This is a genomic window from Aeromonas sp. FDAARGOS 1402 (assembly GCF_019046925.1).
Classification (GTDB): Bacteria; Pseudomonadota; Gammaproteobacteria; order Enterobacterales; family Aeromonadaceae; genus Aeromonas; species Aeromonas caviae.
The window spans coordinates 1,015,939-1,069,924 of the sequence record NZ_CP077201.1 but is presented as its reverse complement, the minus strand read 5'-3'; the positions used below and the strand labels follow the sequence as shown (position 1 = coordinate 1,069,924).

59 protein-coding genes and 1 riboswitch (2 of these 60 running past the window's edge) are annotated in these 53,986 nt (G+C 62.2%); of the genes, 31 read left to right on the top strand and 28 right to left on the bottom strand.

Annotated features, from left to right (window positions below; all coding sequences use genetic code 11):
- On the top strand, positions 1-195 hold the 3' portion of the coding sequence (locus I6L32_RS05160) for a GNAT family N-acetyltransferase (RefSeq protein ID WP_010672652.1). 327 nt of this gene lie to the left of the window's left edge; the window shows 195 of its 522 coding nt (coding positions 328-522); the start codon falls outside the window, past its left edge; it ends in the stop codon at positions 193-195.
- 103 nt (positions 196-298) lie between these two features.
- Here I6L32_RS05160 and I6L32_RS05155 read toward each other — a convergent pair whose 3' ends face one another.
- The gene (locus tag I6L32_RS05155; protein ID WP_010672653.1) at positions 299-475 is read right to left on the bottom strand and encodes a hypothetical protein; all 177 of its coding nucleotides are present in this window, start codon (positions 473-475) and stop codon (positions 299-301) included.
- Between the two features lie 471 nt (positions 476-946).
- Positions 947-2,224, bottom strand: coding sequence for a sodium:proton antiporter (locus tag I6L32_RS05150; protein WP_049637291.1), 1,278 nt, complete (start codon positions 2,222-2,224; stop codon positions 947-949).
- Between the two features lie 204 nt (positions 2,225-2,428).
- Between I6L32_RS05150 and metH the strand changes: the two genes are divergently transcribed.
- The 3 genes from metH to rimK all read left to right on the top strand — a co-directional run bounded on the left by metH (position 2,429) and on the right by rimK (position 8,348).
- Positions 2,429-6,124 (top strand): methionine synthase, encoded by a 3,696-nt coding sequence (gene metH, locus I6L32_RS05145; protein ID WP_216944779.1) that lies wholly within the window; start codon positions 2,429-2,431, stop codon positions 6,122-6,124.
- Positions 6,125-6,191: 67 nt separating this feature from the next.
- Entirely contained in the window at positions 6,192-7,259 is a 1,068-nt protein-coding gene (locus I6L32_RS05140) for a Gfo/Idh/MocA family oxidoreductase (RefSeq protein WP_216944778.1), read from the top strand.
- Positions 7,260-7,451: 192 nt separating this feature from the next.
- Positions 7,452-8,348: a 30S ribosomal protein S6--L-glutamate ligase gene (rimK, locus tag I6L32_RS05135; RefSeq protein WP_010672657.1), complete on the top strand. Its 897-nt coding sequence runs from the start codon at positions 7,452-7,454 to the stop codon at positions 8,346-8,348.
- A 151-nt stretch (positions 8,349-8,499) separates the two neighbouring features.
- Here the strand turns inward: rimK and I6L32_RS05130 are convergent, their stop codons facing one another.
- Both I6L32_RS05130 and I6L32_RS05125 read right to left on the bottom strand, forming a co-directional pair.
- Positions 8,500-9,756, bottom strand: coding sequence for a HAMP domain-containing sensor histidine kinase (locus tag I6L32_RS05130; RefSeq protein WP_216944777.1), 1,257 nt, complete (start codon positions 9,754-9,756; stop codon positions 8,500-8,502).
- A complete protein-coding gene (locus I6L32_RS05125) occupies positions 9,753-10,421 on the bottom strand; it encodes a response regulator transcription factor (protein ID WP_216944776.1) in 669 nt (222 codons plus the stop codon). The genes I6L32_RS05130 and I6L32_RS05125 overlap by 4 nt, the downstream gene beginning before the upstream one ends.
- A gap of 90 nt (positions 10,422-10,511) precedes the next feature.
- Here I6L32_RS05125 and I6L32_RS05120 point away from each other — a divergent pair, with 90 nt between their 5' ends.
- The 9 genes from I6L32_RS05120 to I6L32_RS05080 all read left to right on the top strand — a co-directional run bounded on the left by I6L32_RS05120 (position 10,512) and on the right by I6L32_RS05080 (position 21,255).
- Positions 10,512-10,940, top strand: coding sequence for a hypothetical protein (locus tag I6L32_RS05120; RefSeq protein WP_029313554.1), 429 nt, complete (start codon positions 10,512-10,514; stop codon positions 10,938-10,940).
- A gap of 78 nt (positions 10,941-11,018) precedes the next feature.
- The gene (locus I6L32_RS05115) at positions 11,019-11,507 is read left to right on the top strand and encodes a hypothetical protein (RefSeq protein ID WP_124245173.1); all 489 of its coding nucleotides are present in this window, start codon (positions 11,019-11,021) and stop codon (positions 11,505-11,507) included.
- Positions 11,508-11,569: 62 nt separating this feature from the next.
- Positions 11,570-11,683: riboswitch (TPP riboswitch) on the top strand.
- 257 nt (positions 11,684-11,940) lie between these two features.
- A complete protein-coding gene (gene thiC / locus I6L32_RS05110) occupies positions 11,941-13,944 on the top strand; it encodes a phosphomethylpyrimidine synthase ThiC (RefSeq protein ID WP_302056393.1) in 2,004 nt (667 codons plus the stop codon).
- Positions 13,941-15,548 (top strand): thiamine phosphate synthase, encoded by a 1,608-nt coding sequence (gene thiE, locus I6L32_RS05105; RefSeq protein ID WP_216944775.1) that lies wholly within the window; start codon positions 13,941-13,943, stop codon positions 15,546-15,548. Before thiC ends, thiE begins: the two co-directional genes overlap by 4 nt.
- On the top strand, positions 15,538-16,317 hold the full coding sequence (locus I6L32_RS05100; protein ID WP_216944774.1) for a HesA/MoeB/ThiF family protein: 780 nt from the start codon (positions 15,538-15,540) through the stop codon (positions 16,315-16,317). Before thiE ends, I6L32_RS05100 begins: the two co-directional genes overlap by 11 nt.
- Positions 16,318-16,319: 2 nt before the next feature.
- A complete protein-coding gene (gene thiS, locus I6L32_RS05095; protein WP_010672666.1) occupies positions 16,320-16,520 on the top strand; it encodes a sulfur carrier protein ThiS in 201 nt (66 codons plus the stop codon).
- 85 nt (positions 16,521-16,605) lie between these two features.
- Positions 16,606-17,373 carry a thiazole synthase gene (locus tag I6L32_RS05090; RefSeq protein WP_216944773.1) on the top strand — a complete coding sequence of 256 codons (768 nt, stop codon included), beginning with the start codon at positions 16,606-16,608 and terminating at the stop codon, positions 17,371-17,373.
- A gap of 197 nt (positions 17,374-17,570) precedes the next feature.
- Complete coding sequence (thiH, locus tag I6L32_RS05085; RefSeq protein ID WP_254203882.1) at positions 17,571-18,641, top strand: 2-iminoacetate synthase ThiH; 1,071 nt, start codon at positions 17,571-17,573, stop codon at positions 18,639-18,641.
- A 661-nt stretch (positions 18,642-19,302) separates the two neighbouring features.
- Positions 19,303-21,255 (top strand): helix-turn-helix domain-containing protein, encoded by a 1,953-nt coding sequence (locus I6L32_RS05080; RefSeq protein WP_216944771.1) that lies wholly within the window; start codon positions 19,303-19,305, stop codon positions 21,253-21,255.
- Between the two features lie 113 nt (positions 21,256-21,368).
- On the opposite strand, the gene I6L32_RS05075 is transcribed toward I6L32_RS05080, so the two are convergent.
- Both I6L32_RS05075 and I6L32_RS05070 read right to left on the bottom strand, forming a co-directional pair.
- Positions 21,369-21,848 (bottom strand): hypothetical protein, encoded by a 480-nt coding sequence (locus tag I6L32_RS05075; protein ID WP_216944770.1) that lies wholly within the window; start codon positions 21,846-21,848, stop codon positions 21,369-21,371.
- A gap of 4 nt (positions 21,849-21,852) precedes the next feature.
- A complete protein-coding gene (locus I6L32_RS05070; RefSeq protein WP_216944769.1) occupies positions 21,853-22,266 on the bottom strand; it encodes a GNAT family N-acetyltransferase in 414 nt (137 codons plus the stop codon).
- A gap of 286 nt (positions 22,267-22,552) precedes the next feature.
- Here I6L32_RS05070 and I6L32_RS05065 point away from each other — a divergent pair, with 286 nt between their 5' ends.
- Together I6L32_RS05065 and I6L32_RS05060 are read left to right on the top strand one after the other, a co-directional pair.
- The gene (locus I6L32_RS05065) at positions 22,553-23,137 is read left to right on the top strand and encodes a hypothetical protein (RefSeq protein WP_010672673.1); all 585 of its coding nucleotides are present in this window, start codon (positions 22,553-22,555) and stop codon (positions 23,135-23,137) included.
- 394 nt (positions 23,138-23,531) lie between these two features.
- A complete protein-coding gene (locus I6L32_RS05060) occupies positions 23,532-24,422 on the top strand; it encodes a sensor domain-containing diguanylate cyclase (protein WP_182955665.1) in 891 nt (296 codons plus the stop codon).
- A 63-nt stretch (positions 24,423-24,485) separates the two neighbouring features.
- Here I6L32_RS05060 and I6L32_RS05055 read toward each other — a convergent pair whose 3' ends face one another.
- Positions 24,486-25,124: an exopolysaccharide biosynthesis protein gene (locus I6L32_RS05055; RefSeq protein WP_167825730.1), complete on the bottom strand. Its 639-nt coding sequence runs from the start codon at positions 25,122-25,124 to the stop codon at positions 24,486-24,488.
- A 201-nt stretch (positions 25,125-25,325) separates the two neighbouring features.
- On the opposite strand from I6L32_RS05055, the gene I6L32_RS05050 reads away from it, so the two are divergent.
- Together I6L32_RS05050 and I6L32_RS05045 are read left to right on the top strand one after the other, a co-directional pair.
- A complete protein-coding gene (locus I6L32_RS05050) occupies positions 25,326-25,940 on the top strand; it encodes an outer membrane beta-barrel protein (RefSeq protein ID WP_216944768.1) in 615 nt (204 codons plus the stop codon).
- Positions 25,941-25,985: 45 nt separating this feature from the next.
- A complete protein-coding gene (locus I6L32_RS05045) occupies positions 25,986-26,516 on the top strand; it encodes a GNAT family N-acetyltransferase (RefSeq protein WP_041214334.1) in 531 nt (176 codons plus the stop codon).
- Here the strand turns inward: I6L32_RS05045 and I6L32_RS05040 are convergent.
- Positions 26,497-26,802, bottom strand: coding sequence for a monooxygenase (locus I6L32_RS05040; protein ID WP_103261951.1), 306 nt, complete (start codon positions 26,800-26,802; stop codon positions 26,497-26,499). The genes I6L32_RS05045 and I6L32_RS05040 overlap by 20 nt on opposite strands.
- Before the next feature lie 121 nt (positions 26,803-26,923).
- Here I6L32_RS05040 and I6L32_RS05035 point away from each other — a divergent pair, with 121 nt between their 5' ends.
- On the top strand, positions 26,924-27,280 hold the full coding sequence (locus tag I6L32_RS05035; RefSeq protein WP_039040461.1) for a helix-turn-helix domain-containing protein: 357 nt from the start codon (positions 26,924-26,926) through the stop codon (positions 27,278-27,280).
- On the opposite strand, the gene I6L32_RS05030 is transcribed toward I6L32_RS05035, so the two are convergent.
- From I6L32_RS05030 to I6L32_RS05020, 3 genes are all read right to left on the bottom strand, one after another.
- Positions 27,252-28,289, bottom strand: coding sequence for an acyltransferase (locus I6L32_RS05030; RefSeq protein WP_049637275.1), 1,038 nt, complete (start codon positions 28,287-28,289; stop codon positions 27,252-27,254). The genes I6L32_RS05035 and I6L32_RS05030 overlap by 29 nt on opposite strands.
- Positions 28,290-28,465: 176 nt before the next feature.
- The gene (locus I6L32_RS05025; protein WP_161957714.1) at positions 28,466-29,086 is read right to left on the bottom strand and encodes a PepSY-associated TM helix domain-containing protein; all 621 of its coding nucleotides are present in this window, start codon (positions 29,084-29,086) and stop codon (positions 28,466-28,468) included.
- 65 nt (positions 29,087-29,151) lie between these two features.
- Positions 29,152-31,194 (bottom strand): TonB-dependent siderophore receptor, encoded by a 2,043-nt coding sequence (locus I6L32_RS05020; protein ID WP_042015362.1) that lies wholly within the window; start codon positions 31,192-31,194, stop codon positions 29,152-29,154.
- Between the two features lie 271 nt (positions 31,195-31,465).
- Between I6L32_RS05020 and I6L32_RS05015 the strand changes: the two genes are divergently transcribed.
- A complete protein-coding gene (locus I6L32_RS05015) occupies positions 31,466-31,945 on the top strand; it encodes a GNAT family N-acetyltransferase (RefSeq protein ID WP_216944767.1) in 480 nt (159 codons plus the stop codon).
- 82 nt (positions 31,946-32,027) lie between these two features.
- On the opposite strand, the gene I6L32_RS05010 is transcribed toward I6L32_RS05015, so the two are convergent.
- The gene (locus I6L32_RS05010; RefSeq protein ID WP_029313567.1) at positions 32,028-33,086 is read right to left on the bottom strand and encodes a porin; all 1,059 of its coding nucleotides are present in this window, start codon (positions 33,084-33,086) and stop codon (positions 32,028-32,030) included.
- Positions 33,087-33,304: 218 nt separating this feature from the next.
- Between I6L32_RS05010 and glpX the strand changes: the two genes are divergently transcribed.
- A complete protein-coding gene (glpX, locus tag I6L32_RS05005) occupies positions 33,305-34,315 on the top strand; it encodes a class II fructose-bisphosphatase (RefSeq protein ID WP_039040467.1) in 1,011 nt (336 codons plus the stop codon).
- A gap of 141 nt (positions 34,316-34,456) precedes the next feature.
- Positions 34,457-34,708 carry a YkgJ family cysteine cluster protein gene (locus tag I6L32_RS05000; protein WP_049637177.1) on the top strand — a complete coding sequence of 84 codons (252 nt, stop codon included), beginning with the start codon at positions 34,457-34,459 and terminating at the stop codon, positions 34,706-34,708.
- A 163-nt stretch (positions 34,709-34,871) separates the two neighbouring features.
- On the opposite strand, the gene murA is transcribed toward I6L32_RS05000, so the two are convergent.
- The 7 genes from murA to mlaF are packed head-to-tail and all read right to left on the bottom strand — an operon-like array spanning position 34,872 to position 39,393.
- Positions 34,872-36,128, bottom strand: coding sequence for a UDP-N-acetylglucosamine 1-carboxyvinyltransferase (gene murA / locus I6L32_RS04995; RefSeq protein WP_041211853.1), 1,257 nt, complete (start codon positions 36,126-36,128; stop codon positions 34,872-34,874).
- Positions 36,129-36,147: 19 nt separating this feature from the next.
- Positions 36,148-36,405, bottom strand: a complete 258-nt coding sequence (gene ibaG / locus I6L32_RS04990; RefSeq protein ID WP_010675882.1) for a BolA family iron metabolism protein IbaG — start codon at positions 36,403-36,405, stop codon at positions 36,148-36,150.
- Positions 36,405-36,677 (bottom strand): lipid asymmetry maintenance protein MlaB, encoded by a 273-nt coding sequence (locus I6L32_RS04985; protein WP_010675881.1) that lies wholly within the window; start codon positions 36,675-36,677, stop codon positions 36,405-36,407. Before I6L32_RS04985 ends, ibaG begins: the two co-directional genes overlap by 1 nt.
- Positions 36,674-37,306, bottom strand: a complete 633-nt coding sequence (gene mlaC, locus I6L32_RS04980; RefSeq protein ID WP_039040470.1) for a phospholipid-binding protein MlaC — start codon at positions 37,304-37,306, stop codon at positions 36,674-36,676. The genes I6L32_RS04985 and mlaC overlap by 4 nt, the downstream gene beginning before the upstream one ends.
- Positions 37,307-37,308: 2 nt before the next feature.
- Entirely contained in the window at positions 37,309-37,806 is a 498-nt protein-coding gene (gene mlaD / locus I6L32_RS04975; protein WP_010675879.1) for an outer membrane lipid asymmetry maintenance protein MlaD, read from the bottom strand.
- Positions 37,807-37,813: 7 nt separating this feature from the next.
- Positions 37,814-38,593: a lipid asymmetry maintenance ABC transporter permease subunit MlaE gene (gene mlaE / locus I6L32_RS04970; RefSeq protein ID WP_010675878.1), complete on the bottom strand. Its 780-nt coding sequence runs from the start codon at positions 38,591-38,593 to the stop codon at positions 37,814-37,816.
- Complete coding sequence (gene mlaF / locus I6L32_RS04965) at positions 38,593-39,393, bottom strand: phospholipid ABC transporter ATP-binding protein MlaF (RefSeq protein WP_216944766.1); 801 nt, start codon at positions 39,391-39,393, stop codon at positions 38,593-38,595. Before mlaF ends, mlaE begins: the two co-directional genes overlap by 1 nt.
- Before the next feature lie 206 nt (positions 39,394-39,599).
- Between mlaF and I6L32_RS04960 the strand changes: the two genes are divergently transcribed.
- The 10 genes from I6L32_RS04960 (at position 39,600) to npr (ending at position 46,411) form a co-directional block, all read left to right on the top strand.
- Positions 39,600-40,595 (top strand): KpsF/GutQ family sugar-phosphate isomerase, encoded by a 996-nt coding sequence (locus I6L32_RS04960; protein ID WP_216944765.1) that lies wholly within the window; start codon positions 39,600-39,602, stop codon positions 40,593-40,595.
- The gene (gene kdsC, locus I6L32_RS04955; RefSeq protein ID WP_042864828.1) at positions 40,595-41,149 is read left to right on the top strand and encodes a 3-deoxy-manno-octulosonate-8-phosphatase KdsC; all 555 of its coding nucleotides are present in this window, start codon (positions 40,595-40,597) and stop codon (positions 41,147-41,149) included. The genes I6L32_RS04960 and kdsC overlap by 1 nt, the downstream gene beginning before the upstream one ends.
- Entirely contained in the window at positions 41,146-41,706 is a 561-nt protein-coding gene (lptC, locus tag I6L32_RS04950; RefSeq protein ID WP_216944764.1) for an LPS export ABC transporter periplasmic protein LptC, read from the top strand. The genes kdsC and lptC overlap by 4 nt, the downstream gene beginning before the upstream one ends.
- Entirely contained in the window at positions 41,693-42,211 is a 519-nt protein-coding gene (lptA, locus tag I6L32_RS04945) for a lipopolysaccharide transport periplasmic protein LptA (RefSeq protein WP_010675873.1), read from the top strand. The genes lptC and lptA overlap by 14 nt, the downstream gene beginning before the upstream one ends.
- Positions 42,212-42,223: 12 nt before the next feature.
- Positions 42,224-42,949 (top strand): LPS export ABC transporter ATP-binding protein, encoded by a 726-nt coding sequence (gene lptB / locus I6L32_RS04940; RefSeq protein WP_010675872.1) that lies wholly within the window; start codon positions 42,224-42,226, stop codon positions 42,947-42,949.
- 65 nt (positions 42,950-43,014) lie between these two features.
- A complete protein-coding gene (locus I6L32_RS04935; protein WP_039040474.1) occupies positions 43,015-44,454 on the top strand; it encodes an RNA polymerase factor sigma-54 in 1,440 nt (479 codons plus the stop codon).
- A 20-nt stretch (positions 44,455-44,474) separates the two neighbouring features.
- The gene (hpf, locus tag I6L32_RS04930) at positions 44,475-44,762 is read left to right on the top strand and encodes a ribosome hibernation promoting factor (protein WP_005305957.1); all 288 of its coding nucleotides are present in this window, start codon (positions 44,475-44,477) and stop codon (positions 44,760-44,762) included.
- A 2-nt stretch (positions 44,763-44,764) separates the two neighbouring features.
- The gene (ptsN, locus tag I6L32_RS04925; protein WP_010675870.1) at positions 44,765-45,211 is read left to right on the top strand and encodes a PTS IIA-like nitrogen regulatory protein PtsN; all 447 of its coding nucleotides are present in this window, start codon (positions 44,765-44,767) and stop codon (positions 45,209-45,211) included.
- Between the two features lie 40 nt (positions 45,212-45,251).
- Positions 45,252-46,118 (top strand): RNase adapter RapZ, encoded by an 867-nt coding sequence (gene rapZ, locus I6L32_RS04920; protein WP_010675869.1) that lies wholly within the window; start codon positions 45,252-45,254, stop codon positions 46,116-46,118.
- A 20-nt stretch (positions 46,119-46,138) separates the two neighbouring features.
- The gene (npr, locus tag I6L32_RS04915; RefSeq protein WP_010675868.1) at positions 46,139-46,411 is read left to right on the top strand and encodes a PTS phosphocarrier protein NPr; all 273 of its coding nucleotides are present in this window, start codon (positions 46,139-46,141) and stop codon (positions 46,409-46,411) included.
- A 15-nt stretch (positions 46,412-46,426) separates the two neighbouring features.
- Here the strand turns inward: npr and I6L32_RS04910 are convergent, their stop codons facing one another.
- From I6L32_RS04910 to I6L32_RS04870, 9 genes are all read right to left on the bottom strand, one after another.
- The gene (locus I6L32_RS04910; RefSeq protein ID WP_216944763.1) at positions 46,427-48,331 is read right to left on the bottom strand and encodes a transcription antiterminator; all 1,905 of its coding nucleotides are present in this window, start codon (positions 48,329-48,331) and stop codon (positions 46,427-46,429) included.
- A gap of 103 nt (positions 48,332-48,434) precedes the next feature.
- Positions 48,435-49,175 (bottom strand): KDGP aldolase family protein, encoded by a 741-nt coding sequence (locus I6L32_RS04905; protein ID WP_216944762.1) that lies wholly within the window; start codon positions 49,173-49,175, stop codon positions 48,435-48,437.
- On the bottom strand, positions 49,175-50,290 hold the full coding sequence (locus tag I6L32_RS04900; RefSeq protein ID WP_216944761.1) for a DgaE family pyridoxal phosphate-dependent ammonia lyase: 1,116 nt from the start codon (positions 50,288-50,290) through the stop codon (positions 49,175-49,177). Before I6L32_RS04900 ends, I6L32_RS04905 begins: the two co-directional genes overlap by 1 nt.
- Positions 50,274-51,413: an amidohydrolase/deacetylase family metallohydrolase gene (locus I6L32_RS04895; protein WP_216944760.1), complete on the bottom strand. Its 1,140-nt coding sequence runs from the start codon at positions 51,411-51,413 to the stop codon at positions 50,274-50,276. Before I6L32_RS04895 ends, I6L32_RS04900 begins: the two co-directional genes overlap by 17 nt.
- A 201-nt stretch (positions 51,414-51,614) precedes the next feature.
- Positions 51,615-52,265 (bottom strand): DUF4310 family protein, encoded by a 651-nt coding sequence (locus tag I6L32_RS04890; protein ID WP_041211843.1) that lies wholly within the window; start codon positions 52,263-52,265, stop codon positions 51,615-51,617.
- Positions 52,266-52,276: 11 nt separating this feature from the next.
- A complete protein-coding gene (locus tag I6L32_RS04885) occupies positions 52,277-53,053 on the bottom strand; it encodes a DUF4311 domain-containing protein (RefSeq protein ID WP_216944759.1) in 777 nt (258 codons plus the stop codon).
- A gap of 25 nt (positions 53,054-53,078) precedes the next feature.
- The gene (locus I6L32_RS04880) at positions 53,079-53,375 is read right to left on the bottom strand and encodes a DUF4312 family protein (protein ID WP_216944758.1); all 297 of its coding nucleotides are present in this window, start codon (positions 53,373-53,375) and stop codon (positions 53,079-53,081) included.
- The gene (locus tag I6L32_RS04875; protein WP_049637185.1) at positions 53,375-53,740 is read right to left on the bottom strand and encodes an SFCGS family glycine-rich protein; all 366 of its coding nucleotides are present in this window, start codon (positions 53,738-53,740) and stop codon (positions 53,375-53,377) included. Before I6L32_RS04875 ends, I6L32_RS04880 begins: the two co-directional genes overlap by 1 nt.
- Positions 53,741-53,986: the 3' portion of a transcriptional regulator gene (locus tag I6L32_RS04870; protein ID WP_010675859.1), read on the bottom strand. 117 nt of this gene lie beyond the right edge of the window; the window shows 246 of its 363 coding nt (coding positions 118-363); its start codon lies off the right edge, out of view; its stop codon occupies positions 53,741-53,743.

The following is a 53,986-nucleotide window of genomic DNA, read 5'->3' as shown; positions in this document are numbered from 1 at the left end:
CGGGCGGCCATGGCAGATGGCCGTGAACGGCTCGGCATCGAGCGGGTGGTCGCCATCGTCACCCCGGGCAATGAGCGCTCGGTCCGGCTACTCGCCAAGCTGGGGCTGAGTCAGGGCAAACGGGTCAGGCTGGGAGCCGGCGAGGAGGAGTGCCTGCTGCTGGAGGCGCCTGACAAGGAGACTTGCGGGGTCTAGCCACCGCTCTGGGAGCGGGGCCATGCAGACTATGACGTCAGGCAAGGAGGCCGCCGTGAGTTGCGGCCTGTCTGCATCGGGCGCTGCCGGTGGGCAGGCAAGGTCAGTTGAGCTCTTCGATGGAGAACTCGCCGGCGATGCCATCACAGGAGATGGCGAAGCCGCCGCTGAAGCGGGTGCTGAACTGGATCAGGAACGCATCGTCGTCGTGCTCTTGCACGGGCAGGTTGATGGGTTTGCTGCGACGCAGGGGTTTGCGGATCTGTACGTGTTTCATCATGGTATTTCTCTATATAAATTAAGTGTTTGCTCCTTGTATTGGCAAATGTCAGGTCAATGGGCGCGGTCAGCACGATGGCGGACGAGCGCGCAGGAATACCCAGCCCGGTTCAGGGGCGTCTGCACTTTCAAGGAAGGCGCCAAGGACCACGCGGATGCATGATGCTACTTGGGAGTGGGCAGATCGGGTCTGCACCGTGAGAGCCGGGCAACGCAGGCAGACAGCCTGAACGGTTCTCAAGGCGAGTAAATCAGAAGAAGGTTATGCGGGTACTGGCAGGATTCATCGTGAGGTGAAGCATTGCGAACATAATCAGGGCTGATTAACTAGCCGGCGCGCATTCTCTCCTCGAAATGTGTAAAAAGCAAACACTAATTGTGCGTTCACCCAGTCATTCCCTGTTTTTCACTGCCACGGGGACGGCAAAAGGGCTCCCGAGGGAGCCCTTTTCATTGCCGGTCAGGGACGGGCTCAGGCGTCGCCACAGGCCTTCTTGGCGGCGGTGATCATGGGGGTAATGGTCATACCCTGTACCACGATGGAGAACATCACCACCGAGTAGGTCATCACCAGGATCACCTGGCGCAGATCGACGTTGTGCTCCGGGATCATCATGACGCCGGATGGCAGTGCCAGGGCCATGGCCATGGCCAGACCGCCACGCAGGCCGCCCCAAGTGAGGATGCGCACCGAGAAGGTGTTGTAGCTGCGGAACTTGCGGAACGCCACATAGGGCAGGGAGACGCTGATGAAGCGGGCGGCCAGGCAGAGCGGGACCGCGATGACCAGCAGGATCCAGTCGCGCCAGTCGAGGTCCAGCAGCACCAGTGCCAGACCGATCAGCAGGAACAGCAGGGCGTTGAGGAACTGATCCATCAACTCCCAGAAGTGATCCAGGTGGTGCTGGCTCTGCTCGGAGAAGCCGGAATGACGGGTCCAGTTGCCGATCATGATGCCGGTCACCACCATGGCCAGGGCGCCGGAGACGCCGATCATGTTGGCGAAGGCGAAGCCCGCGGTCGGGATGCAGAGGGTCAGCAGCAGCTCCAGGGAGCCGTCGTCGGTGGCGCTGATCATCACGTGGGCGATGAGGCCCAGCACGGCCCCGAACAGGATGCCGCCGAGGGCCTCATGCAGGAACAGACCGGCCACGCTGCCGAAGGTGGGCTCCACGCCGCCAAAGGCCACGGCAAACACGGTGGCGAAGATGACGAGGCCGACACCGTCGTTGAACAGGGATTCCCCCTCGATCTGGATGGCGATCTGGGGTGGCGCCTTCATCTTCTTGACGATGGCCAGTACGGCGATGGGGTCGGTGGGGGAGATCAGGGCACCGAACAACATGCAGTAGACCAGCGGCACATCCCAGCCCAGCAGCTTGGCGATGAACCAGAAGCCGTAGCCGATGAGGAAGGTGGAGAGCAGGGTGGCGGCTATGGCCAGAATGGTGATTTCCCACTTCTGGCTACGCAACGCCTTGAGGTTGATGCCAAGCCCGCCGGCGAACAGCAGGAAGCCCAGGATCCCCTTCAACAGGAAGTTCTGGAAGTCGATGCTCTCCATGGTCTTGATGGCGAGAGGCTCCAGATTGAACCAACCCAGTTTGCCAAACAGCACCAGCAGCGCGGAGATCAGCATGGAGCCCGCAGTGATGGCGATGGTGGTCTGGATCTTCACAACATACTGGTTGGCAAAGGCGATGAAGATCGCCAACGCTGCCAGGAAGCAGAGTGTGTAGTAGACGCTCATAGTTATTTTTCTCTTTGGTAAACAGCAAGCACGTATCCCTCTTGAGGACGGGCATAGGGTACTCCCGGGTTAGATCATGCTCATTACCTATTTATGGTTATATTTAATCGTCACCACGGACAGATAGACGGCTAGATTTCCATTTAATTTGATTGCTGCTAGGATGGGCATCACGCAGTTGCATGGATGTAAGGGGTACGAGCGGTGTCGAGCAGAGAGTCGAACAAGAAAGCGGATGTCACAACCAGGCTGGAAGCCTGTCTCAAGGAGCGGATCCTGATCATCGACGGGGCCATGGGCACCATGATCCAGGGCTACAAACTCGGTGAGGCGGACTATCGGGGGGAGCGGTTTGCCGACTGGCATACCGACATCAAGGGCAACAACGACCTGCTGGTGTTGAGCCGTCCCGCCGTCATTCGCGAGATCCACGACCAGTATTGTGCCGCCGGGGCCGACATCCTCGAGACCAACACCTTCAACGCCACCCGCATCGCCATGGCGGACTACGAGATGGAAGCGCTCTCGGCCGAGATAAACCGGGAGGCGGCCCGCCTGGCCCGCGCCGTGGCGGACGAGTGGACCGCCAAAGACCCGGCGAAACCGCGCTTTGTGGCAGGGGTTCTGGGCCCCACCAACCGTACCGCCTCCATCTCGCCGGACGTGAACGACCCGGGCAAGCGCAACGTCACCTATGACGAGCTGGTGGCCGCCTACACCGAATCGACCCATGCCCTCATCGAGGGCGGTGCCGACATCATCCTGATCGAGACCATCTTCGACACCCTCAACGCCAAGGCGGCCGCCTTCGCGGTGGACCTGGTGTTTGAGGAGCTGGGTTACAGTCTGCCGGTGATGATCTCCGGCACCATCACGGACGCCTCCGGTCGTACCCTCTCGGGCCAGACCACCGAGGCCTTCTACCACTCCCTTCGCCACGTCAAACCGGTCTCCTTCGGCCTCAACTGTGCGCTGGGGCCGGACGAGCTGCGCCAGTACGTGGAGGAGCTCTCCCGCATCAGCGAGACCCATGTCAGCGCCCACCCCAACGCCGGTCTGCCCAATGCGTTTGGCGAGTACGATCTGGACGCGGTAGAGATGGCGGAGCATATCCGCGAGTGGGCCCAAAGCGGCTTTCTCAACCTGGTAGGCGGCTGCTGCGGCACCACCCCGACCCACATCCGCGCCATGGCGGACGCCGTGGCGGGCATCAAGCCCCGCGCCCTGCCGGATCTGCCGGTGGCCTGCCGGTTGTCGGGCCTGGAGCCTCTCATCATCACGGCGGACTCCATGTTCGTGAACGTGGGTGAGCGGACCAACGTCACCGGCTCGGCCAAGTTCAAGCGCTTGATAAAAGAAGGGCTCTACGACGAGGCCCTGGATGTGGCCAAGCAGCAGGTGGAAAACGGCGCCCAGATCATCGACATCAACATGGATGAGGGGATGCTGGACGCCGAGGCGGCCATGGTGCGCTTCCTGAACCTCATCGCCGGGGAACCGGACATCGCCCGGGTGCCGGTGATGATCGACTCCTCCAAGTGGGAGGTGCTGGAGGCGGGCCTCAAGTGCGTGCAGGGCAAGCCGGTGGTCAACTCCATCTCCATGAAGGAGGGGGAGGACAAATTCATCGAGCAGGCGAAACTGCTGCGTCGCTACGGCGCCGCCGTCATCGTCATGGCGTTCGACGAGGTGGGCCAGGCCGATACCCGTGCCCGCAAGTTCGAGATCTGCCAGCGCGCCTACCGCATTCTGGTGGACCGCGTCGGCTTCCCGCCGGAAGACATCATCTTCGACCCCAACATCTTCGCGGTGGCGACCGGCATCGACGAGCACAACAACTACGCGGTGGACTTCATCGAAGCGGTGAAGGACATCAAAACACACCTGCCCCACGCCATGATCTCCGGCGGCGTCTCCAACGTCTCCTTCTCCTTCCGTGGCAACGAGCCGGTGCGCGAAGCCATCCACGCTGTCTTCCTCTACCACGCCATCAGGAACGGCATGGACATGGGGATCGTCAACGCGGGCCAGCTTGCCATCTACGAAGACATCCCGGCCGAGCTCAAAGAGAAGGTCGAGGCGGTGGTGCTGAACCTCAACGACAACGCCACCGAGGCGCTGCTGGCCATTGCCGAGAAGTATCGCGGCGCGGGTGCCCAGGCGGAGGATCCGCGGGATCAGGAGTGGCGTAGCTGGCCGGTGGGCAAGCGGCTCGAACACGCCCTGGTCAAGGGGATCACCGACTTTATCGAGGAGGACACCGAGGAGGCGCGCGCCCAGGCCGAGAAGCCGCTGCACGTCATCGAGGGGCCGCTGATGGACGGCATGAACGTGGTGGGAGATCTGTTCGGCGCCGGCAAGATGTTCCTGCCCCAGGTGGTGAAGTCGGCCCGGGTGATGAAGCGGGCGGTGGCCTACCTGCAGCCCTACATCGAGGCGGAGAAGTCCGGCGGTTCCAGCAACGGCAAAATCGTGCTGGCCACCGTCAAGGGCGACGTGCACGACATCGGCAAGAACATCGTCGGGGTGGTGCTCCAGTGCAACAACTTCGAGATCGTGGATCTCGGGGTCATGGTCTCCTGCGAGACCATCCTCAAGACGGCCCGGGAAGTGAACGCCGACATCATCGGCCTGTCGGGTCTCATCACTCCGTCCCTGGACGAGATGGTGCACGTAGCGAAAGAGATGGAGCGTCAGGGGTTCAAGCTGCCGCTGCTCATCGGCGGTGCCACCACTTCCAAGGCCCACACCGCGGTGAAGATAGAGCAGAACTACTCCGAGCCCGTGGTCTATGTCTCCAACGCCTCCCGCGCCGTGGGGGTGGCCCAGAGCCTGCTGAGCCCGGAGCTCAAGCCCGCCTTCGTGGCCCGCATCGACAAGGAGTACGAGATTGCCCGGGATCAGCATGCCCGCAAGCAGCCGCGCTCCAAGCCGGTCAGCCTGGCCCATGCCCGCGCCAACCGCCATCAGCTGGACTGGGTGGGCTATGAGCCCCCGGCGCCCCGGGAGCCCGGCGTGCAGACCTTCGAAAACGTGCCCATCTCTGTGCTGCGCCCCTACATCGACTGGACGCCGTTTTTCCTGAGCTGGGAGCTGGCGGGCAAGTTCCCCCGCATTCTGGAGGATGACGTCGTGGGGGAGGAGGCGACGCGCCTCTACGCCGACGCCAACGCCATGCTGGATCAGCTGGAGAAGGATCAGAGCGTGCGCTGCGCCGGTATCGTCGGCCTGTTCCCCGCCAATGCGGTAGGGGACAGCATCGAGGTCTACACCGACGAGACCCGCACCCAGGTGCGCAAGGTGCTGCACCACCTGCGCCAGCAGAGCGAGAAGCAGGGCTTCCCCAACTACTGTCTGGCGGACTATGTGGCGCCGAAGGAGAGCGGCAAGCCCGACTGGATCGGCGCCTTCGCGGTGACCGGCGGCATCGGCGAGGAGGCCATCGCCAAGGCCTACAAGGCGGACCACGACGACTACAACGCCATTCTCATTCAGGCGGTGTGCGATCGTCTCGCCGAGGCCTTTGCCGAATACCTCCACGAGCAGGTGCGCAAAGTGCACTGGGGCTATGCCCCGGACGAGGCGCTCAGCAACGAAGAGCTTATCCGCGAAAATTACCAGGGGATACGCCCGGCGCCGGGCTACCCGGCCTGCCCGGAGCACACCGAGAAGGGGAGCATCTGGGAGCTGCTGGACGTGGAGCAGGCCATCGGCATGCAGCTCACCGAGTCCTACGCCATGTGGCCGGGGGCGGCGGTATCCGGCTGGTACTTCTCCCACCCCGAGAGCAAATACTTCGCGGTGGCCCAGATCCAGCAGGATCAGGTGGAAGACTACGCCCAGCGCAAGGGGATGACCCTGGCAGAGGCCGAACGCTGGCTGGGGCCCAACCTGCATTGATCCCCGTCTGCCCCGCCTCACGCGGTGCGGGGCAGGCGCCGGGTACGCACGCCATATCGAGGTTGCCATGAAGATTGGATTTGTCGGTCTGGGGGCCGTGGTGCAGACAGCCTATCTGCCTGCACTCGCCGCACTGGCGGAAAATACCGAGATATGGGGTTTTGATCCCGCCATCACCCTGCCCGGCGTCATGTCCGCCCCGACCCTGGAAGCCCTGCTGGCCGAACCCCTGGATCGGCTGGTGATCGCCACCCCTTCCCTGCTGCATCTGCCCGTGCTGGAGCAGGCACTGGCCAGCGCCATTCCCCTCATCCTGGTGGAGAAACCCGTGGTGGCCACCCTGGCCCAGCACGATCGCCTGCACGCCCTGCTGGCGGACCCCGAGGTCGCAGCCAGGGTGCTGGCGCTGGATCACTGGATGGCCCGCCATGCCGTCCAGCAGTTGCTGCTGAGCGGAAAACTGGATGAAGGCTGGCAGCCTCGGGAACCAGGCTGCACCGGGGTCGGGCTGGCCACCCTCGCCGATATCTGCGCGGTGGAGGGCTTTTTGCTGGAACCCTGCGGCCTGGACGAGGCGGGGCATCCCTATGCCCTCAACTTCGCCACCGGGGAGCCGGATCGGCGGGTCCTGCGCCATCCAGACGGGGTGATCCTCGACATCGGCACCCATCTGCTGGCGATGATCCGGGAACTGCTGGTGGCCCTGGGTGGGGACGACCGCCTGCACCTGATCGCGGAGGGCGTCTGCGACCGGCTGGGGCAGCCCATCCGGCGCGGGGATCTGGAGACCGCCGAGGGGCGGGCCTGCCTGCGCGGCGAGGCGGCAGGGGTGCCCCTGACCCTCTGGCTCGACAAGTATGCCGGTCCCGGGGTGGAGAAGAAGGGGCTTTGCCTGCACTTCAAAGACGGGCGGCGCATCGAGCTGCTTCGCCGCGGCAACCTGGAGTGGCTGCACCATCACGACGTCGACGGGATGCGGGGCTGGCAACATGAGGGGCCTCTCTATCGCCACTGCATCGCCCAGACCCTGCTGGCCCCCGTGCCTTTGGGAGGCTGGGTCGGCACCACGGCGCGCCGTTTGCAGGAGGTCGCCCTGCTGCTTGAGTTGCAGCAAGGGCTGCGCGGCCTCCATTGACGTCGTTGTGCGCCATCCGGCATGAGGGCTGGTGGCTGGCGCCGTCTTGCAGAACGGTCCGTTCTTGAGTGCGGCACTCTCGGTTTTTGCCCGTTCTTGCAGAACCGCGCATGGTGAGGGGAAAGGATTGGCGTTGCCAGTCGTTCATGGCACCTTATACTCTCCAGTCCGATTATCAGGTCTGCCATTTCCATGAATATTGCCATTTTATCCCGTGAGCCCAACAACTACTCCACCCGCCGTCTGGTCGAGGTGGCCCGGGCCCGTGGGCACCAGGTCGAGGTGCTCGACACCCTGCGCTGCTACATGAACATCGCCTCCCACAGCCCCTCCATCCATTACGAAGGACGGGAGCTGGAGAGCTATGACGCCGTGATCCCGCGCATCGGTGCCAGCATCACCTTCTATGGCACCGCCGTGCTGCGCCAGTTCGAGATGATGAGCACCATGGCCCTCAACAGCTCGGTGGCCATCTCCCGCTCCCGGGACAAGCTGCGCGCCATGCAGCTGCTCTCCCGTCACGGCATCGGCCTGCCGGTGACCGGCTATGCCCACAGCACCCACGACGTACCGGATCTCATCACCATGGTGGGGGGCGCCCCCCTGGTGGTGAAGCTGCTGGAGGGAACCCAGGGGATTGGCGTGGTGCTGTGCGAAACCCAGAAGGCCGCGGAGAGCGTCATCGAGGCCTTTATCCAGACCAACAACAACATCCTGGTGCAGGAGTACATCCGCGAGGCCAACGGTGCCGATATCCGTTGCCTGGTGGTCAACGGCAAGGTGGTGGCCGCCATGCGCCGCCAGGCCCAGCCGGGGGAGTTTCGCTCCAACCTGCACCGGGGCGGCACCGCCGAAGCCATCAAGATCACGCCGGAAGAGCGTGCCACCGCCGTGCAGGCCGCCAAGATCATGGGGCTGGACGTGGCCGGGGTGGATATTCTGCGAAGCGCCCGCGGCCCGCTGGTGCTGGAGGTGAACTCCTCCCCCGGCCTGCAGGGGGTGGAAGCTGCCTCCGGCAAGGACGTGGCGGGCAAGATCATCGAGTTCCTCGAGCTCAAGGCGAGCCGCAAGCACAAGCCGGCGGAATGAGTCCCAAACGAGTGTCAGACAGGTAAATACAGGGCGCCCTCGGGCGCCTTGTTGCTATCTGGGGGGGCTGGAAGGCAGCGGGCTTGCCGGGAAGTGTCTCCCTTCTCCCACTGTGTTGAACAGCCGGGGAGAAGGGTCGGGGATGAGGGGGCTATGCCGCCCCGGGAGCGCCGGGGATCATCACCAGCCGGGCGCTGAAGACCCCATCCACCAGGTGGGTCTCAATCTGCCAGCCCAGCTTCTCGCAGATGCGCTGGATGATGGTGAGGCCGCAGCCGTAGCCGAGGATCTGATCCGGCGCGGCGGCGGTGGGGTTGCTGATGGTGAGCACCTGCTCGTGCAGGGTGATCTCGATGTGCCCCTCGGCGTAGCTCAGGGCGTTTTTCAAGAGGTTGCCGAGGGCGATGGCGAGCAGGGAGAGGGGGGCATGCACCTCGCTCTCCTCGTCCAGTTGCAGGCGAATGTCCAGCGTCTCCCGTTGCAGCAGGGGGGCGAGGCGGGTCAGCTCCCGGCGAATGAGCGGCGCCACCTGCTGGGGCGGGCGTTCCACGGCCTCCTTGCGTCCCAGCAGCAGGAAGGTTTCGGTGAGCAGGGCCATCTCGTCGGCGGCGGCGCGGATGCGGCTGACGGCGCGGGCTGCCGGGGCGGGCAGGTCATTCACCTTGCCGAGCAGGGCCGCGGATCCCTGGATCACCATGTTGGGGGTGCGCAGCTCGTGGCTGGCAAAGCGGCTGAACTCCTGTTCACGGGCAAACACGGCGGCTACCTCGTGCTTGCCCGCCAGCAGCGCCTGCTCTATCTCTCGCAGCTCCTGCCAGGGGGCATCGGGCACGAAGTCCCCCTGATCCGGGGTCAGGTGGGCGACCCGCTGGCGCAGCCGCTCCAGCGGCCTGGTGATGTGACGCACCAGCCAGATGCCGAAGGCGAGGCTCCCCAGCAGCAGGGCCAGGCCGATGAGGCGGGTCACCAGATGCAGCTTGGCTTCGTAAGGGTCCAGGTAGTCGTCCGCATCGTCGTTGAACACCAGATAGAGCAGCCCCTGACCCGAGGGGTGGGCGCGTACCAGGAAGTGCTTGTCCTCCCGGCCCAGCTGATGCTCGAAGAAGCCGGGGCTCTGGTAGGCCTTGAGCCAAGCGGGCAGGCGGCCCGCCTCTGTCCAGTAGCTGGAGAACTGGCGCGGGCTGGGGGCGGGGGCCGCCATCCCGAGGCGCAACCAGTCGTCGTCATAGCGGGTTGCCTCCGCCTCCAGCCAGTGGCGCAGGCTCAGCTCCTCCATCTTGTTCTCGGCCACCACCATCAGCAGGCTCAGGATCACCAGCAGCAGCAGACCGGCCCCTCCCAGCGCCAGCACCAGGCGCCGGCGTAGGCTCGGCAGACCGGAGGCAAGGGGCGGCGTCGGGTTCGTCATGGGGTCACCAGCCGGTAGCCCTGGCCGTGCAGGGTCTCCAGCATGGGGGTGGGGAAGGGCTTGTCGAGGGCGCTGCGCAGGGCATAGATGTGGCTGCGCAGGGCGTCGGAGTCGGGCTCCTCGTCGCCCCAGACGGTGTCGAGCACCTCCTGGCGCGTCACCAGCTGGGGCGCACGCTTCACCAGCAGGGTGAGGATCTGGAACGGGATCTTGCCGAGTTTGAGCTCCACCCCGGCGCGGGTGGCGCGGCCGCTGGCGGGATCCACCGTCAGATCGCCAAAGCAGAGCACGCCCATGTCCCCTCTGGGGCCACGCAGGCTGAGGGCCTCCAGGCGCACCTCCAGCTCCTCCATGGCGAACGGCTTGACCAGATAGTCGTCGCCCCCCGCCCGAAAGCCTGCCAGCTTGTCCTCCAGGCTGTCGCGGGCGGTGAGAAAGAGCACCGGGGTCGCGATGCCGTCCGCACGCAGCCGCTCCACGGTACGCAGGCCGTCGAGGCGCGGCATCATGACGTCCATGATGATGACGTCGAAGCGCTGCTCGGCGAGCAGTTGCAGGGCGGCCTGACCGTGATAGGCGCAATCCACCCTGTGCCCGGCCAGCGCCAGATAGTCCATGATGGTCTCCGCCACCTGGGGACTGTCTTCCACCACCAGTATTTTCATGCTCTGATCTCCTGGTCTGTGCCGCTATTTCACGGCCATTTCACACCGGATGGGTCATCCTGTGTGCCAGTGTAACCCCGAGGATCCCCGATGAAGAAGTCTCTCTGCGCCTTCTGGTTATTGATTCTATTGCCTTTTGGTCTGGTGCAGGCGGCCGAGTTCAAGCTCACGGGCCGCACCACCTGGCAGCTTGGCCAGTTGATGGTCAATGGCATTCCCTTCGTGATCGATGAGCGCACCCGCTTCAAGGATGGTTTGGATGAGGACGATCTCGGCGGGACCTGGGTCGATCTGGAAGGGGTCGTGCAGGAGACGGCGGCAGGGGCGCGGCGGCTCGTTCGCGAGGTGGAGGCGCTGGAAGAGGAGGACGAGATGGAACTGGAAGGGCCGGTGGAAGGGGGACGGATCTGGGGTTATGTCACCTCGGATGGGAGCCTCTCCCCGTTCGAGGGACGCTGGCTAGAGCTGGAGTGCAAGTTTGACGGCATGCGCCTGAGCCAGTGCCGGGAGGATGACTGACCGGTCAGGGCGGACCGGGAAAAATTGCCCGTCCGGGGCCATAGTTAAACCTCACCCCGTGACCCCGGACCGCCTGCCATGACCCGAACCGCACTCTGCCTGCTGCTGTTGCCCTTCTGCACCCTTGCCGACGACGCCGAGCTCTGGCTGGTGGAGCTGGAGCACAACGACGGGGTGCGCCTGCAATTCCAGGGGGCTGAGCTGGAGCTCGGCAGTGCCGAACTGCACGGCGTGGCGCAGCCGGACGGACTCGTGCCCGGCATGCACCTCGCGATCCAGAGCCGCTACGGCGTCGCCGAGACGATCCGGGTGCTCGACGGGGCGCCGGATCCGGCGCTCGGGGCCAGCTGGCGGCGGGCGGAGGATCGACTGCTCACCCATAATCAGCAGGCATTGCTGCTACAGGAACTCGGCATGCTGGTGTTTGATGCTGACACTCGCTGGATCAACGGCAGCGCCGCCGATCTGCAACCGGGTCGCCGCCTGGTGCTGAGCCGGGATGAAGAGGGCCGCCTCACCGACATCCTCATTCCTGACCCCGAGGATCCCCTCGACGCCGAAGAGTGAGACCTCTCTCCCTTTCCCCTTGTTAATGGCTTGTACTTTAAATTTCCCCACTTATACTGGCGCACATCTTGTCGGAGTGCTGACCGTCGAACGACGCTAAGCTGAGACCGTTAATTCGGGATCCGTGGAACCTGATCAGGTTAAGACCTGCGAAGGGAAACAAGGGTAACTTGCGGGTTACCGCGCCGGGGAAGGCACATCTTCCCGCCAGCTGGAGGCAGACCGCCTCTGGCTGGCACAGGCGCACAGGGGGAGGTTGTCCCGCCGGGCCGTCAGGCCTGCGGATCTGCCACACAGGGCAGAGGGACAGCAGAGCAGGGAAGATCCATGCCCGACTCACTCCCCCGAGCACACCCCGCCGCAAGTTCATCTTCTCCTCGAACTCCAGACAAGCAAACACCCATAACTTCAACCAGTTAATGTGAGTTTTGCTATGTCTACCAATGTTTCTGATACCACCAAATCCAGCCGCCGCGAGCAGCGCTCCAGCGCCCAGACCTTTATCGACAACCTCAAGGGGATGGCTCACCCCAACTCCCGCCGCATCTTTATCGAAGGCTCCCGCGCCGATATCCGGGTGCCTTTGCGGGAAATCCAGCTGGCCGACACCTTCGTCGGCGGCACCAAGGACGCTCCCCAGTTCGAGCCCAACGAGCCGGTGCCGGTTTACGATACCTCGGGCCCCTATGGGGAAGAGGCCGCCCCCATTGACGTGCGCCGCGGTCTGCCGCGCCTGCGCGAAGCCTGGGTGCTGGAGCGTGCTGACACCGACGCGTTGGAGGGGTTGAGCTCCACTTTCACTCAGGAGCGGCTGGCGGACGAGGGGCTGGATCACCTGCGCTTCGAACATCTGCACTCTTCGCAACATAAGGCCCGCCGTGCCAAGCCGGGCCGCCGGGTCACCCAGCTGCACTATGCCCGCCAAGGCATCGTCACCCCCGAGATGGAATTTATCGCCCTGCGCGAGAACATGGGCCGCGAGCGGGTGCGCTCCGAGCTCCTGCGCACCCAGCACCCGGGTCAGGGCTTTGGCGCCAGACTGCCCCAGAACATCACCCCCGAGTTCGTGCGCGATGAGGTGGCCGCCGGTCGCGCCATCATCCCCAGCAACATCAACCACCCGGAAGCGGAGCCCATGATCATCGGCCGCAACTTCCTGGTGAAGATCAACGCCAACATCGGCAACTCGGCGGTCACTTCCAGCATCGAAGAGGAAGTGGAGAAGCTGGTCTGGTCCACCCGCTGGGGCGCCGACACCGTGATGGATCTCTCCACCGGCCGCTACATCCACGAGACCCGCGAGTGGATCCTGCGCAACAGCCCGGTGCCCATCGGTACCGTGCCCATCTATCAGGCGCTGGAGAAGACCAACGGCATCGCCGAGGATCTCACCTGGGAGCTGTTCCGCGACACCCTGCTGGAGCAGGCCGAGCAGGGGGTGGACTACTTCACCATCCACGCAGGCGTCTTGCTGCGCTTCGTGCCCATGACCGCCAAGCGCCTCACCGGCATCGTTTCGCGCGGTGGCAGCATCATGGCCAAGTGGTGCCTGTCGCACCACAAGGAGAACTTCCTCTACGAGCACTTCCGCGAGATCTGCGAGATCTGCGCCGCCTACGACGTGAGCTTGTCGCTGGGTGACGGTCTGCGTCCGGGCTCCGTCTATGACGCCAACGACGAGGCCCAGTTCGCCGAGCTGCGCACCCTGGGCGAGCTCACCAAAATTGCCTGGGAATACGACGTGCAGGTGATGATCGAGGGCCCCGGCCACGTACCCATGCACATGATCGAGCGCAACATGACCGAGCAGCTGGAGCACTGCCACGAGGCGCCCTTCTATACCCTGGGCCCGCTCACCACCGACATTGCCCCGGGGTACGATCACTTCACCTCCGGCATCGGCGCCGCGCTCATCGGCTGGTACGGCTGCGCCATGCTCTGCTACGTGACCCCCAAGGAACACCTGGGCCTGCCCAACAAGGAGGACGTGAAGCAGGGGCTCATTACCTACAAGATCGCCGCCCACGCCGCCGATCTGGCCAAGGGCCACCCGGGCGCCCAGATCCGCGACAACGCCATGTCCAAGGCGCGCTTCGAGTTCCGCTGGGAGGATCAGTTCAACCTGGCCCTCGATCCCGACACCGCCCGCGCCTACCACGACGAGACCCTGCCGCAGGAGTCCGGCAAGGTGGCCCACTTCTGCTCCATGTGCGGGCCCAAGTTCTGCTCCATGAAGATCACCCAGGACGTGCGCGACTACGCCGCCAAGCTGGAAGCCGTAGAGATAAAGCTGGTCGGCATGGACGGTCAGCAGGAGCGGGTGGTGGCCGAGGTCGAGAGCGGCATGGCCCGCATGGCTGAAACCTTCAAGGAGACCGGCGGCGAGATCTACCATCAGGCGGCGACCCTGAAGCAGGCCGCAGGGGAGGAGGCGTGAGCAGCGAGCGCGGGGCTGTCAGCCCCGCCGACCTGTCCGCCGTGACGCAGGCCCGCCCCGTGGTCTGGACCATCGCCGGGTCCGACTCCGGCGGCGGGGCTGGCATTCAGGCCGACTTGCACACGATGCATGACCTCGGCGTGCACGGCTGCTCCGTCATCTCCGCCATCACGGCCCAGAACTCGGTGGCGGTGAAGATGGTCGACCCCGTACTGATGCAGACCTTCGCCGCCCAGATCGATGCTCTTGGTGTCGATCTGCCACCCGCCGCCATCAAGATAGGCCTGCTGCCGACCCGGCTGCACGTGGAGGTGCTGGCACGCAGGTTGTCGACCGTCGAGGCCCCCTTCGTGGTCTACGACCCGGTGGCCATCGCCAGCACCGGCACCCCCATGGCGGAGCCCGGCATGCTGGTGGCGGTGCGCGAGCACCTGCTGCCACGTCTGTCGCTCATCACCCCCAACGGTCCCGAGCTGGAAGCCCTGACCGGCCTGCCCGCCACCAGTCCCGAGCTGGTGCGCCTCGCCGCCCGGCGGCTGCGCGAACTCGGCGCCCGCGCCGTGCTGGTCAAGGGGGGCCACCTTGAATGGGGCGGGGATCTCTGCCTCGACTACTATCAGGATGAGACCCGCGAATTCTGGCTCGCCGCGCCGCGCCTCGATACCCGCCACGGTCACGGCACCGGTTGCGCTTACGCCAGCGCCATCGCCGCCGTGGTGGCGCAGGACTATCCGGTGGAGGACGCCATCACCCTGGCGCGCGCCTACCTGCAACAGGGCTTGGCGGCGGCACAGGGGGTGGGGGCCGGCCCCGGCCCCATCGCCCATCTCGGCTGGCCCGCCGATCTTGCCCACTTCCCCCGTGCCGTGCTGGCGGGCTCACCGCTCGATCGCCGCTTTGGATTGTATGAAGCGAGCAGCGCCCGCCTGCCGCAGGGCCCCTTCGCGCCGACCGAACACCACCTCGGCCTCTATCCGGTGGTGGATTCGGTCAAGTGGCTCAAACGCCTGCTGGGGGCCGGGGTCAAGACCATCCAGCTGCGGATCAAGAATCTGCCCGCCACAGAGGTGGCGCCGGCCATTCGTGATGCGGTCGCGCTCGGTCGACGCCATGGGGCGCGGCTCTTTATCAACGACTACTGGCAGCAGGCCATCGAGGCGGGTGCCTGGGGCGTGCATCTGGGGCAGGAGGATATGGAGACCGCCGATCTCGCCGCCATTCAGGCGGCCGGGCTGCGCCTTGGCATCTCCACCCACGGCTACTTCGAGCTGATGCGGGCCCGCGAGCTTGCCCCCTCCTATATCGCGCTGGGCCATATCTTCCCGACCAACACCAAAGCGATGCCTTCGCGCCCCCAGGGGCTGGCGCGGCTGCACCACTACCGCGCCCTGATGGGCGACTGGCCCACGGTGGCCATCGGTGGCATCAGCGAGGAGCGGGTGGCGGCGGTCAAGGCAAGCGGGGTCGGCAGCATTGCGCTGGTCTCGGCCATCACGGCGAGCGATGACTGGCAGGGTGCGACCGAGCGGCTGCTCGCTGCCGTGGGGGCGGGGGATGAGCCGCGCTCGGCCAGCGTGATACGGGAGGCAGAACATGCACTCTGATGCCGCGTCTCTCAGTGACAAAGAGTATCTGAGATACGGCCGCCAGCTGATGCTGGCGGAAGTGGGGGAAGCCGGTCAGGCGCGGCTGAAAGATAAATCCGTGCTGATCGTGGGCTTAGGCGGGCTCGGCTCGCCGCTCGCCCTCTATCTGGCCGGGGCCGGGGTCGGCACCTTGTGGCTGGCCGATGGCGACACGGTGGATTCCAGCAATCTGCCGCGCCAGATCCTGTTCGATAGCGAGGCGGTCAACCACTCCAAGGCGGAGCTGGCCCGCGAGCGCTTGGCCGCCCACAACCCTATGGTGGAGCTGATCGCCATCAACCAGCGACTCGATGCCGCCAGCCTGCCGGAGTTTGTGGCCGAGGTGGATCTGGTGATCGACTGCTGCGACAACCTCGCCACCCGCCAGGCCATCAACGCCGCCTGCGTGGCCCAGGGCAAGCCCTGGGTCTGTGCCGCCGCAGTGGGCTGGCAGGGGCAACTGATGGTGCGCACCAGCAGCGATCACGCCTGCTACGCCTGCCTCTATCCGCTGGATACCGAGATCAGGGAAAGCTGCGAGACCAGCGGCGTCACCGGCCCGCTGGTGGGGGTGATGGGCTCTTTGCAGGCGCTGGAGGCACTGAAACTGCTGCTCGGGATGCCGAACCCGGTCGCCGGCACATTGCGCCGCTTCGATGCGTTGACCCATCAGTGGCAGACCCTCACGCTGGCTCCCGATCCCGATTGCCCGGTTTGCGGCAGCACCCACCCGGCCCAGGAGAATTAACCATGAAGATCCGATTGAACGATATCGAGCTGACGCTGCCCACCGGCCAGCGCCTGACTGAGCTGCTGGCGGTGCAGGAGATTTCCCCTCAGGGGGTAGCGGTGGCCCTCAACGGCGCCGTGCTGCCCCGTGGCCGCTGGGCCGAGACCCGTCTCAATGACGGGGACGAACTCCACCTCTTCACCGCCATCGCGGGAGGCTGATCCATGATGCTCGCAGTCCCATCTTCGAACGCTCTGCCTTGCGGCGGGGCCTCATCTCTTCTTATCGCAGTGGCCGGAGGCTGACATGCTGACAATTGCCGATCACACCTTCTCTTCGCGCCTCTTCACCGGCACCGGCAAGTTTGCCCGCCCGGAACTGATGGCCGCCGCCATCGAGGCAAGTGGCTCCCAGCTGGTGACCATGGCCATCAAGCGGCTCGAACCCGGCAAGGCCCACGACGATATCCTCACGCCCCTTCGGCAACTCGGGGTCAAGCTCTTGCCCAACACCTCCGGCGCCAAGACCGCGGCCGAGGCGGTGTTTGCCGCCCACCTCGCCCGCGAGGCGCTGGGGACGAACTGGCTGAAGCTGGAGATCCACCCCGACCCGCGCTACCTGCTGCCCGACCCCATCGAGACGCTGAAAGCCGCCGTGCAGCTGGTGAAAGAGGGCTTTGTGGTGCTGCCCTACTGTGGCGCCGACCCCGTGCTCTGCAAGCGGCTCGAAGAGGTGGGCTGCGCCGCCGTGATGCCGCTCGGGGCGCCCATCGGTTCCAATCAGGGGCTGGTGACCCGGGAGTTTCTCGCCATCATCGTCGAGCAGGCCAATGTGCCTGTGGTGGTGGATGCGGGCATAGGTGCGCCGAGCCACGCCGCCGCCGCCTTTGAGCTGGGGGCCGATGCCGTGCTGGTCAACACCGCCATCGCGGTGAGCGGCGATCCGATCGCCATGGGCCGCGCCTTTGCGCTGGCCTGCACTGCCGGGCGCAGCGCCTATGAAGCCGGTCTCGGTGCCCGTGCCCTGCAGGCGCAAGCCTCCAGCCCGCTCACCGATTTTCTGGGGGCGTTATGAGTCAGCATGCCAATGACCCCACCCCGACCCTCCCCTTGCCAGGGGAGGGAGTGTCGACTCCGCCCTCTTGTGAAGTAGGAGATCGGGGGAGCGGATTAACACCTCCCCCTTGTGAAGGGGGAGGCCGGGAGGGGGTTGAGAGAAAGTCGGAGAGTTTTCTCGATAGATGGCTCGAGCTGGAGTGGGACGATATCGGCATGCAGATCCGCGCCAAGACCGCCGCCGATGTGGCGCGAGCCCTGAGCGCCCCCCGTCGCACCCTGGCCGATTTTATGGCGCTGATCTCCCCGGCCGCCGAGGCGTATTTGCCGCAGATGGCAGCCGAGGCCGAGCGGCTGACCCGCCAGCGTTTTGGCAACACCATCGGCTTCTATGTGCCCCTCTATCTGTCGAACTTGTGTGCCAACGACTGCACCTACTGCGGCTTCTCCATGAGCAACCGCTTGAAGCGCAAGACCTTGAATAGCGAGGAGATTGAGCGCGAGTGTCTGGCCATCAAGGCGCGCGGTTTTGACAGCGTGCTGCTGGTGACCGGCGAGCACGAGCACAAGGTGGGGCTCGCCTATTTTCGGCAGGTGTTGCCCATCATCCGCCGTCACTTCAGCACGGTGGGGATGGAGGTGCAGCCCCTCTCGCAAGCCGAATACGCCGAGCTGAAAACCCTCGGCCTCGATTCGGTCATGGTCTATCAGGAGACCTACCACGCCCCCACCTATGCCCGCCATCACCTGCGCGGCAACAAGCAGGACATCGCATGGCGCCTCGCCACGCCGGACCGACTGGGTCGCGCCGGTATCGACAAAATCGGGTTGGGGGCGCTCATCGGTCTCTCTGCGGATTGGCGTGCCGACAGCTACTTTGTCGCCGAGCACCTCGCCTGGCTTGAGCGCCACCACTGGCAGAGCCGCTACTCCCTCTCCTTCCCGCGCCTGCGCCCCTGCACCGGTGGGCTGGAGCCTGCCGTGGTCATGTCGGATCGCCAGCTGGCCCAGCTTATCTGCGCCTGGCGCCTCTTCTCGCCGACCCTGGACTTGTCGCTCTCGACCCGCGAGTCGGCTACGTTTCGCAACGGCGCGGTGCGCCTTGGCATCACCCAGATGTCGGCCGAGTCGCGCACCCAGCCGGGTGGCTATGCCGAGGGGGATAAAGAGGAGCTGGAGCAGTTCGCCATCCACGATGACCGCCCGGTGGGGGAAGTGGCGGCCGCCGTGCGGCAGGCAGGGTTGCAGCCGGTGTTCAAGGACTGGGAACCCTTCTTGGGCCGATAGAGGCGGCCACGCCCCCCTTTGCCGGTGGCATCCGGCATGGTTGGGCGGTGTTCGGCCACACACCTTGCTGGTGGCGATGCTTTGGCTCCCTCCCCTGCGAAGGGGAGGGCTGGGGAGGGGTCTTGATGCGATGTTTCATTGCCATCGTAGTCCGTTCCGAGGTATGGCGTTTGCGGCAGGGGCCGTTGTGTGGTGGCACGGCTTCGCCGTGCAGGATGCGAGGCCGCTGGCCTCGAAGGGGTTTCGCCCGCCCTTCGGGCTTGGGCGAGTAACTTTTCTTTGCGTGGCCAAAGAAAAGTCACCAAAAGAAAGGCCACCCCCGCTTATTCGCCCGACTTACGTCGGGTTCCTTCGGCTCACCCGCTTGTCCGACGGCACGCGCCGACGTGGCATCCCTGCCCCGGCGCCGCTCGCTCGACATCCTGTCTCGCGGCCTGGACAAGCGGGCTCGCCTCAGCGAATAAGAGGGGGTTAATGAAAGCTCCCATCTCATCAAGGAGCTTAAAGCGGCAATAGCCCCAGCTTTTACTTGAGCTCAATCACACTTGCATTGATTTTCAATGGCGACAGGATATATCAAAAATATTACCACTGGACTAAAGTTGATTTCTTGTACAAAAAGAGTAGCTTTGTTGTGTGTTTCTATGGATGGACTCATAACATGAACTTAATTGATTTTGGTCAGTTGATTAAAATTTATCGTGAGCACAGGAATATCTCCCAAGAAAAACTATCTGAAGTGATTGGTGGTGATATTAACCGCTCTGTTATAGCGCATCTGGAACAAGGGGTGAGATTACCTAAGCCTGAACAGATTAAATCAATATGTTCCGAATTGGATATTCCCAAACCAATGTGGTGTCATTTTGCCGATGTTACATCACAAAGTAGATTAGATTTTGAAGGGATTTTGAAAGAGCTTGTAGGTGAGACTCTAGAGGTCGGTAATCACGATGCTCAGTCAATAATGGCTCTGGATGATCTGATAAAATCCTTGTTTAGTAACATCCCAAGTCACCAGCAAAAACATGATATATTTAATAGCGTTTTGGTTTTCTATAATAAAGGACCTATATCTATATCATTTTTTGAAAAATACTTCAAACGTTCGGCTTTTAGTGACATGGACTCATTTCAAAGAGCCGTAGAAGCATATCAAATAGATGCAATAAGGATTTATCCTACATTTGAAGATGCATTTATGTCTATGTCATCCTCAGATGATATTTCTATTATTCTTTCTCAAATCTCAGAAAAAGACACAGCCGCCTATGGAGACAGAACTGAATGGTGCTGTATTAATAACATTGAAGATAAACTACTTCCTGACTTGGGTTATATATCAGCTAAGCAGGTTCGGCAAGAAGTCACAGAGCGAAAATGGCTTATTGAACAGCTTGAAGTGTTGTCCAATAAGGACGAAAGATATCTAAAGGGATTGACTATAAAGAAGAAAAATAAAATTGACGCTTATTTGAGGAAGTTTGATTCTATATTTTCGCATGGCATTAACTCGTCATTGTTTGTGTTTGATAGAGACGAACTATCTAGAGAAGCAGCTAGATTGGCTCCTTTACAAGAAGATGGGCGTTTAACTCAGATGGAGAAAACTCAGAAGGTTGCATTACAGAATCTATCTAATTATCTTGCCGCAGATTATATGGATGTATATATAGCAACATCGATGCGTTCGGATGCTGATTACATATCAGTTAACAGCTTTGTAAAGTCTCTTTTTGATACCCCTAGAATTAGAGAGCTAAAGCTGAGATATTTTAATCCCACGCAGTCTTGGATAGATGACCGAGTTGCCAAGGGACTGGTTGAGGCTCTGATGTTGAAGCGTGCTTCGATGACCATATATATGGCACAGAAATCAGATACCTTTGGGAAGGATTCAGAGGCATCCGTTGCTCTTGGGCAGGGAAAGCCGGTAATAGTATATGTACCTAAACTGGTTATTGAGGGAAAAGAAAAAATTGATGTTGAAGATTATTTCAAAAGTTCTAGAGCAAGGCTCGCAGAACTTTATAATTCCTTACCTGCAGAGGAAAATGGAGAAGAGGATGAAATAAATGACACAATTGATGATGAAGCACTTATATCAACCATTTTGAATAGTAAAATTAACTCGGCAGATGATGCTTCGATCTGTGATGCGGTTCGTAGCATATGGGCTGATTTCGATCTTTATAATGAAGTGCATAGAGTACCTGATGATTTAAAAGAAAAATATAGGGAGTGGTTAGATTCTGCAATTGGTAATGGGGATATTAAAACCATTGATGTGAGTATTAGAGAACATCTAGTTAAAGTATTAATTGCCACGTCCATCAATTTTGAAAAAAGAGCGAAGGTTTTTAGAGAGGTTCATCCATTAGCATTGCAAGTAATATTATCCTCTGGTGTATTAAATGGAATCCTTGTCACGAGAACTGTGGCTCAGTGTGCCAAAATTGTTGAGTGTATTGTAAAAAATGAGTTTTCTCTTGTGATGAATCGTGATGAGGATAACTATCGAGTTATAGAGTCTAACACGGGTTCAACAATAAGGGTGATATCAAGGCATGCCCTGCTGAGGAATGCATTTCAATCATATTACAAGGGTTGTTGAGTATTATTTTGAGCAGGCGTTATGGCCTGCTCTTTAATTTCAATGACTTCTAGAGTACTCGTAGTTAAGTAAATTTAATCTATGTGTTATGAAATAAATTATTTTTATCAACTTTACCGCGTAATATTGCCAAGCTGCTTGAGGTACTTGGTCAGCGAGAATGGCTGAGCAAATTCCTTTATGCCTGCCAGCCTGTCCAGCTCTGCTTGGCCGACTTGCTGCAAATGGTTTTGCTGGGCTGTCGTTAGGGTGGTAGTCCTCGCCTTGATCAAGGTGTCGAGAAAGGTGCGGTCTCCCTCTACCGCCTGATGGAATGCCTTGAGCGCCAGCGCATCGACCTCTGCTGCAGTACAGCGCTCCATGCTTTTCTCATGCAGATAGATAAGCACGGTCACTTGTTGTTCCCTCTCCAGTGACCAGAAGGGGTCGCTTTTAGTGGGCAGAGTGGTGCCGTGTTGCGACTTGATGGCTTCGCACCGCTCAAACGCCGGATCCAGATCGTGTAGTGACAGGGCAAGGACGCTGGAGCTGGTTGCAAGCAGCGCAAAGAGCAAGGCAAGGCGTCTGTAGAAGGAGATACTCCGGCTACTCATCGGCTTATGACTGCTTTTTCAGAAAGTAACTGATATGCCCCGGCGGCATATCTGGCAGCTGGCCAAAGACCTCATAACCCTGCTTCTGGTAGAAGGGGAGGGCCTGAAAACTGGTGGTTTCGAGGTGGTAGTTGGTGATGCCCTGGCTTCTGGCGTACTGCTCCATGGCACCGAGCAGGCGGCCGCCCCAGCCATCGCGGCGGATGCGTTCGTCGATCCAGAGCCAGTCGACGTGCAGCCAGCCCCACTTGATGTCGGCGATGATACCGCCGTGGACCTTGCCCTCTTCATCCTTGATAAAGCTGGCGATCCGCTCGCGCAGATGGGTGCCGGTATGACCCTTGTTATAGCCTGAGAGGCCAATGCGCAGCGCTTCGATCTCATCGTCCTGAGGGGGTTGGGGGGCGGTCAATTGCATAGTGCTTCCTGCTTGAGGGTGATGTTGTCTCGAGGGGGCTGCGTTCGGTGCGCCGGGCTTCCCGATGCGCTCCTTTTGACGCTTTACCTACAGCACCCTAACGGAATCGGGTGGAGCCTTGCCACCCTTTTGTGCCCTCCGCTTCGCCAGTCTCTGTCGCCCCCTGCCCATGTGCGCATCGACCCGGGGAGGGTTTGTCTCTAGCATGGAGGGGCGGCGGAGTCTGGCTCCGTCAAAATGGATGATGGACGAAGTGCGCCTTGCACACTTCTGGCGGAGAGAAAAGATGAAGCTGCGTTCCTTGTTGATGGTGGGTGCCCTGCTGCTGGGCGGATGTGCGGTCAATCCCTATGGGGGGACGCCTGCGCCGGTCGGCGAGCCGGACAAGCCGGTGACCAAACCAGAGAAACCCGTGGCCGAGCCTGACAAGGCCGAGCCGGTGCCTGCTCCCAAACCCGTGGCACCGACGGGGCTGGCGGTCGCCCTGGCCGATGACTTTCTGAAGGCCGCCGATGTGCAGGCGCTGGCGGGCAGCAGCCCGGTACTGCTGCTGATGGCGCCCCAGAACGGTACAGGTGAGCCCTTCAGCACCCAGCCCCTGGCGGTGGCCATGATCCAGCGCATTCAGGCCAATAGCGGCTTTCGTTTCGCAGACCCGGGCCAGGTGGCGGCCATCACGGGTCAGCTCGAATACCAGCAGGGGGGCATGAACCCCGCCTCCCTGGTGCGCCTGGGTCGCCAGACCGGGGCGGGTTACATGCTCTACGGGGATCTCCTCTCTGAAGGGGGCCGCTACCGGCTCGCCATGAGCCTGATGGATCTCAAGAGCGGCGAACTGCTCTGGAATGCCAGCCGATCCGCTGCCCGCTGATGCCGGCTCGCCATGAGCCTGATGGATCTCAAGGGCGGCGAACTGCTCTGGAACGCCAGTCGATCCGCTGCCCGTGCCGGATCCCTCTTGACCGGGATCCGGCCCTGCCCCCCTTGTCCGGGGGCGGGAATACCCTTGTGGTTCCCCTGGCGTCACATGCGTTGGTATGTCGCACTGCCTGAAGGCAAAAACACCTTCCTGACTGTCTGACAACCCTGGTTCTGACAGCATCCCCGATTGCTACCATTCACTTTGCCGGAGGCTTGTCCGGTGAACACGTCACCGATCGCATCCTTCCCGCCCGGCAGGCAGCTTTCTGCCCCTGTGCGATACTCCATGAGTCTTGTATAACAGGAGTACAGGGACCCACTCCCACGGATAGCAAGGAGCTCGGATGGCGCTCTCAGTGGCACAACTCTACGAAGTGATGGCCCAGTTGCCGGATCCCGTTTTCATCCTCAGCGAAGATGGCTACTACATCGAGTACATCGGCGGGATGGAGCAGCAGTCCTACCAGAACGGCAACCCGCTGATCGGCAGACAACTGCTGGACGTGCTGCCCGAGGACAAGGCGCAGTGGGTGATGGTGCAGGTGGCTCAGGCCCTCGCCAGCGGCCAGGTGCAGGTGGTGGAGTATGACCTCTCTCCCGCCGAGGTGGACGGCATCGACGCCGACGCCGGGCCCCAGGGAATGCAGCGTTTCGAGGGCAAGATAGCGCCCTTGCCCTCTTTATATGAGGGGAAGCGGGCGGTGGCCTGGATGACCCGCAGCATCACCCGCCAGCACGAGCTGCAACAGCGGCTCAAGCGGCTCGGGGAGACGGATCAGCTCACCGGCCTCTACAACCGCCACTTCTTCTTCGACCAGTATCACCACAGGGTGCAGGGGCAGCATCTCACCGGCCTCATAATGCTGGATCTCGATCACTTCAAGCAGATCAACGATCGCTTCGGCCACCAGACCGGAGACAAGGTCTTGTGCCGGGTCTGCGAGTGCGTCTCCGCCCAGTTGCGGGGGGAGGATCTCTTCGTGCGCAGCGGTGGCGAGGAGTTTCTGATCCTGCTGCCGCAGATAGACGAGGGGATATTGCTGAAGGTGGCGGAGCGGATCCGCGCCGCAGTGGCGGCCATGGCGCCGGATCCCGCCCCCGTGACCGTGAGCCTGGGCACCACCCTGATCCGGCCGGGAGAGGATCTTGGCACCGTGCTGGCCCGGGCGGACGAGTGGCTCTATCGGGCCAAGCGGGGCGGGCGCAACCGGGTGGCCCACGATGGGGCACCCTGAGGGGCGCAGTGAACAGGAAAGAGGGCGACCCGGGGTCGCTCTCTTTCATTTGGCCGGGTCAGATCAGCCGAACAGGGTCGAGATATTCTGCCCCGCCATCAGCAGGCCGATGGCCAGGGCGCTGAACCAGACCAGGGTGGCGGCGACCAGGGCATAGCCGAGGGCGACGAAGAGCCCGTCCCGCTGCAACATGCCGATGGCCAGCAGCAGGATGGCCCAGGCGGGCATGGCGTTGGTGAAAGGAATGGCGCCGAGTGGCAGCATCAGCAGCAGGGCGGCCAGCATGATGAGCAGGCCGTTGCAGCGGTTGATGGTCACGCTGCCGGTCAGGATGAGCAGGCGCGGGCGGATGAAGCGGTCGATGCGGGCCAGCAGATCCGCCCCCTTGTGCAGGGTCGGCTTGAGGTGCTCGGCGGCGAAGCGGCGCTCCATCAGGAAGGCGGGCAGCCAGGGCACCCGGTTGAGGGTGATGCCGATGCCGATGAAGAGGATCAGCAGGCCAAAGGGGGTGCTGACGCCGGGAATGGAGACCGGCAGCAGGAAGGGAACCGTGAGCAGCACGCAAAACAGCAGCATGCCCTGCTCGCCCACCAGGGCCAGCATCTGGCGCAGGCTGATGTGGCTCTCCTCGATGGCGTGGGCGGTGGCCCTCAGGGTATCGGAGAGCGTGCTTTTGGGGTCGTTGAGTTGCGCGGCAACCATTCCTGAGATCCTCGTCTGTTGATGCCACTGCTGTGGCGCCGCCAGCTTACGGGGGCGAGGTTAATCCCGGATGAATAACCCCGGGGAGCACAGATTTTTCCATCGGGAGCGGGGCAATGGGGCTGGTACAGCCCCCGTCCAGTGTGGGAGACGGGCGCTCTGATATGCTTTGCGCAGGTCTTTTCACCAAAGGATGAGCACATGAGAGGAGCGATGGGGATGGTGCCGGGGCTGCTGCTGCCCCTGGCGGGCTGGGCAGCCGAGCCCCCGGCGACGGGCTGGCAGCTGACGCCCTTTGCGGGATACAGCTCGGCCATCGACTTTCGGGCCATGGACGAGCCGGCCCCCACGCCGCACGGGAGCGACATCGACACCCTGCAAGGGGAGCGCTCCGGCAGCTGGGGGCTCTTCATCAGCAGGGAGGTGGATGACCCCGGCATGGTGGAGCTGCTCTACAGCCACCAGTCGACCCGGGTGTCCCCCGAACTGCCCGACAGGCTGACGGTGGACACCCTGCAGTTTGCCGGGGCCCTGACCCTCTCTGACCACCTGATGGCCCCCTATATCGGCGCCGGGATCGGGGTCACCCGCTTCGATGCCTACGACAGCGAGACGGCCCCTTCCATGTCCCTGGCCCTCGGGGTGCAGCCGCGCCTGACCGAACATCTGGCCGTGCGGGCCGAGGTGCGCGGCTACGGCTCCCTGGTCAATGACGACAGTGCGTTTCTCTGCAATCCCGAGGTCTGCGCCTTTCGGGTGCGAGGGGAGCTCATCACCCAGTGGCAGGCCAATATCGGCTTGACCCTGAGGTTCTGAGCCTCATGATTGGGCTCCTTTGACCAGACAAGGCGATACGACTCCGTGCCATCCCTGCCCCGTGAACTGCCCGTACTGCTGACGCCAAGGGGGCGACTGCGCCCCTTCGATGGGCGGGATGCTGCCGATCTCTTCGCCATCTACGGGGATCCCCTGGTGATGCGCTTCGTCGGGGAGCCGCCGTTTCCCTCCCTTGCCACCGTGTCGCAGATGCTGGCTAGCGTCGAGCGGTTGCTGGCTGGCGGCGAGTCGCTGGAGTGGGGGCTGGTGTTACGCGGCAGCGGCCGCCTGGTGGGCACCTGCGGCTTGCACAGCTTTGCGGCCGGCGCCAGCCTGCGCCAGGCGGAGGTGGGCTGCATGCTGGCCCGCAGCCACTGGGGACAAGGTCTGATGGGGGAGGCGCTGAGCGCCCTGATCGCCTATGCCCGCCAGCTTGGCATCGTCACCCTGCTTGCGGATATCGAACCGGACAATCTGCCCAGCCAGCGGCTATTTGAGCGGCTGGGCTTCATCTGGCAGCAGGATACCTGCTACCGGTTGCTGCTGGGCGAGGAGATCACACCAGACCGCGCGTGACGCGGCTGAGGGGCTCGTTGACGTCGAACACCTTGTACTGCACCGCGCTGGCGCCCATGGCGAGCACCCGCTGCTCATGCATGGTGGCGTAGGCGAGGGCGCTCCCCTCATCCTCGAACAGATAGATGCCGCCCGCCTCGCCGGTGCGCGGGTTCTCGGTCCAGATCTTGGAGATGAAGCCGGGCTCCCGGGTGATGGAGTCGGCCAGCGGCATGGCCGCAGCAGTGAGGGCTGGTCCCATCATCTGGGCGGGGAAGTTGAAATGGATCTGTAGCAGGCTGGGCATGATAAACCTCTCGTGGGCGTTGATTGGCGGAATCCGCATCATAGGAAGCCAGCATCTTGGCTGCAAGAAGGCACATTTTCGTGGCATAGTTACCGCAAAGTAACCACTCACGAGCCATACCGTGCCCTCACTGCCCTGTCCCGCCTATCAGGTATTGCGCCTGCTGACCGGCAAATGGAAGCCGGCCATTCTGTTTCATCTGCGCGAACAGACCCTGCGTTTTGGCGACCTGCGCCGCTGCCTGCCCGAGGTGAGCCAGAAGGTGCTCACCGCCCAGCTCAAGGAGCTGGAGAGCGACGGTGTCATCATCCGCACCCTCTACCCCGACGTACCGCCCAGGGTGGAGTACTGTCTGAGCCCCCTTGGCGTCGCCCTGATCCCCCTGCTTCAACAGATGCACGATTTTGCGCTGAACCACGTTGATCTGCTGGCTGGTCAGGGGCCTGTTTCTAGCGAGCCCGCAGCAACCAGCGGCTGAGGGCTGTGGCCGCCAGCAGTCGGTAGCCGAGCAGAGTGAGCGCCAGCAGCGCGGGTACCTTGAGGAGTTCCCACCACACCTGTTTGCCCTGGGGGCCGAAGATCATCAGCCACACCACCAGCATCATGTGCAGACAGTAGAGGCCGAGCACCTTGGGGGCCTGGCGCTCCAGCCAGCTGCCTTTGCCCCATGCGGGGTTGGCCAGCAGCAGGCCGAACAGCCCCAGCGCCCAGGGGAGCGAACCCAGCAGGAAATCATGACGAGCGAGGGGGACGGCGGCAACGCGCAGCAGACCTGCGGCCTCCAGGGCGTAGAGCCCCATCCCCGCCATCATCATCAGGGCGCAGCGCCTGGCGTCCGGCTGCCAGGCACGCAGGCGCAGCTCGGCGCCAAGCGCCACGAACAGCAAGGAGAAGAAGGGGCCGTTGCGGGTCAGCAGGGCCCACTCGCCCCCCGGCAGTAGCGGGCCATAGGAGCCGCCGATCAGGGCCAGGGCGTAGAGCAGGGCCCCCAGCAGCAGGGCCAGCCTCGGCAGGCGGGCCTGCTGGCAGAGCCCCAGGATTAGCACCGCCACCATCAGGGCGGGCAGGAACCAGAGGTGGATCATGCCGCCCACCCACCAGACGTTGAGATGATCCCCGAGCTGCATCTGCCACTGGCCTGCCATGGCGGGCAGGTAGCCCTCGCTCACCGCCGCGAGCGGGTTGAACGGTATCAGCACGTAGAGCAGGCTCCACGCCAGCCAGAGCCCCAGCAGGGGTCGGCAGTAGCGCAGTGCGACCGTCAGCGGGTGGCCCGCAGCGAGGGCGGGTTGCAAGAAGTAACCGGCGCACAGGAAGAACAGCGGCACCGCGAAGCGGCAGAGCTGGTTGATGACGGCCCCGACCAGAGGGTAGGGCGTGCCGTCCCACAGGGCGGGGTCGAAGGGGTTGCTGAAGGGGGAGAGATGGATGGTCATCACGGCCAGGATGGCCACCACTCGCCCGCATTCGATGCTGGAGATGCGCATGATTCCTCGCGGCGTTCGGGAGCTGGGCGCACCCTATCAGCCGCAGGCGTTCCCTATCCAGCCGCCTGGTCGCCAACTGTGACCCCCATCGGCGGCCGGTTACCCTTTGTTACCCGAGGTGCGGGCAAGGTTACCGCCGCCGGGAGCGGGATCCCGTTTTGGTGTCGGTAAAAGGGCTAGAGCAGGGCCACCAGCACGGTGACCAGGGCGCCCAGCAGCAGCAGGGTGATGCCGCGACCGGCGGGGCCGTGCAGCTTGTTCCACATCAGCAGGCTGGTGAGGGCCAGCAGCAGCATGGCCAGGGCTGCCAAATCCCCCACCAGTTGCCAGGGCAGGCCGGTGCCCATGCCACGGTGCAGCCGGTTGAGGCTGGCAGCGAAGTTGGCCTGCTGCAGCTCGGTGCGCACCAGCAGAGTGCCTTCCACATAGCTGGCGGCCACGCTCTGGCTGAGGGTGACACCGCGCAGCTCCCAGCGGGCCGGCAGGGTGAGGGAGCCGGAAGGTGTGGGCAGGGTCTGGGGCGGGGTGATCTGGGGTCGCCCCTCCTCGAACATGTCTGCATAACGCTGTTGCAGCAGGGCTTTCAATTCATCCGGGCTGGCCAGCGGCGTGCTCAGTACTATCTCTTCGCTCGACTTGGCGGTGTGGGGACCGGGCAGGGGCAGCACGGCCCTGTGTTGCAGCCAGAGGCCGGTGAGGCCGTAGAGCAGCATCAGGGTGAGGGTGGCAAAGCCTGCCCAGGCGTGGATGCGGCGCACCCACTTGTTGTTGTGCAGGGGGAGTTTTCTGCGTGTCATCGTTCGGTGCTTCATAACAATCTGGCCAGCGAACGCTGGCCAGAGGGGTCGGTAAACAGGGAGGATCAGAAGCGGTAGGCGGCGGTCAGGTGCAGCTGACGGGGCGTGCCCGGCATGATCTGGGCCGCGCTGGTGGCGCTGACGAAGTAGTCGTGATCGGTCAGGTTCTCCACGCTCAGCTGGGCTTCCCACTGGGGCCAGCGGTAGCCGGCACGGGCGTCGAAGCGGGCGTAACCGGGCAAGGTGGTGGTGTTGGCGTTGTCGGCGAAGCGATCCCCCACCGCCGTCATCCCGGTCTCGCCGAACCAGCCCTGCTTGCCGCTCTGGTAGCCGGCGAACAGCTGGCCGTTCTGGCGGGAGACGTTCATCGGTCGCTTGCCTTGCAGGTCCGCGTCTGCCTTGACCTGCTCGGCATCCTGGATGGCGACGCCGCCGCGCAGATAGATCTCGTCGGTCAGCTGGGCACGGGCGCTCAGCTCTATGCCGTCGGTGCGCTGCAGACCGGTGAGGATCACCCGGGTGGGATCCAGCGGATCCTTGCTGCGTTTGTTGTACATCTCCAGCCGGTAGAGAGAGAAGGTGGTGGCGAGACGGCCGTTCAGCCAGTCGCTCTTCACGCCCCCTTCATAGAGCCGGGTGTGCTGGGGATCCAGGTTGTTGTTCTTGTCCCCCGGGGTGATGCCGATAAGCTCACCGCCCACCGGGGTGAAGGTCTTGCTGTAGGAGGTGTAGAAGGCATGCTCCTCGATGGGGTTCCACACCAGGCCCAGGCGCGGACTCAGGCTGGTGACCGAGAGGGTCTCTTCCTTGTCGAGGTCGTTGCGGCGGCTGGTGACGGTGAAGTCGTCGCGGCGCAGGCCTGCCAGCAGGTGCCAGTCGCCCAGGCTGAGCTGATCCTGCACATAGAGGCCGACACCGCGCACCCTGTGATGGGCGTCGCTGGAGAGTTTCATGGCGCCGTCGTAGGTGGGCAGGGAGCCCGGATCATAGAGGTTGCCTGCCGGGATCGGGTTGGCGTTCTGGTAGAGCTTGGGGGTGCGATCCTGCCAGCCCTGCTCCAGGCCCACCAGCAGACGATGGGCGACGGGGCCGGTTTGCAGCTGGCCTTCCGCCTCGGTGTTGCTGGTGAGGCTGCTGGCCTTGAGATCCTGCTGCCAGCGGGCGCGGGTCACCTTGTCACCCTTGACGCTGGTGACATAGGTATTGTCGAACTGGCTGTCGAGGGTGGTGTAGCCGAGCTGCTGGCGCAGTTGCCACTGATCGTTGATGTCCCAGGTGAAGCGGGAGCGGGTGGACTGGGCCACATCGTCGATGAAGTCGCGGCGGGTGTCGCTGTAGACGCTCTCGATGGGGACATCCGCCGGGCGACCATCGACGCCGGGAATGCCGCGATCCGGGGTGCGATCGTGCTCGTTGCGCTCGTATTGCACCAGCCAGTTCAGGGTGTCGGTGATCTCCCAGTTGACGGAGGGGGCCAGCAGGGTGCGCTTGCTGGTCACGTCGTCGCGAAAGCTGTCTTTGTCTTCCTGGGCCAGGTTCAGGCGCACCTGTACCCGCTCTCCTGCCTCGCCGTTGAGGTCGGCGGCGAAGCGTCGGCTGTCGAAGCTGCCGACCTGGGCGCTGACGCTGGAGGCCTGCCCCTTCTGGGGAACCTTGCTGACCCGGTTGACGATGCCGCCCGTGCTGCCACGGCCGTAGAGCACGGCGGCGGGGCCCTTGAGCACTTCGACCCGCTCGATGTTGCCAAGGTCGCGGGTGTATTGCATGTCGTCGCGCAGGCCGTCGAGGTAGAAGTCGTTGCTGGCGCTGAAACCACGGATGGTGACGCCGTCAAAACGGGTGTCGCCGCTGGCGTTGACGCCAGGGATGCCGGTCAGGGCTTCACTCAGGGTGGGCTGGCCGAAGGCGGTCAGCTCGCTTGCCTTGACGCTCTCGATGCTCTGGGGCACCAGCTTGGCCGGGGTGGCGGTACGGGTCGCGGTGGCGACCTCTTCATGTTGGCTGCGTTTGCCGACCACGGTCAGGGTTTCGTCTTCGGCACGGGGGCTGGTGCAAACCGCCAGCAAGGCGACGCCCAGCAAGGCGCGCGGGGAGTTGGAATGGTTCATCTGGGTGTGACTCTTTGTCGACCAATCGGCCTGAACTTGTTGATTTAATTGTAATTATTTATTTCTCTCATCGCGAGAGGTTGCTAATGATATTGATTTTCATTTGCCTTGCAAGGAGAAGATGCAAGAAAAAGAGATCATTGGCGGCAGGCACTGAGGGGGCTGGAACCTCGGGGAAAAGGCCGGGGGAACCTTGGTTCGGTTCGGAGGGGACGCTACCATGGTGGCCTCGCGCCTTGGCGCACCATCCGGAACACACAGGGAGAGAAACATGGTCGAGATCATCAGGGCGGATCTGCACAACCCTCGCCACGGCGAGGCGCTGATCGCGATGCTGGACGAATACGCCAGGGACGAGATGGGGGGCGGCAATGCACTGGCGGACGAGGTGAAGGCGAATCTGGCCGAAGCCCTGGCCGCGCGACCCGGTGCCCATGTGCTGCTGGCTTGGGTCGATGGGGAGCCCGCTGGCGTTGCCACCTGCTTCGAGGGCTTCTCGACCTTCGCCTGTCAGCCGCTGCTCAATATCCACGACATGGCGGTGCACCCTGCCCATCGCGGCCAGGGCATCGGCAAGCGGCTGTTGGCGGAGGCGGAGCGGCTCGCCCGGGAACTCGGTTGCTGCAAGCTGACCCTGGAGGTGCTGGAGGGGAACAAGGTGGCCCAGGCTGCCTATCGTGCCAGCGGCTTTGCGGGTTATGAGCTCGATCCTGAGGTGGGCCGGGCCATGTTCTGGCAGAAGAAGCTCTGAGCCTCAGTGACAACGCGATCATCCCAAATGAAAAACGGCGCGCAGAGTGCTCTGCGCGCCGTGTCGTCAGGTGGTTGCCGACTTAGAAGTCGTAGCGGGCCGCCAGCTGGAAGTCATCCTTGGTGTTGAGCTTGCCGCTGTCATGGCTGTCGAGGTTGTTGATGCGGTACTCGCCGATGACGCGCAGGTTCTTGTTGAACTTGTACTGGGCACCCAGGGTGTAGTAGTCGATGGAGTCGTAGTCAGACTTGCCAGCCTGCTCCACCTTCTGCTTGTTCCACAGGGCCATCAGGCCGAAGCCGCTCTCGAAGTTGTAACCCAGCGCCCCTTCCCAGCCGGTGTGATCCTTGCCGGTGGCCAGGAAGTCGCTGCCGTCGGCATAGCTCAGGGCGGCGTAGAGGGCCTTGTTGTCGTACTTGGCGGAGAGCAGCCACAGCTTGGCATCCTCTTCACCGCTCTTGTCGCGGATGCCCACGTTGTAGGCGGTCCCCAGGGAGAGGTTGAACGGGAAGGTGTAGGCCACGGCGGCACCGTAGGCGGCATCGCTGTCCTTGCTGGAGGTCTCTTCGGTGTCACCGCCATCGAACTTGTAGCTGGTATCTACCTGGAAACCGTTGAACAGGCCGGAGTACTTCAGCACGGAGCCGGCGCGGTTGGTGGCGAAGGTGTCGGTCTTGGCGCCCAGTGCCTCGTTGCCGTAACCATCGGAGAGGGAGACATCAGTCCAGTCCGCCAGGAAGCCAGGAGCCCCCTTCTGGCGACCGAAGGTGACGGTTCCCCAGTTGGCGCCGACACCGGCGAACGCCAGACGGGTACGCAGGTTGTCGGAGTTCTCGCTGACGGTCTTCTCGCTGTCGTTGATGTACATCTGCAGTTCGTACTGGGCCAGCGCCTTGAGACCCGGGTTGATCTCGCTCTCTACCTTGGCGCCCAGACGGACAAACTGGTTGGCCCCCTGCTTGTCGCTGTATTCGTTTTTGATGTCACCGTTGGCGTCCAGCTCTTTCTTCTCGCCGAAGAACTGGCCGGCGTAGATGCGGCCGTAGAGGTCGAGCAGGGTGCTCTCGTTTTTGTACACTTCAACGGCTTGAGCCTGGAAGGCGGCGGTAAGAGCCAATGCTACTACTGTCAGCTTTTTCATCATGATCCCTTGTGTTGCAAGCTTTTGTTTTAAAAGACGGGGCCATGCTAGAAGTGACAGATGACAGTCGGGTGACCGTGCAATGAACAAACCGTGTCGGTTCCATGTCAGCGGGATGAAAACCGGGATTTATGTGGCTGGTCGCCACTTTTACGCGCAAAGGTTTGCCCTTGTGGTAGAATGCCGCCCGTTTTCGAGCTCCTAAGGTTGGATATGCGATGAGACGTGAACTGGCAATCGAATTTTCCCGAGTGACGGAAGCGGCTGCACTGGCTGGCTACAAGTGGCTCGGACGTGGTGACAAGAATATCGCCGATGGCGCGGCCGTGGCGGCCATGCGTCACATCCTCAATCAGATCCAGATCGATGGCGAGATTGTGATCGGCGAAGGGGAGATCGACGAAGCCCCCATGCTCTACATCGGCGAGAAGGTGGGCACGGGTCAGGGCGACGCCGTGGACATCGCGGTCGACCCCATCGAGGGGACCCGCATGACTGCCATGGGTCAGGCCAATGCTCTGGCCGTGCTGGCGGTGGGCGACAAGGGATCCTTCCTCAAGGCCCCCGACATGTACATGGAAAAGCTGATCGTGGGCCCCAAGGCGAGAGGCGCCATCGATCTCGATCAGGCCCTGGAGCTGAACCTCAAGGCCGTGGCCAAGGCGCTCGGCAAGCCCCTCTCCCGTCTGACCGTCATCACCCTGGCCAAGCCGCGTCATGACAAGGCGATCAAGGAGATGCAGGGCCTGGGAGTGCGGGTGTTCGCCATTCCTGACGGCGACGTGGCCGCCTCCATCCTCACCTGTCTGCCGGACAGCGAAGTGGACATGCTCTACGGCATCGGTGGCGCGCCGGAAGGGGTGATCTCCGCCGCGGTGATCCGCGCCCTGGACGGCGACATGCAGGCTCGCCTGATCCCCCGCCACCAGGTCAAGGGTGACAGCCCCGAGGTTCGCGCCCTGGGTGAACAGGAGATCGCGCGCTGCGAGGAGCTGGGCATCGACGTGAGCAAGGTGCTCAAGCTCGAAGATCTGGCCAAGAATGACAACGTCATCTTCTCGGCCACCGGCATCACCAAGGGTGATCTGCTGGAAGGGATCACCAGCGACGGCGTCATGGCGACCACCGAGACCCTGCTGATCCGCGGTAAATCGCGCACCATACGTCGTATCAAGTCGATCCACTTCCTGGATCGCAAAGACAGCGTGGTACGCGACATCATCCTGTGATGTGCTGACTCCCGCAGCAAAAAGCCCGGCACTGCCGGGCTTTTTGCGCTCTGCAGGGCGCCAGGGTGCCCGGGCAGGGATAAGGCTTAGGAGAAACCGGACTCCTTGCTACACTGCGGTGCCCCACAGAGGAAAAATCACATGGAATGTCGTCAGGGATGCGGTGCCTGCTGCATCGCCCCCAGCATCAGCAGTGCCATTCCCGGCATGCCGGACGGCAAGCCCGCCGGTGTGCCCTGTGTGCAGCTCGATGCGCACCTGGGGTGCAAGATCTTCGGCCAGCCGGAGCGCCCGGCGGTGTGCGGCGGCTTTCGCCCCATGGTGGACGTGTGCGGCTCCCATCGCCAGGAGGCCATCTGGCTTATCGGCGAGCTGGAGCGGCTGACCGCCTGAGCCCTTGATCCTCTCCCTCGGGGAAAGGGTGCCTGCTTGTCCTCCTCGTCCCCACCCCCTTCTCCCGCAAGGGGAGAAGAGGGTGCCGCCATTCGGAGTCATGAAAAAGGCCCCCTCGCCTGGCGAGGGGGCCTTTTTATCGTCGGCTCATGGTGAAGCCAGCTTATTCCTTGATGCGCTCGATGCGACCACCCAGGCCTTGCAGCTTGTGCTCGATGTCTTCGTAGCCACGGTCGATGTGATAGATGCGATCGACGATGGTGGCCCCTTCGGCCACGAAGCCGGCCAGCACCAGGCTGGCGGAGGCGCGCAGATCGGTCGCCATCACCTGGGCACCCTTGAGCTGCTGGGTGTCGCGGCAGATGGCCACATTGCCCTGCAGTTCGATGTCGGCACCCATCCGAACCAGCTCGGGCACGTGCATGAAGCGGTTCTCGAAGATGGTCTCGGTGACCATGCCGGTGCCCTGGGCGACCGCGTTCAGCACGGTGAACTGTGCCTGCATGTCGGTCGGGAACGCCGGATAGGGGGCGGTCTTGATGGTGACAGGTTTCAGGGTGCGACCTGTCATGTCGAGGGTGATCCAGTCGTCACCCTTTTCAATCAGGGCGCCAGCCTCTTCCAGTTTGACCAGTACGGCTTCCAGCAGGCTGGGGTCGGTGTTGCGGCAGGTGATCTTGCCACCGGTCACGGCGGCGCCTACCAGGAAGGTGCCGGTCTCGATGCGATCGGGCTGCACGCTGTAGCTGCCACCGTGCAGACGTTCTACGCCGTCGATGGTCAGGGTATCGGTGCCGGCGCCCTGAATGTTAGCTCCGAGCGCGTTGAGGAAGTTGGCCAGATCGACCACCTCCGGCTCACGGGCGGCGTTTTCGATCACGGTGCGACCGTCAGCCAGGGTGGCGGCCATCATCAGGTTCTCGGTACCGGTCACGGAAACCATGTCCATCAGGATGTGGGCACCTTTCAGGCGGCCGTCGACGCGGGCTTTGATGTAGCCCTCTTCGATGACGATCTTCGCGCCCATCAGCTCCAGGCCGTGGACATGCAGGTTGACCGGGCGGGCACCGATGGCACAGCCGCCGGGCAGGGAGACGTCTGCTGCACCGAAGCGGGCTGCCAGCGGGCCCAGGGCCAGGATGGAGGCTCGCATGGTCTTCACCAGCTCGTAGGGGGCGACATGATTGTTTACCGCGCCGGTCAGCACGGTCACGTTGCCGTTGACCTTGGTGGTGGCGCCCAGCATCTCCAGCAGCTTGAGGGTGGTACCCACGTCTTTCAGGCGCGGTACGTTGGAGAGTTGAACCTCTTCGTCACACAGCAGGGTGGCAAACAGGATGGGCAGGGCGGCATTTTTGGCGCCGGAGATGGTCACTTCACCGGAGAGGGTGCAGGGGCCTGTGATCTTGAATTTGTCCATGGTTTACTTCTTTACCAAATCAGGAGGGCAGCTGGAATTTACGCTCGCGTTTCCACTCGGCGTCGGTATAGGCCTTGATGGAGAGAGCGTGGATCTCGTTGGTGGCGATCTTGTCCATCAGCGGGGCATAGATGGCCTGTTGTTTCTTGACCCGGCTCATGCCGTCAAACATGTCGCCGACGGCGATCACCTGGTAGTGACTGCCGTCCCCTTTGACATGGACTTCGGACAATGGCAAAGCCTCGAGGAGTATCGCTTCAATTTCAGAGACTTGCATTATGAGTCCTCAGTTGTGAGCGGGGTTGAATGAAAGAGGCTGGCCACCCCGTAAAGGTTGGCCAGCGTATGGAAATCGTTGGAGGCACCCACCAGTGTCGGAGTGGCACCCCGTGCCAGTGCCGCCTTGGCCCACTTGACCAGCAGGGCAAGGCCGGCGGAATCCAGGGTAGTGACGGCACCGAGTTCGAGCCGGTCGTCCTGCCACCAGTCGGCGCGGCGTTGCCACAGATCGTTGACCTGCGGGGCCTGCAAGTCACCGCTCAGGATCATGACTTGATCACCAGCGGCTTGGCGTTGTGTTCACGCAGCTGGGCGATCACCGCATCGATGCCGTTCTGGCGAATGAGGCCGCCCAGCTCGTTCTGCTTGGCAGAGAGCAGGCTGATCCCTTCGGCAACCATGTCGAAGGCTTTCCACTCGCCGGTCTTGTTGTTCTTGCGCAGCTTGAACTCGAGGAAGATGTCCGGCTTGCCAGCCTCTTTCACGCTGACGTTGACGGCGGTGATGTTGCTCTCGGCGGCTTTGCCGGGCTGGACCTTGACGGTCTGCTTGTCGAAGTGTGCCAGTGCGTCCGCGTAGGAGCTCACCATGTACTCGGTGAAGACGTCCACAAAAGCGTCACGCTGGGCAGGGGTCGTCTGTTTGATCTGGTTGCCGAGCACCTTGTAGGCGGCGAAGCGGTTGTCCACGTAGGGCAGCAGCTCCTCGCGGATGATGACGCGCAGGTGATCGGGGTTGCTCTTCACCTGGGCCTGATCGGCTTTCAGGCGGGCAAAGGTCTGCTGGGCGGCCTGATCCACGAGGGCATAGGGGTCCGAAGTATTGACATCCGCACGGGCGACGAGGGAGAACAGCATGCTGGTCATCAGACCCAGCATCAGGGCGATCTTCTTGAACATGGTTACTCCTTGGTTGCGGGTGTGTTGGCCGGAGAGGACTGGCTGTAGAGGAACTTGCCAATCAGATCTTCCAGCACGATAGCGGACTTGGTGTCTTCGATCATGTCGCCATCCTTGAGCATGCTGGTGCCCATCTCCTCATCGCTGAACCCCGGTGCCAGACCGATGTACTGCTCACCGAGCAGGCCAGAAGTCAGGATGGAGAGGGTGCTGGTCTCGGAGAACTCGCCGGCACTCTTCTGCATCTGCAGGGAAACGATGGGGACCTGGCTCTTGGGATCCAGGGTGATGTCGCTGACACGACCGACGACGACGCCGCCGACCTTGACCGGCGAGCGTACTTTCAGGCCGCCGATATTATCGAAATGGGCGCGCAGGGTATAGGTTTCTCCTTCCGGTTTGAAACTCAATCCCGCCACTTGCAGTGCCAATGCCAGAATGGCCGCGATGCCAGCCAGCATGAAGGCGCCAACCAGAAATTCTACTTTGCTGAACTTCATCTTTCCCTTATCCAAACATGACTGCGGTGAGTATAAAATCCAGACCGAGCACGGCCAGGGATGAGTGAACCACGGTACGGGTCGTCGCCTGACTGATCCCGGCCGAGGTCGGTTTGGCATCATAGCCGTTGAAGAGCGCTATCCAGGTCACCACCAGGGCGAAGATCAGGCTCTTGATGGCGCCCTGCATGATGTCGTCCTGCCAGTCGACGGAGGCCTGCATGGCGGACCAGAAACTGCCTTCGTCCACCCCCAGCCAGTCGACACCAACCAGCTTGCCGCCAAAGATGCCGATCAGGCTGAACATGAAGGCCAGCAGCGGCATGCTGATGACCCCGGCCCAGAAGCGGGGCGCCACGACCCGACGCAGCGGATCGACCGCCATCATCTCCAGGCTGGAGAGCTGCTCGGTGGCCTTCATCAGGCCGATCTCGGCGGTGAGGGCGGAGCCCGCACGACCGGCGAACAGCAGGGCTGTGACCACAGGGCCCAGCTCACGGAGCAGGGAGAGGGAAACCAGAGGCCCCAGGCTCTGCTCTGCGCCGAAATCCTTCAATACGTTGTAACCCTGCAGGGAGAGCACCATGCCGATGAAGAGGCCGGACACCAGTATGATGGCGACGGATTGCACTCCCACCACATACAGTTGCTGCACCAGCAGCGGGAAGTGCTTGCGTGGCTGGGGCCGTCCTGCCAGTGCATGAAACAGCATGATGGTTGCCCGGCCGACGGCGTTGATGAAACGCACACCGCTGCGGCCCAGCTTGCTTATCTGACTTGTCAACATCACAGATCCTGTAGCAGGTCACCTGCCGGAAAATGAAACGGAACAGGACCGTCGGGCAATCCCTTGAGGAACTGCTCGACTTCGGGATTGTGCTCCTCGCGCAGCTGCTCCGGTGTGCCGTGTGCCACTACCTTGCGGTTGGCGATGATGTAGGCGTAGTCGGCGATGCTCAGCACCTCCTTCACGTCGTGGGTGACGATGACGGAGGTGATGCCGAGGGCATCGTTGAGCTCCTTGATGAGCTTCACCAGCACCGCCATGGTGATGGGGTCCTGCCCCACGAAGGGCTCGTCATACATGATGAGATCCGGATCCAGCGCGATGGATCTCGCCAGGGCCGCGCGACGCGCCATGCCACCGGAGAGCTCGGACGGCATCAGCTTGGCCGCCCCGCGCAGACCGACAGCTTGCAGTTTCATCATGACGATGGTGCGGATCAGCTCTTCCGGCAGGCCGGAGTGCTCCCGCAGCGGAAAGGCCACATTGTCGAAGACGGTCATGCCGGTGAACAATGCGCCACTCTGGAACAGCATGCTCATCCGTTTCCGCACTTCATACAGGCGCGAACGGGAGAGAGTGGGAATGTCTTCCCCGTCAAACAGGATATGACCGAACTCAGGCTTGAGCTGGCCCCCGATCAGGCGCAGCAAGGTGGTCTTGCCGATCCCGCTCGGACCCATGACGGCGGTGACCTTGCCACGGGGAATGGTCAGGTTGATCCTGTCGTACAGCAGCCGATCCCCGTGACTGAAGGTCAGGTCGGAGATGGTGATCAGGTCATCGTTCAAACAATTGTCCATCCGGTATAAATGAAGAGCGAATTTTATGGGCTAGTCTAGGTCTAAGCAACAGCGAGGAACAACTATTGAGCGGGTTTCCCCCCCAAGTACGCGACAGTTTTATGTAACAACCTGCGTCAATGACTGCCCATTCCGCATCCGATTCGCTTATCTCGGCAGACTTTTTTATAATCCCGCAGCAAATTTCGGCCCGGAGCTGTGCCTTTATGTCTGTAAAGCCTGAAAAAGTGTCTGAATTGTTCGATTTCCGTCGCAGCGCCCGAGCGGTGCTGGACATAGAAAAACAAGCCATTGATGGACTCTACCAGTACCTTGACGAGGCGTTCGAGCGCGCCTGCGAGATGGTGCTGCGCTGTGGCGGCAAGATAGTGGTGACCGGCATGGGCAAGTCGGGTCATATCGGCAACAAGATTGCCGCGACCCTGGCCAGCACGGGAACGCCCGCCTTCTTCCTGCACCCGGGCGAGGCGAGCCACGGGGATCTCGGCATGATCTCAGCCGGGGATCTCATCATTGCCATTTCCAACTCCGGCGAGAGCGACGAGATCCTGGCCATGCTGCCGGTGCTCAAGCGCCGCGGCATTCCACTCATCTGCATGACAGGCAATCCGGCTTCCACCATGGCGAAAGAGGCCAACGTGCACCTGTGCATCAAGGTGGAGAAAGAGGCCTGCCCCCTCGGTCTGGCCCCGACATCCAGCACTACCGCCACCCTGGTGATGGGGGACGCGCTGGCCGTGGCCCTGCTGGAGGCCCGTGGCTTCACCGCCGATGACTTTGCGCTGTCGCATCCGGGCGGGTCCCTCGGCAAGCGGTTGCTGTTGCGAGTGGGCGATCTGATGCACAGCGGCGAGCTGTTGCCCAAGGTGGGGATAGATGCCACCATCAGCCAGGCGCTGCTGGAAGTGAGCCGCAAGGGGCTCGGCATGACGGCGGTGGTGGACGATCAAGGGCTGCTTGCCGGTCTGTTCACCGATGGTGACCTGCGCCGCATTCTGGACCTGCAGGTGGACATCCATCACACCCCCATCAGCCGCGTCATGACGGTGAACTGTGTTACCGTAGGGCCTGAGATGATGGCGGCCGAGGCCGTCAAGCTGATGGAAACCAGGAAAATCAACGGGTTGTTGGTCGTGGATGGGGAGAGACACCCGCTGGGTGCCTTCAACATGCATGACCTGCTGAAAGCCGGAGTAATTTGATGCAAGACGTACCGACCCTCTATGGTCCGGTGACGCGCAGCCAGTACGAGAAGGCGGCGCAGATCCGCCTGCTGGTGTGCGATGTGGATGGGGTGCTCTCCAACGGCTTCATCTATATGGGCAATAACGGCGAAGAGCTGAAGACTTTCTGCACCCGTGACGGTGCTGGCATGCGTGCCCTGCTCAATGCGGGCATCGAGATTGCCATCATCACGGGGCGAAACTCCCGCATCGTCAGCGATCGCATGAAGAGTCTGGGAGTCCAGCACCTGGTGCAGGGGGCAGACAAAAAGCTGCCCCACTTCGAGGCCTTGCTGACCAAGCTCGGGCTGGATGCATCGCAAGCCGCCTATATGGGAGATGACACCATCGATCTGCCGGTGATGCAGGCTTGCGGCCTGGGTATCGCCGTTGCCGATGCCCATCCGCTTGTGCTGGCGAAGGCGGATCTGGTGACGCGGCTTGGCGGTGGCGTCGGGGCCGTGCGCGAGGTGTGCGACCTGATCTTGCAGGCCCAGGGATTGGCTGACTATCAACCCGAGGCGTCGCGATGAACAAACAGACTGTGCTGTTCGGCCTGCTGTTTCTGGCTGCGCTGGCGGCCTGGCAGCTGGGGGAGATCGAGCTGGTCCCCGAGCCGACCACCAAGACGGAAAATTTTCAACCGGACTTCACCGCCAGAGAGTTGGTGACGACCCGTTTCAACGAGCAGGGCAAGCGCACCGAGCGGCTGGAATCCGAATATGCGGAGTACTACCAGGTGCTCGAGCAGGCCACTTTCACCAAGCCGGTGGTCTACATGTTCGATGACAAGGGCACGGCCGAATGGAAGCTGACGGCCGAAACCGGGGTGCTCAACACCGATGACAATGTGATCCTCCGTGACAAGGTGCATCTGGACGGTCTGCTGCCCGCTTCCTTCATCTCCACGCTGGATACCTCCTATCTGGAGCTGGATCTGGTGACGCAGGGGATGAGAAGCAACCAGCACATCAGCATTGTGGGCCAGGAGTTCCAGACCGAGGGCGTTGGCCTCAAGGGTCACCTGGAACGTAAATATTTCGAGTTACTGGATAAAGGCCATGCCACTTATTTCAATGAAAAACGTTAATCTGGCCCTCACGGCCCTGTTGCTGTGCGGTTCCCTGAATGCCAAAGAGTCCGATTTCGCCGAGAAGGTCTATGTGGATGCGGTCAAGCAGGTGGCCGAGATGCAGGACAACCGCATCACCTTCAGCGAGGATGTCATCATCACCCAGGGCACCATCAAGATTAAGGCCGACAAGGTGGTGGTGATCCGCTCCGGCGACAAGGGCGCCGAGGTGATGACCGCGTATGGCAACCCAGCCACTTTCTTCCAGGTACTGGACAACGGCAAACCGGTCAATGCCCATGGCAACAGCATCCGCTACGAGCTTAAGAACCGGTTGGTGACCATCACCGGCAATGGCCAGCTCAAGCAGGAAGACAGCCAGGTGACCGGCGATCTCATTCGCTACGACATCGTCAAGCAGAAGATGATTGCCGAGAGCAAGGGGCCCACCCAGCGTGTCAAGACGGTGTTCCTGCCGGATCAGGTGGAGAACTTTGACAAACCCGCCGATCAGAAGAAGTAGGAAACAACAGCCATGGCAGTGTTAAAAGCAACGGGTCTGCAAAAGAGCTACAAGCGCCGCATGGTGGTCAGCGATGTGAGCCTGGAGGTGGGAACGGGCCAGATCGTGGGCCTGCTCGGCCCGAACGGCGCGGGCAAGACGACCTCCTTCTACATGATCGTGGGCCTGGTGCAGCGGGATGCCGGCCTCATCACCATCGACGAGCAGGACATCAGCCTGCAGCCCATGCATATCCGTGCCCGCAATGGCATCGGCTATCTGCCCCAGGAGGCCTCCATCTTCCGGCGCCTGTCGGTGTTCGACAACTTGATGGGGGTCATGCAGACCCGCAAGGGGTTGAGCCGCGAAGAGCGGGAGGATAAGGTCGAACAGTTGCTGGAAGAGTTCAATATCACCCATATCCGCGACAGCCTGGGCCAGAGCCTCTCGGGTGGGGAGCGGCGCCGGGTGGAAATCGCCCGGGCGCTGGCGGCAGAGCCGAGATTCATTCTGCTCGATGAGCCTTTCGCAGGTGTTGATCCTATTTCAGTCATCGATATCAAAAAGATCATCCAGCATCTGAAAGAACGCGGGTTGGGTGTGCTGATAACGGACCACAACGTCAGAGAGACGCTGGATGTGTGCGAGAAGGCCTACATCGTCAGCCACGGCAAGATGATTGCCGAGGGCGCGCCAGCCGATATCCTCGCCGATGAGCAGGTCAAGCGCGTCTATTTGGGCGATCAATTCAGTCTATAGTAAGGGGGCACCCCTCATTTTTGTTAGGTGACTGCCTCGCTGAACATAAGGATATCCCGACGTAGATGAAGCCGACATTACAGTTGCGTCTCGGTCAGTCCCTGACCATGACGCCACAATTACAACAAGCGATTCGTCTGCTCCAGCTCTCCACCCTGGAACTCCAGCAGGAAATTCAGCAAGCGCTCGACAACAACCCCTTGCTGGAGCAAGAGGAGAACGAGGCGCAGGAAACCAGTCAGACAGAGACACAGGACGCCAGTCAACTCGACTCCAGCGATGCCATGGCCCAGGAGAGTATGCCGGATGAACTGCCGGTGGACACCACCTGGGACGAGGTCTACTCGGCCGGTACGGCCCAGAGCGCAGGTCCCATCCATGACGGGGAAGACAGCGTCTATCAGGGGGAGACCACCGAGAACCTGCAGGACTACCTGCTGTGGCAGATGCGGCTCACCCCGTTCAGTGATGTGGATGCTGCCATCGCCCTTGCCATCATCGATGCCATCGACGAATCCGGGTATCTGACTGCCACCCTCGAGGATATTCAGGCTGCAGTCAGCAGCGAGGAGGTAGAAGTCGAACTGGATGAGATCGAAGCCGTGCTCAAGCGGGTGCAGCATTTCGATCCGGTCGGCATCGCCGCCCGTTCGGTGCAAGAGTGTCTGCTGATCCAGCTCGGCCAGTATTCGCCGGACCTGCCCTGGCTCGACGAAGCCAGAGAGGTGATCCGCGAACACATGGACCTGCTCGGCAATCGCGACTACCGCACTCTGGCTCGCAAGACCCGCCTCAAGGAGAGCGATCTCAAGGAGGTACTGGATCTTATCCAGCAACTGGAGCCCAGACCCGGCAACGGCATCATCCAGAGTGAATCCCAGTACGTGATCCCGGATGTGTCCGTGGTCAAGAAGGGCAGCAAGTGGGTGGTTGAACTCAATCCGGACTCTGCTCCGCGCATCCGTGTCAACGAGGCCTATGCGGCCATGGCGCGCAATGCTCGCAGCAGCACGGATACCCAGTTCATCCGTTCTCATTTGCAGGAGGCCAAGTGGTTCATCAAGAGCCTGGAGAGTCGTAACGACACCCTGCTCAAGGTGGCCAGCTGCATCGTCGAGCAGCAGCAGGGCTTTTTCGAGTACGGCGAAGAGGCCATGAAACCCATGGTACTCAACGACATCGCGGAAGCGGTGGAGATGCATGAGTCGACCATTTCACGGGTCACGACCCAGAAGTACATGCATACGCCCCGCGGCATTTTTGAACTGAAGTTTTTTTTCTCCAGTCACGTCAATACGGAGGGAGGAGGAGAGTGCTCATCGACCGCTATTCGCGCCCTGATCAAGAAGCTGGTGACGGCGGAAAACCCCGCCAAGCCGCTTAGTGATAGCAAGATCGCGGATTTGCTGGCCGAACAGGGTATTATGGTGGCGAGACGCACGATCGCAAAGTACCGTGAATCCTTGTTGATCCCGCCATCCAATCAGCGCAAACGCCTGGTTTAGGCAAACAAAAGGAAGACGTTATGCAAATTAACCTGACCGGACACCATGTCGAGATTACCGAAGCTCTGCGTGATTATGTGAACAACAAATTTGCCAAACTCGAGCGTCACTTTGACCATATCAACAACGTACACGTGGTGTTGAGCGTCGAAAAACTGAACCAGATCGCCGAAGCCAAGCTGCATGTCAGCGGGGGAGAGGTGTTCGCCAATTCGCAGCATGCCGACATGTATGCGGCGATTGATACCCTGCTGGATAAACTGGATCGGCAGATCATCAAGCACAAAGATAAGTTAAATCAAAAATAACTATGCAACTTGAACACATACTGAGTCGGGACTGCACCAAGAGTGCGGTCCCTTGTACCAGCAAGAAACGCGCGCTCGAGATCATCAGTGAACTGGCCGCAGAGCGCCTCGGCGCTTCCCGCCAGGTCCTGTTTGAAAGCCTGCTGGCGCGAGAAAAGATGGGTAGTACCGGGATCGGAGCCGGTATCGCCATCCCCCACGGCCGGATTGACGACGCCTTCGCGCCGACCGCCGTGTTGATGACCTTCTCCGAGCCCATCCCTTTCGATTCTATCGACAATCAACCGGTTGACCTGCTCTTTGCATTGCTGGTGCCGGAAAGCGAGTGCAAGCAGCACCTCAAGACTCTTTCCCTGATGGCATCCAAACTGGGTGACAAGGCCGTCTGCCGCCAGCTGCGCCAGGCGACCAGCGACGAAGAACTCTATCAGATCATGACGTCGGCCTGAGGCCGGGTCTGACACAGCCACGTTGGCGTGAGGGGACAAGATGCAGTTAATAGTAGTAAGCGGTCGTTCGGGCTCCGGCAAGACGGTGGCCCTGAGGGTGCTCGAGGATCTCGGGTACTACTGCGTGGACAACCTGCCGGTCAACCTGCTGCCCCAGTTGATCGTGTCGGTGGAGAGCCAGTATGACAAGCTGGCGGTCAGCATCGACGTGCGCAACCTACCTGCCCAGGCAGACAGGCTGGAGAACCTGCTGAGCCAGGTGCGCAACGAGGGGCGAGTCAAGTTTTCGAGCTTCTTCTTCGATGCGGACAACGCGACCCTGCTCAAACGCTACGGTGAGAGCCGCCGTCTGCATCCTCTGTCCCGCAACAAGCTTTCGCTGGACGAGGCGATCCGGGAAGAGACCCACCTGCTGGCACCGCTCTCCTCGACCGCCGACCTGCGCATCGACACCACCAACCTCAGCATTCACGATCTCAGCGAGCTCATCAAAACCCGGGTGCTCGGCAAGAAAGAGAACGAGCTGGTGCTGGTGTTCGAGTCATTCGGCTTCAAGTACGGCATTCCCAAGGATGCGGACTTCGTGTTCGACGCCCGTTTCCTGCCCAACCCGCACTGGATCCCGGAGCTCAAGCCCTTCACCGGCAAGGATGAGCCCGTGGCCAACTACCTCTCCAGCCAGCCGGATGTCATGCTGTTCATCCAGCAGATCGAGAATATGCTGGGGACCTGGTTGCCCCACCTGGAGCGCAACAATCGCAGCTATGTGACCGTCGGGATCGGCTGTACCGGCGGACAACACCGCTCGGTGTTCATCGCCGAGCGGCTGGCCAGCGCATTCCGGTTGCTTGGCAAGAACGTGCAGATCCGCCATCGCACGTTGGACAAGCGTTCAAACCCCGCTTGACAGATCCACAGGATGCTCAGATGACCGTTTCCGCCTCGGTAGAAGTCAAAAACAAGTTAGGCATTCACGCGCGACCGGCCATGATGCTGTTCGAGCTGGTGCAAGGGTTCGATGCCCACGTGTTGCTGCGCAACGAAGAGGGGGTCGAGGCCGACGCGGACAGCGTGATCGGCCTGCTGATGCTGGACTCCGCCCAGGGCAAACAGGTGGAGGTGCAGGTGGAGGGCCCCGAAGAGGTGGAGGCCCTGGCCGCCGTGGTGGCGCTGTTCACCTCGGGCTTCAATGAGGAGTAATACGCCTCGGCGTGCTCAAGGTGCGCTGCGAGCCAGCGCCTTGAAAGCGGCAAAATCCCGACACGCCAGCAGACTTCTGCTTGCTTTTTCGTTCATCAGTGCCAGAAACAGATCATAAAGTCCCATGGCTTCGTCATAATCCGCCTTGGCGATGGCCAGCACGAAGATGAGGGTAGCGCTCTCGCCGTTGCCCCAATCGATCCCCTGAGGGACCAGCACGGTATAGACCAGGGTGCGGCGCGCCAGCAGGCCGAGGGAGTGGGGCAGAGCGATGCCGTCCCCCAGCATGGTGGAGACGATCCGCTCCCGCTCCTGCAAGGATCCCCGGAATCCGCTCTCCACGAGATCCTCCACCTCAAGCTGGCTGCAGATGCGGTCAAACAGCGCCGCTTGGCTGAGCGGTTCGGTGACCACCATGAAGTGGTCGGCATCGAAATACTTGTCGAGCAGGTAGGGGCGGGTGCGATCGACCAGCACCAGCTTGCCGAGCTGCTCCAGCTGGTACTGGGTCGGGAAGGGGGAGACCTGCACCACGGGAGCATTCTTCTCGCTCACCTTGAGGGTGCTGATGACGAAATCCTGCTCGACTCGCACCAGCCCCTCATAGTCCCGCACCGATTCCAGCGTGGTCAGCTGCAGTTGGGGGTATTCCCGCCGGATGCGTGCTTCCAGCACCCGGAAGGTGGCGTTGCCCGCATCGCACAGCAGCAGCGCCTGGGGGCGCCGGGTGTAACCGATGTCGTAGTGGCGCTCCAGGCCGACTCCGATGTGGATCACCAGGTAGCCGATCTCGTGGTGGGTCAATCGGTAGGGGGTCTGCCTGATCCACTCAGAGATGGCCGCCAGGGTGATGTCGTAGGCGAGGGGGTAATACTGCTTGATGTGATCCGCCAGGGGATTGTGGCTGCCAATCTGGTATTTGACCCGCAGCAGCATGGCGCCGATGTGGGTCTGCAGGTCGGCTCGCAATTGCGGGTCGCCGCGCAGGTCATAGGGGTAGTGCTGGTGGATGTAACCCAGCAGGTGTGCAGTCAGTTGCTCGCTCTCGGCCGCCATGGCCGGGCTGAGCAGGGGCGTCTCTGCAGTGAGGCGAGCCTGGATCTGGATGGCGAGACAGGCGATCTCTTCCTGCACCGGTGAAGTCAGGGTCGGCAGCTCGGCATAGATGTCGCGGGCCACCACTGCCAGGGGCGGGGTGATGTCGTCGCTGGCAAACTGGCGCAACTCGTGGCCAGACGCTTGGCGAAGCAGGGCGACGGCACAGTAGACGGTGACTTGCTGCAGGCTCTCGTCGGCCAGGCGTAGCTGATGGCGACCGAGTTGCTCGTGAATGTGGTTGCCCACTACCTCCAGCGTCTTGCTGGGGCAGAGGGTGGGCAACAGGCTCTGGAGCGGATGCTGGTGCAGCAGCTCCTGGCAGAGCAGTTGGGTGAGGCAGGCGCGGATCGCCATCTCGCTTCCCGCAATGCGCATCCCCACCCTGGGTTTACTGTCGATGGTGAGCCCGAAGTGGGCGAGCCGCTCCCGCACCTCCGTCATGTCCCCTTGCAAAGCCGCCCGGCTCAGATACCAGGTGTCCGCCAGCTCGTCGAGCTTGATCCCCTGTTCCGCCGTCAGCAGCAAGACCTGGAGGTGCAGCACCCGCTCGCGGCTGGTGCGAGGCAGAGGGCTCTCCTGCCCCTGGGCGGCCAGCAGCGCATCGAACAGCCCCTGATTGTAGATCTTGAGCTGGTAACCGCTGCCCCGCTGATGGATCAGGTGGGCGCCCCGGGTGGCGATGAGCTCGTTCAGGGTCGCCACGTCGGTACGCACCGTGCGGGTGGAAACATTGAGACGGCGGGCCAGCTCCTCCTGTGGCAGGGGCTCCGCGTGAAGCAGGGCGAGCAGTTGCTGGAGTCTGGGGTGGGGCAGCTTGGTCATGAGGGGGTGGGGACTCCTGTCGCGCATGGTGGGTCGATGTTAACAAGGGGGTCATTAACAAGCCAGGCACCGCCCAGTGATCGGACCGGTGCCTGTGGGGTTGCTATGCCAGCAGTGCCTTCACCATGGCGAGGAGGGTACGCACATCCTCCGGCCGGGTCTGGCCGCTCTCGCTGTCGATGATGGAGCTGTAGACATGGGGGATCACCTTCTCGACTCCTGCCTCCAGCGCGATCCGCACTATCTCCTCGAAGTTCTCAAGATCGATACCGCCGGTGGGCTCCAGCCAGAAGCCGTGGCGGGCACAGGCCTCGGCCACTGCCTGATACTCGGCGCGGCAGGCGAGTCCCCCCATGGGGAAGAATTTGACCGAGCTGCCGCCCATGTCTTTGAGCAGGGCAACGGCGGTATCGATGGGTACTATACCATCGGGCTGCTGACTACTGAGGGGGCCGGTGGAGATCTTCACCATCCCCGGCGTGCCGGTGGGGGAGACAAGGCCATTGACCAGGGTGTCAGCTTGACCGAGCAGCGCCCGGCTGGCCCCGACCCCGGTGAATACCTGATTGACGTGCTGGGGCTGCAACTGGCGGGCCAGCTCGGCCACCATGGCGGACTGGCGCGGATCACCTGCTCCCAGCCCGATGGAGAGGGCGTTGTCGATAAGCTTGGCGTAGGCCTCCATGTCGGTGACGGCAGAGGGAATGTCCGGGTAGTTCTTGGAGAGCACACCGACCAGGACGTGGCCCTCGGCAGCCTCATAAATGTCGACGGCATTCTCTTTGGAACCTGCCAGCACGTTGAGGCAGACCCGATCGCGGTAGTAATTGGGGGTAAGAGACATCAGTTGTTCTCCTGAACGAGGTGGGCAATGGCGGAGTGGATCTGGTCGAGCTGGGGCAGGGTGACGCTGCGCACGTCTATCTCGATGTGCCCCTCGTTGGCCTTGTAGCCGCGGCAGTAGACGGCGGGGGTACCTTGTTGCAGACGAGAGACCACTTCCGCCGTGGTCATGCCGATCTGCTGGTGGTCGAAGGCGATGTCGGTGCGGGCGATGTCGCGCCCCGCGCTGTCCCACACCACCTTGGCGGTGACGCCGGGCAGCTGGTTGAGGCGCTCGATGAAGGGGGTCATCTTGGCGACCATGGCGGCGCCGCTCTCCTTCTCTTTGGCCAGGTAGCGCTCGATGGCGTGGGTCAGGCCGAGGATCCCCTCCTTGCCCACCTTCATGGCACGGCCTATGCCGCCAGCCTGCTGCTTGACCCACTCCACATACTGACGTCTGCCGAGCACCAGGCCGCTGGTGGGCCCTTCGATGGCCTTGGCGCCGCTGTAGATGACCAGATCTGCACCCTGGTTGTAGTAGAGACGCAGATCCTCTTCGGCCGCCGCATCGACGATGAGCGGGATCCCGTGGGCCTTGGCCACCTCGGCCGCCTCGGTCACCGACAGAATGCTCTTCTGCACGCAGTGGTGGGACTTGATGTAGAGGATGGCGGCGGTATTGGCATTGATGGCGGCGGCCAGCTGGGCGGGTGAGCACTCGTTGGCGTAGCCTGCCTCCACCACCCTGCCGCCCCCCAGGTTGACCATGGTGCCGACGGGGGCACCAAAGTTCACGTTGTGGCCCTTGGGCAGCACGATGTCGCTCGGCACGTCGTGGGCATGAGCATGCAACTGCTCGAGGCGATAGGGGTCGCCGCGCACGATCACGGCGGCCACCGACTGGGCGATGCCAGCGCTGGCGCAGGAGACCACAACCGCATCTTCAACGCCCAGCAGATCGGCCAGGTAGGCGCCGGTCTTGTTGACCAGATCCTTCACCTCGAAGTAGTGGCCGAGGCCGAAGTTGACCGCATCGACCACCTCCTGCTCGGGGGTGGAGACGCCGAGGATGGTCATGCGCCCGGAGGCGTTGATCACCGGTTTGAGCCGGTATTTCTCATACACAGAAGGCATGGTGTGATTTCCCGTAGTGAGTCAGAACCAGTTCGCCGCCCACCAAGGCAGCGAGAGGGAGCAGTTGCCGGTCACCGCTGCGGGCGCCGGCCTCGGTATCGGTAAAGAGAGTGGGGCCGCAGCTCACCTCGAACAGGGTGATGTCTGCATCGGCGCCCACCTCGAGTCGCCCCTTGCCGAGCAGGCGCAGGGCATCGGCGGCCTGGTGAGTGACGCAGGCGAGCACCTGCTCCAGGGTCATGCCGATGGCGAAGAACTTCGACATCACGTGGGCCAGACTGTAGACGGGCCCCTTGATGCGGTTCTTGCAGTAGATGTCTGAACTGATGGTGTGGGGCAGGATCCCCTGAGCAATGGCCAGCTCCGCCACTTCGAAGCTGAAGCTGGCGCCGCCGTGGCCGATGTCGAGCAAGAGCCCCCGCCGCATCGCCTCACGCACCGCCTGGCGCAGTTCGCCGGCCGGGGTCAGGATGCGGTTGGGCTTGCCGTTGAAGCAGTGGGTCAGCAGATCGCCCTCCCCCAGCAGGGCGACGATCTCGTCCAGATCCGGCGGCGTGTTGCCCACGTGCACCATCAGCGGCAAGTTGCCATTGGCCTGCTGGATCTGCTTGGCCATGCGCAGGGGTTGCAGACCGCTTTCACCCACCACGCTGCCGCTCATGCGCGCCTTGATGCCGACGATGAAGCCGGGATGGCGCCGGATGGCCGCTTGGGCGAGGACGGGATCGATGTCTGCCGGATCCGCCAGCTCGTTCTGACGCAGCAGACCGATGCGGGAGATGTTGAGCAGGGCATGCACCCGGGTCTTGCAGGTGGCGGCGAGACGCTGGAAGTCGTCCACATCGTCGGCTCCGGTGCTGCCGGCGTCGATGACGGTGGTGACACCGGACGCCACCCCCACCTTGTCCGGCTCATCGTGATAGAGGGGGGAGGCGGGGTAGCAGTGGGTGTGGCCGTCAATCCAGCCGGCGCTCACATGGACCTGCCCGCCCAGAATGAGGGTTTGCTTCGCCTCCGTGCTTTCTGGCAGCGAACCCAGCGCCGCTATCTTGCCATGCTTGATGGCGACGTCGACAAGCTGCCCGCTTCCTAGGCGTCCCGCCCTGATGATCATGTCGTACATGCTGATATCCCTCTTGTAACCTGCTTGCGCTCTTACTGCGAGGCCGCTTCCAAGGCTCATATGCTGCTCGCGTATTTGTAACCAGGAGTTCTCACGACTATCCATACGCTCCGGCCCCTGCGCTGCTCTTCACCTTGCTGACGACCTTTCGCGACAGAGCGCAAACAGGTTCTTGAATGCCGCCCAAGAGACGGCCTTGGATTAAGCCAGGGCGATGGGGAAGAAGGTCCCGAACAGCATGGCCCCCAGAATGGCGCCGCCCGTGATGGGCTTCTCCCAGATGTAAAACAGCAGGGCACCCAGCAGGGAGCCTATCCCGATGGGAATGGAGGCGCCCATGGCGGAGAGGATGATGAGGGGACCGAGGAAGCGGCCCGAGCTGTTGCCAGCCCCCATCATGACGTCTGCGCCGTAGGTGGAGTTGCTCTGGTTGATGGTGAACTTGCGCGCCAGGATGATCACGTAGCCGATGGCCATCCCAATCCCCATACCGGTGATCAGGGAAGCGGTGAAGTTTTCCACCGGATAGACGATGCCGGCCCCCAGCAGCAGGGCGGGCACTCCGAGGCCGACTCCGGTCTGGATGGCGCCGCCGATGTCGAGGATCCCCACCAGGGAGCCCTCGATGATGCGGGCGAACAGGAAGCTGGCACCGAAGGCGGCGACTGCACCATAGGCCCCCGTGTCCATGCCGGCTTTCAGCATGGCGACGAAGGCCACCTCGTTGAAGGCGCCTACCCCGTAGAGGTAGAACATGTGGGTACCGGCGAAGACGCCGGAAGAGAGCAGACCGACAAAGATGGGGAAGGACCAGTCGGCATACCAGAAGTTGTTTCTCAGTTTCTCATCCATGGTGTGCTTCCTTATTTTCCGCTCATGAGGTTGTGGACGTTTTCCAGCCACAGGGGAACGCCCAGGTGGAAGGATTCAATGAGTTTCATGTCAAAGCCGCGGAAGAAGCCGCTCAGCACGAACAGCAGGACGATGGCACTCATCATCACCTTGGTGACATGGTTCCAGCCGCTCTCTTCCACCCCCTTGCCGATCAGGATGCCAAGCACCAGGCCTGGTACCGCGTTGCCCATGATGAGCTGGGCCAGACCGCCGAAGATGGTGGCCCAGAAGCCGGACTTCTTGCCTGCCTCGATGGCGGCCAGCCAGAAGATCACCGGCATGACGGTATTGACCAGCAGGTTGGCGGCGGGCACCAGTACCTTGACCGCGGTGACCTGCAGGGCGGCTGGCACGGCGGCGGCGGTGCTGTTGAGGAAGGCGACTACGATGGCACCTATGATGCCGCAGGCGATGGCCATCTTTTTGGGATCATGGAGGGTGGTGGTGAGATCCCGGTTCTTGATCATCAGGGCCGCTGCACCCCAGTTCGGCAGGATGCGGTGATCCACGTCCTGAGTGAAGGCGCCGGCCGCGACCGTGGAGGCCCAGGCGTTGAAGAAGAAGCCTAGACCGAACGAGAAGTGGGAGGCGGGGTCCCCTTCGCAGGAGTTGAGCTCGCCCAGGGTACGGAACGCGCCCATCCCCTGCACGGTCGGGGCGTGGAACATCCGCGCCGCGCCAGCTCCCACCCCGACGCCTACCAGGCCGCCGATGATGAGTGACTTCATCAAAATGATTAGAAACATCCAACTTGTCCTTTTGGTTGTGGGGTCAGGCCCGGGTGAAATCCACCTTGTCGACATCCAGGCTGGTGACCTTGACGGTGATCGCCAGCTGGACCCGGAACTCGTGGCGCTGGCGTGGCAGGAAGAAGAACAGGAACTTCTCCACCCGTACCGACTCCTCGGCCTCGATCACCTCGACCTCGAGGGGTTCGATGCGCAGCATCACCTTGGGGCTCTCCTTGAGCAGGCTGGGTTGCACCTGGCTGAGGGCGGCAGCGAACGCCTGCTGGCGAGTCGCCCCCTTGCCGTTGACCGTGATCCGGGTGGTGAAGTGCTCTTTCATCAGGTGCGCCCGTGTTTCTTGGCGAAGGCTTCGATCAGCTTTTGGCCCAGCTCTTCCTTGTCCATGAAGCCGAAGCCCAGTACCACGCACCCCTCGTTGATGGCGGTGACACCCTCCTCGATGGATCGCATGCCGTAGCGGCACTTGTAGCCGTACTTGGTCTGGGCCGTGATGGCGCCCGCGCCACCGCTGCCGCAGAAGGAGATGCCAAGGTCGGCCTGCTCCTTGTTCATCACATCACCGAGCTTCATGTCGGCGGCCATGCCGGGGATGACGGTCACGGTGGCGCCGGCGGCTTCTGCGCCTGCCCCCACTTTCTGTCCCTTGCCGAGACGATCTCCAATCACGAGTTTGATGGCAGTCATTTAGCTTTCTCCTTTTACTGAGCTGAGTTCGTTTTCTTTGGCCACTTCAAAATGGACGGACAAGAGGTGCGCCTCCTCGTAGGCGAGGCGGTCGAGCCAGGCGACGACCTGTTCGGCCAGGCGCAGGGAGAGGGGGGAGATCTCCTCGAACAGGCTGAGGTCGACCTCCGGCAGGGATTCCCCGCTGTAGGAGCGCCACACCATGGCCTTGACGTGGGAGGCCAGCATCTGTTGCTGCACGTCGTT

What these genes read in the sequence shown, in the direction of transcription:
- rapZ (WP_010675869.1), top strand. Translation starts at nt 45,252, where the DNA reads ATGCAGTTAATAGTAGTAAGCGGTCGTTCGGGCTCCGGCAAGACGGTG.
- I6L32_RS04880 (WP_216944758.1), bottom strand. Translation starts at nt 53,375, where the DNA reads ATGAAAGAGCACTTCACCACCCGGATCACGGTCAACGGCAAGGGGGCG.
- murA (WP_041211853.1), bottom strand. Translation starts at nt 36,128, where the DNA reads ATGGACAAATTCAAGATCACAGGCCCCTGCACCCTCTCCGGTGAAGTG.
- I6L32_RS05075 (WP_216944770.1), bottom strand. Translation starts at nt 21,848, where the DNA reads ATGAGTAGCCGGAGTATCTCCTTCTACAGACGCCTTGCCTTGCTCTTT.
- I6L32_RS05150 (WP_049637291.1), bottom strand. Translation starts at nt 2,224, where the DNA reads ATGAGCGTCTACTACACACTCTGCTTCCTGGCAGCGTTGGCGATCTTC.
- I6L32_RS04895 (WP_216944760.1), bottom strand. Translation starts at nt 51,413, where the DNA reads ATGTACGACATGATCATCAGGGCGGGACGCCTAGGAAGCGGGCAGCTT.
- I6L32_RS05130 (WP_216944777.1), bottom strand. Translation starts at nt 9,756, where the DNA reads ATGACGAACCCGACGCCGCCCCTTGCCTCCGGTCTGCCGAGCCTACGC.
- I6L32_RS05010 (WP_029313567.1), bottom strand. Translation starts at nt 33,086, where the DNA reads ATGAAAAAGCTGACAGTAGTAGCATTGGCTCTTACCGCCGCCTTCCAG.
- I6L32_RS05115 (WP_124245173.1), top strand. Translation starts at nt 11,019, where the DNA reads ATGACCCGAACCGCACTCTGCCTGCTGCTGTTGCCCTTCTGCACCCTT.
- I6L32_RS05125 (WP_216944776.1), bottom strand. Translation starts at nt 10,421, where the DNA reads ATGAAAATACTGGTGGTGGAAGACAGTCCCCAGGTGGCGGAGACCATC.
- I6L32_RS05070 (WP_216944769.1), bottom strand. Translation starts at nt 22,266, where the DNA reads ATGCAATTGACCGCCCCCCAACCCCCTCAGGACGATGAGATCGAAGCG.
- mlaC (WP_039040470.1), bottom strand. Translation starts at nt 37,306, where the DNA reads ATGTTCAAGAAGATCGCCCTGATGCTGGGTCTGATGACCAGCATGCTG.
- I6L32_RS05020 (WP_042015362.1), bottom strand. Translation starts at nt 31,194, where the DNA reads ATGAACCATTCCAACTCCCCGCGCGCCTTGCTGGGCGTCGCCTTGCTG.
- thiH (WP_254203882.1), top strand. Translation starts at nt 17,571, where the DNA reads ATGCAGATCCGCGCCAAGACCGCCGCCGATGTGGCGCGAGCCCTGAGC.
- I6L32_RS04875 (WP_049637185.1), bottom strand. Translation starts at nt 53,740, where the DNA reads ATGACTGCCATCAAACTCGTGATTGGAGATCGTCTCGGCAAGGGACAG.
- I6L32_RS05050 (WP_216944768.1), top strand. Translation starts at nt 25,326, where the DNA reads ATGAGAGGAGCGATGGGGATGGTGCCGGGGCTGCTGCTGCCCCTGGCG.
- thiS (WP_010672666.1), top strand. Translation starts at nt 16,320, where the DNA reads ATGAAGATCCGATTGAACGATATCGAGCTGACGCTGCCCACCGGCCAG.
- mlaD (WP_010675879.1), bottom strand. Translation starts at nt 37,806, where the DNA reads ATGAAGTTCAGCAAAGTAGAATTTCTGGTTGGCGCCTTCATGCTGGCT.
- ptsN (WP_010675870.1), top strand. Translation starts at nt 44,765, where the DNA reads ATGCAACTTGAACACATACTGAGTCGGGACTGCACCAAGAGTGCGGTC.
- npr (WP_010675868.1), top strand. Translation starts at nt 46,139, where the DNA reads ATGACCGTTTCCGCCTCGGTAGAAGTCAAAAACAAGTTAGGCATTCAC.
- I6L32_RS05015 (WP_216944767.1), top strand. Translation starts at nt 31,466, where the DNA reads ATGGTCGAGATCATCAGGGCGGATCTGCACAACCCTCGCCACGGCGAG.
- I6L32_RS04910 (WP_216944763.1), bottom strand. Translation starts at nt 48,331, where the DNA reads ATGACCAAGCTGCCCCACCCCAGACTCCAGCAACTGCTCGCCCTGCTT.
- I6L32_RS04985 (WP_010675881.1), bottom strand. Translation starts at nt 36,677, where the DNA reads ATGATCCTGAGCGGTGACTTGCAGGCCCCGCAGGTCAACGATCTGTGG.
- I6L32_RS05065 (WP_010672673.1), top strand. Translation starts at nt 22,553, where the DNA reads ATGAAGCTGCGTTCCTTGTTGATGGTGGGTGCCCTGCTGCTGGGCGGA.
- I6L32_RS05025 (WP_161957714.1), bottom strand. Translation starts at nt 29,086, where the DNA reads ATGACACGCAGAAAACTCCCCCTGCACAACAACAAGTGGGTGCGCCGC.
- kdsC (WP_042864828.1), top strand. Translation starts at nt 40,595, where the DNA reads ATGCAAGACGTACCGACCCTCTATGGTCCGGTGACGCGCAGCCAGTAC.
- I6L32_RS04935 (WP_039040474.1), top strand. Translation starts at nt 43,015, where the DNA reads ATGAAGCCGACATTACAGTTGCGTCTCGGTCAGTCCCTGACCATGACG.
- I6L32_RS05100 (WP_216944774.1), top strand. Translation starts at nt 15,538, where the DNA reads ATGCACTCTGATGCCGCGTCTCTCAGTGACAAAGAGTATCTGAGATAC.
- ibaG (WP_010675882.1), bottom strand. Translation starts at nt 36,405, where the DNA reads ATGCAAGTCTCTGAAATTGAAGCGATACTCCTCGAGGCTTTGCCATTG.
- I6L32_RS04960 (WP_216944765.1), top strand. Translation starts at nt 39,600, where the DNA reads ATGTCTGTAAAGCCTGAAAAAGTGTCTGAATTGTTCGATTTCCGTCGC.
- mlaF (WP_216944766.1), bottom strand. Translation starts at nt 39,393, where the DNA reads ATGGACAATTGTTTGAACGATGACCTGATCACCATCTCCGACCTGACC.
- I6L32_RS05060 (WP_182955665.1), top strand. Translation starts at nt 23,532, where the DNA reads ATGGCGCTCTCAGTGGCACAACTCTACGAAGTGATGGCCCAGTTGCCG.
- I6L32_RS05155 (WP_010672653.1), bottom strand. Translation starts at nt 475, where the DNA reads ATGATGAAACACGTACAGATCCGCAAACCCCTGCGTCGCAGCAAACCC.
- I6L32_RS05000 (WP_049637177.1), top strand. Translation starts at nt 34,457, where the DNA reads ATGGAATGTCGTCAGGGATGCGGTGCCTGCTGCATCGCCCCCAGCATC.
- I6L32_RS05030 (WP_049637275.1), bottom strand. Translation starts at nt 28,289, where the DNA reads ATGCGCATCTCCAGCATCGAATGCGGGCGAGTGGTGGCCATCCTGGCC.
- I6L32_RS05040 (WP_103261951.1), bottom strand. Translation starts at nt 26,802, where the DNA reads ATGCCCAGCCTGCTACAGATCCATTTCAACTTCCCCGCCCAGATGATG.
- thiC (WP_302056393.1), top strand. Translation starts at nt 11,941, where the DNA reads ATGTCTACCAATGTTTCTGATACCACCAAATCCAGCCGCCGCGAGCAG.
- I6L32_RS04885 (WP_216944759.1), bottom strand. Translation starts at nt 53,053, where the DNA reads ATGTTTCTAATCATTTTGATGAAGTCACTCATCATCGGCGGCCTGGTA.
- I6L32_RS04890 (WP_041211843.1), bottom strand. Translation starts at nt 52,265, where the DNA reads ATGGATGAGAAACTGAGAAACAACTTCTGGTATGCCGACTGGTCCTTC.
- hpf (WP_005305957.1), top strand. Translation starts at nt 44,475, where the DNA reads ATGCAAATTAACCTGACCGGACACCATGTCGAGATTACCGAAGCTCTG.
- lptA (WP_010675873.1), top strand. Translation starts at nt 41,693, where the DNA reads ATGAAAAACGTTAATCTGGCCCTCACGGCCCTGTTGCTGTGCGGTTCC.
- I6L32_RS05120 (WP_029313554.1), top strand. Translation starts at nt 10,512, where the DNA reads ATGAAGAAGTCTCTCTGCGCCTTCTGGTTATTGATTCTATTGCCTTTT.
- I6L32_RS05090 (WP_216944773.1), top strand. Translation starts at nt 16,606, where the DNA reads ATGCTGACAATTGCCGATCACACCTTCTCTTCGCGCCTCTTCACCGGC.
- lptC (WP_216944764.1), top strand. Translation starts at nt 41,146, where the DNA reads ATGAACAAACAGACTGTGCTGTTCGGCCTGCTGTTTCTGGCTGCGCTG.
- I6L32_RS04900 (WP_216944761.1), bottom strand. Translation starts at nt 50,290, where the DNA reads ATGCCTTCTGTGTATGAGAAATACCGGCTCAAACCGGTGATCAACGCC.
- rimK (WP_010672657.1), top strand. Translation starts at nt 7,452, where the DNA reads ATGAATATTGCCATTTTATCCCGTGAGCCCAACAACTACTCCACCCGC.
- glpX (WP_039040467.1), top strand. Translation starts at nt 33,305, where the DNA reads ATGAGACGTGAACTGGCAATCGAATTTTCCCGAGTGACGGAAGCGGCT.
- I6L32_RS05080 (WP_216944771.1), top strand. Translation starts at nt 19,303, where the DNA reads ATGAACTTAATTGATTTTGGTCAGTTGATTAAAATTTATCGTGAGCAC.
- I6L32_RS05055 (WP_167825730.1), bottom strand. Translation starts at nt 25,124, where the DNA reads ATGGTTGCCGCGCAACTCAACGACCCCAAAAGCACGCTCTCCGATACC.
- mlaE (WP_010675878.1), bottom strand. Translation starts at nt 38,593, where the DNA reads ATGTTGACAAGTCAGATAAGCAAGCTGGGCCGCAGCGGTGTGCGTTTC.
- I6L32_RS04905 (WP_216944762.1), bottom strand. Translation starts at nt 49,175, where the DNA reads ATGTCTCTTACCCCCAATTACTACCGCGATCGGGTCTGCCTCAACGTG.
- lptB (WP_010675872.1), top strand. Translation starts at nt 42,224, where the DNA reads ATGGCAGTGTTAAAAGCAACGGGTCTGCAAAAGAGCTACAAGCGCCGC.
- I6L32_RS05140 (WP_216944778.1), top strand. Translation starts at nt 6,192, where the DNA reads ATGAAGATTGGATTTGTCGGTCTGGGGGCCGTGGTGCAGACAGCCTAT.